The following is a 56692-nucleotide window of genomic DNA, read 5'->3' as shown; positions in this document are numbered from 1 at the left end:
AGCTGCGCGCGGCCGTCGACATCGTCACCGACTGGCTGGTCCGCCACGACTTCGCGAGCAAAGAGTGACAGCCGGTCCGCTGGACGGCGTCCGGGTGCTCGAACTCGGCACGCTGATCGCGGGCCCGTTCGCCGGGCGGCTGCTGGGCGACATGGGCGCCGACGTCATCAAGGTCGAGCCTCCCGGCGCCCCGGACCCGCTGCGCACCTGGGGCCAGGCCGAAATCGACGGGCAGCACGTCTTTTGGACGGTGCACGCGCGCAACAAACGGGCGATCACCCTCGACCTGCGCAAGCCCCGCGGCCGCGAGTTGTTCCTTGAGCTGGTCGCGAAGTCCGACATCGTCGTGGAGAACTTCCGGCCGGGAACGCTGGAGAAATGGGACCTGGGCTACGACGTGCTCAGCGCCCGCAACCCGGGCATCATCCTGGTCCGGGTCTCGGGTTACGGGCAGACGGGCCCCGACGCGCACAAGGCCGGCTACGCCTCGGTGGCCGAGGCGGCAAGCGGGCTGCGGCACCTCAACGGCTTCCCCGGCGGCCCGCCGCCCCGGCTGGCGCTATCCCTCGGCGACACCCTGGCCGGCATGTTCGGCGCCCAGGGGGCGCTGGCGGCGCTGTACCGCCGCGGCATCACCGGGCGCGGCCAGGTGGTGGATGTCGCTCTGACCGAATCCTGTTTGGCGGTCCAGGAATCCACCATCCCCGACTACGACGCGGGCGGCGTGGTGCGCGGACCGTCCGGCACCCGGCTGGAGGGCATCGCGCCGTCGAACATCTACCGCAGCGCCGACGGCTCCTGGGTGGTGATCGCCGCCAACCAGGACACCGTCTTCGCCCGCCTGTGCAAGGCGATGGGCCGCCCCGAGCTGGTCACCGACGACCGGTTCGCCACGCACGGCGCCCGCGGCCGCAACCAGGACGAGCTCGACGGCATCATCGGCGCATGGGCGGCGGAGCGCCAGCCGGGTGAGATCATCGAAACCCTCAGCGCCGCAGGCGTGATCGCCGGACCCATCAACACCGTCGCCGAGGTCGTCAACGACCCGCAGCTGCGGGCCCGCGGCATGCTGGTCGAGCACTTCGATGAACGGGTCGGGCGAAACGTCCTGGGGCCCGGCGTGGTGCCGGTGCTTTCCGAGTCCCCGGGCCGGGTCCGCAGCGCCGGGCCCGCGCGGCCGGGCCAGCACAACGACGACGTCTTCATCGGACTGCTGGGCAGGACCACCGAAGAGCTGGACGCGTTGCGGGCCGAGGAGGTGCTGTGAACACAGCGGTGGTGATCCGCGAGGTGTCGCTGCGCGACGGCCTGCAGATCGAAGCGCCAATCCCGTTGGCGGCCAAGCTCGAACTCCTGGCGGCGGTCGCCGCGACCGGGGTGCGCGAGGTCGAGGCCACCGCGTTCGTCTCGCCGTCGAAGGTGCCGTCGATGGCCGACGCCGCCGAGCTCGCCGCGCACCTGCGCGACTACCCCGACATTGAATTCTCCGCGCTGGTGGCCAGCCCGAACGGGGCCAAGCGCGCGGTGGCGGCGGGGCTGCGCTCGATCGAGTACGTGGTGGCCGCCGACGACACCTTCAGCCAGGCCAACGTCGGGCGCACCAGCGCGGAGGCCACCGAGGCGATCGGCGAGATCCTCGCCATCGCGCACGACGCCGGCGTGAGCGTCGAGGTGATCATCGCCACCGCGTGGGACTCACCGTTCGAAGGCCCCACTCCCCCGCAGCGGGTGCTCGACATCGCCGCGGCCGCCCGCGACCGCGGTGTCGACCGCCTGTCGATCGCCGACACCATCGGCACCGCCACCCCCGGGCGGGTGAATTCGCTGATCGCCCAACTGCGTCCGGTGATCGGCGACCTGCCGCTGGGCGGCCATTTCCACAACACCCGCGGCTCCGGGCTGGCCAGCGCATACGCCGCGGTCAGCGCCGGGGTGCGAAGGCTGGACGCCTCGGTCGGCGGCCTGGGCGGCTGCCCGTTCGCGCCGGGCGCGACCGGCAACATCGCCACCGAGGACCTGGTGTACCTGCTGCGCGACAGCGGCTTCGGCGTCGACGTCGACCTGCAGGCCGCCATCGCCGCCGCCGAGGTCGCCAGATCCGTTGTCGGCCATGACCTGCCGGGCGCCCTGCTGCGCGCCGGTGACCGGATCCGGGCCTGATGCCCACCCCGGACACGCTGACCGCCAAGGGCCGCCAGACCAGGCAGGCCATTGAGCAGGCCGCCCGAAAGCTGTTCGCCGAGAGGGGCTTTCACGGCACCACGCTGGCCGACATCACGTCCGCCGCCGGCAAGTCGCCCGCCGTGTTCTACCGGTATTTCGGCGACAAGGAAGACCTGCTCGCCGCGCTGGCGGAATCCTTTCTGCACGACGTCGTGACGCCGTCCGGGCTCAGCGTGCACCTGCCGGACTCGCCGGAAGACGAGGCCTTCTTCACCTCGGTGGTCACCGGCTACTGGAACATGTTCAAACAGAACATCGGCATCATGATCGCCGTGGCGCAGCTCGCCGCCACCCAGCCGCGCTTCGCCGCCGTGCAGAACGAATTTCGGCGCTTCGGCATGGACATCGTCGCCGCCTCGGTGCGCCGCGCCCAGGAGCAGGGATACGGAACCGAGCTGGACCCGAAACACACCGCGGCGGCGATCGCCCTGCTCTTCGAGAACTTCACCACCGTGTTCGTCGGCCCCTCCAACCTGGGCATCAAGATCAGCGACGAGGACGCCATCGCCACCCTGTCGACGATCTGGAAGAAAACCCTGTACGGCAGCGGCAAGGAGACATAGGAGACAACTGTGGATTTCACGCTCCCCGAACACCTTCCGGGCCTGCTCGCCGAGATGGACGACTTCATCGAGGCCGAGATCAAACCGCTCGAGCGCGAACACATCCAGTATTTCGACAAGCGCCGGGAACATGCCCGCACCGACTGGGAGAACGACGGCATCCCGACGCGGGAATGGGAGGAGCTGCTCGCCGAGATGCGCAGGCGGGCCGACAAGGCGGGATGGCTGCGGTACGGTCTGCCGGCCTCGCTGGGCGGGCGGGACGGCACCAATGTGGACATGGCGGTCATTCGGGAACACCTGGCGCACAAGGGACTTGGGCTGCACAACGACCTGCAGAACGAGTCCTCGATCGTCGGGAACTTCCCGCAGGTGATCATGATGGAGCGGTTCGGCACCTCCGAGCAGCGACGGCTGTGGTCCGAGGCGCTGATCACCGGGGAACGTTCCATGGCGTTCGGGCTGACGGAGCCGCAGCACGGTTCGGACGCGACGTGGCTGGAAACCCACGCCGAGCCCGACGGCGACGACTGGGTGATCAACGGATCCAAGCGGTTCAACACCGGCGTGCACCGCGCGACCCACGACCTGGTCTTCGCGCGCACCTCCGGTGAGCCCGGCCAGGCGCGGGGCATCACGGCGTTTCTGGTGCCGACGGACGCGCCCGGGTTCGAAGTCCCCTACTACTGGTGGACCTTCAACATGCCGACCGACCATGGCGAAGTCCGGTTGACCGACGTCCGGGTACCCGCCGACGCGGTCCTCGGTGAGGTGGACCGCGGCCTGGAGGTGGCGCAGACCTTCCTGCACGAGAACAGGATTCGGCAGGCCGCGAGCAGCCTGGGCGCCGCGCAGTACTGCATCGACCGCGCCGCCGAATACGCCGGCAGGCGAACCGTGTTCGGCAAGCCGCTGGCGGTCAACCAGGCCGTGCAATGGCCGCTCGCGGAACTGCAGACCGAAGCCCAGATGGTGCGGCTGCTGGTGGCCTACGCCGCCTGGCACCTGGACCGCGATCACCACATGGAGGTCTCGGACAAGGTGTCGATGGCCAACTACCGGGCGAACCGGCTCGTGTGCGACGCCGCCGATCGGGCCATGCAGATCTTCGGTGGCCTGGGCTACAGCCGGCACGAGCCGTTCGAGCACATCTATCGCCACCATCGCCGCTACCGGATCACCGAAGGCGCCGAGGAGATCCAGATTCGCCGGGTGGCGCAGCGGCTGTTTAAGTTTGGCAAGTGACGCCGACCGACGACCTGGCCGCACAACTCGCCGCGCTGCTGGCGCCGGTCCTCGGCGCCGACGTCGCGGTGCACAACCTGCGCGCCATGACCGGCGGCGCCAGCCGCGCCACCTGGGCGTTCGACGCCGCCACCGGCGACCGGAGCCAAGCGTTGATCCTGCGCACCGGCGCACCCGACGACGTGCACGCAGGCATGGAGCTCGAGGCGCGCGCCCAGGCCGCCGCCGCAGCCGCCGGCGCACCGGTCCCCCACGTCCTGATCGCCGACGATTCGCCTGCGGCACTGGGCAATCCCTTTCTGATCTGCGAGGCGATCGCGGGCGAGACCATCGTCCGGCGCATCCAGCGGCAACTCGACGCCGCGGGCGGGCAGGCGGCGCGCGCGGGGCTGCTGCGGCAATGCGCGCAGGCGCTGGCGGCCATCCACCGCGCGGACCCGGACATCCCCGGGCTGGCCCACGAGGATCCGCTCGCGCGGTATCGGGAGCGGCTCGACGCGATGGGCGACACCACGGCCACCTTCGAATGGGCGTTTCGCTGGCTGGAGGCCCGTCGGCCCGAACCGTCGGCGGACGTCCTGGTGCACGGCGACTACCGGATGGGCAACCTGATCGTCGAGGGGTCCCGCCTCGCCGCCGTCCTCGACTGGGAGCTGGTGCACCGCGGCGACCCGCACGACGACCTGGCCTGGTTCTGCATCCGGGCCTGGCGCTTCGGCGCTCCCGCCGGTCTCGGCGCCGGCGGTCTGGGCAGCATCGAGAGCTTCCTGCGCGCCTACGAGCAGGCCAGCGGTTCCAGCGTGGATCGAGTGGCTTTCCATTGGTGGCTGGTGCTGGCCACGCTGCGCTGGGGGGTCATCTGCCGCTATCAGGCCGAGCGGCATCTGACCGGTCTGCACCGCTCGGTGGAGCTGGCCACCATCGGTCGCCGCGTGTGCGAGACCGAGTGGGACCTGCTCGACCTGCTCGAAGGAGCCGCCTGATGATCGGCGCGTACGGCCGGCCGATCGCCGCCGAGCTGGTGGCCGCGGTGGCCGAATTCCTGGAGACCGACGTGCGGTCGGCGACCAGCGGGCAGGTCAACTTCCACGCCAGGGTGGCGGCCAACGCGTTGCGCATCGTCGAGCGCGAACTGCTCGACGAGAGCGAGGCCGAATCCCGCGCCGCCCTGGCCGACCTGGGGTTCGCCGACGAGGAAGAGCTGGCCGCCGCGATCCGGGCCGGCGAGCTGGACGGGCGGGCCTTGGAGGTGACGGCCTGCCTGCGCACGCTGGTGCGGCGCCGGCTGGCCGCCGCACACCCGGGTTACGACAACAGCGAATAGGAGCGTTTGCCATGACGAGTGCGGAAACCGTCGCCGACGCGGCCGACCGGTTGTTCGCGGCCATCGAAAAGGGTGACTTCGCGGCGGTCGAGGCGATGTGGAGCGACGACATCGCGGTCTGGCGGGTGGGCGCGCGCCGCGACGACGATAAGGCCCGCGCGTTGCGGGTCATCGACTGGTTCATCAACGCGACCACCGAACGCCGCTATGAAATCCTGGACCGGCGCTTCTTCGAGGGCGGCTTCGTCCAGCAGCACGTCCTGCACGCCACCGGCCATGCCGGCCAATCGATCTCGATGCGGGTCTGCATCGTGATCAGGGTCGGCGATGACGGTCGGCTCGCCCGGATCGACGAGTATTTCGACCCCGCAGAGATCGCGCCGCTGATGCAATAGCGGTTAGATTCCCCTCGAGAGATGGGGTGGGAGATGACAACTCTGGAAATACTGCTGAACGATCCCGACGTGGCCGGCGTCTGGAACCTCGTCCCGGACCGCTCGGCCATCACCTTCAAGATCAGAAACATGTGGGGCCTGGTCAACGTCAAGGGCCGGTTCACCGAGTTCAGCGGCGACGGCCAACTGACGGGCGCGGGAGCCGTTTTCGGGCGCATCGACATCCGCGCGGCCTCGATCGACACCGGCATCGGGCGGCGCGACAAGCACCTGCGCTCCGCCGACTTCTTCGACGTCGAGCGCTACGGCGAGATCAACGTCGTCGTCACCGCGGTGCGGCCGACCAAAGGCAAGGCGGCGGATGTGCGGGCCGCGTTCACCATCAAAGGCATCACCGAGCCGCTGCCGGTCTCCGCCACCATCACCGAGCTCGACGACGGATCGATCCGGGTCGCCGGGGAGACCGACGTCGACCGCAACAGGTTCGACCTGGGCTGGAACCGGCTTTCCATGATGGGTTCGACGGCCAAGGCGGCCGCGGAACTGGTCTTCGTGCGGGCTGCCCAGTAAAGCCGGTGCGGCACCAGTACCATCTGGACCGTGCCCGATTCCAGCCCCGAATCCAGCGTTGCCCTGCGGATCCTGGTCTACAGCGACAACGCCAACACCCGCGAACAGGTGATCCGGGCCCTGGGCAAGCACCTGCATCCGGATTTGCCGGAGCTGACCTACCTCGAGGTGGCGACGGCCCCGATGGTGGTGCGCCAGATGGACGAGGGCGGCATCGACTTGGCCATTCTGGACGGCGAGGCCACGCCCACCGGCGGCATGGGAATCGCCAAACAACTCAAGGACGAACTCGCGACGTGCCCGCCCCTCGTGGTGCTGACCGGCCGCGCGGACGACGCCTGGCTGGCGAACTGGTCGCGGGCCGAAGCCGCCGTGCCGCACCCGATCGACCCCATCGTGCTCGGCCGCACGGTGCTGGGACTGCTCCGCACCCCCACCCGCTAGCGCCTTCACCTGCGGTAACAGCACCGGGTCGCGCCTCGCGGACGAAGGTGCCGGTGCACGGCGGCCAACCGCCGGGTTGCTACGACACAAAACTCTGACGGATACCCCCACCCCGACAAAGCACACCTGCCTTCACGACGCTATGTTGTGGAGGTCACTGTGGCGCCCCGCAGCCCGCGTACGTCACAGCAGCCCGGCCCCCCGCCCGGCCGCCGCACGGCGACCCGTACGAGGAGATCTTGGAGCGAGTTGAACGTCTACATACCCATCCTGGTTCTCGGAGCGATAGCGGCGGCCTTCGCCGTGGGATCGGTCGCGATCGCGAGCATCGCCGGACCGTCGCGATACAACAAGTCGAAGATGGCGGCCTACGAGTGCGGGATCGAGCCGACCGAAAGCCCGGTCAGCGGCCCGCACGCGGCGAGCGGACAGCGGTTCCCGGTGAAGTATTACCTGACCGCAATGCTGTTTATCGTCTTCGACATCGAAATCGTGTTCTTGTATCCCTGGGCGGTCAGTTACGACGCGCTGGGAACGTTCGCGTTGGTCGAGATGGTGGTGTTCATGCTCACGGTTTTCGTGGCGTACGCCTATGTGTGGCGCCGCGGCGGCCTGACGTGGGATTGAGGTAGACGTGGGTCTCGAGGAACAGCTGCCCGGTGGGATTCTGCTGTCGACGGTCGAGAAGGTGGCCGGTTACGTCCGCAAGAACTCGTTGTGGCCGGCGACATTCGGGTTGGCGTGCTGCGCCATCGAGATGATGGCAACCGCAGGACCGAGATTCGACATCGCGCGGTTCGGCATGGAGCGGTTCTCGGCGACGCCGCGGCAAGCCGACCTGATGATCGTGGCCGGCCGGGTGAGCCAGAAGATGGCGCCGGTGCTGCGCCAGATCTACGACCAGATGGGCGAGCCGAAGTGGGTGCTGGCCATGGGCGTGTGCGCGTCGTCGGGCGGGATGTTCAACAACTACGCGATCGTGCAGGGCGTGGATCACGTGGTCCCGGTGGACATCTACCTGCCCGGATGCCCGCCGCGGCCCGAGATGCTGCTGCACGCAATCCTCAAGCTGCACGAGAAGATTCAACAGATGCCGCTGGGCGTCAACCGCGAAGAAGCCATCGCGGAAGCCGAGCAGGCGGCGCTGGCCGCCCGGCCCACGATCGAGATGCGCGGGCTGCTGCGATGAGCTCGCCGGACCACGACCCCAAGGAAGCGGCAACCGAAGGCGGGGGCCCGCCCCGGGCCGACGGCGAAGTGATCGGCGTACGCCGCGGCATGTTCGGCATCTCCGGTAGCGGTGACACCACCGGGTACGGACGGCTGGTCCGGGAGGTCGTGCTACCCGGCAGCTCGCCCCGCCCATACGGGGGCTACTTCGACGACGTGGTCGACAAGCTGGCCGAGGCCCTGAAAAGCGCCGACGTCGAATTGTCCGACGCGTTGGAAAAGGTCGTGGTGTACCGCGACGAGCTGACCCTGCACGTGCGCCGGGACGCCCTGCCCCGGGTGGCCCAGCGCCTTCGCGACGAGCCCGGCCTGCGTTTCGAGATGTGCCTGGGCGTGAGCGGGGTGCACTACCCGCACGAGACGGGCCGCGAACTGCACGCCGTGTATCCGCTGCAGTCGATCACGCACAATCGCCGCGTCCGCCTGGAAGTGGCTGTGCCGGACGGTGATCCGCACATCCCCTCGCTGTTCGGCATCTACCCGACCACCGACTGGCACGAGCGGGAAACCTACGACTTCTTCGGCATCATCTTCGACGGGCATCCGTCGCTGACCCGGATCGAGATGCCCGACGACTGGCATGGCCACCCGCAACGCAAGGACTACCCCCTCGGCGGCATCCCGGTGGAATACAAGGGAGCGCAGATACCCCCGCCCGACGAGCGGAGAGCGTACAACTGATGAGCACAATCACCGATTCGACCAGCGGCGGCGCGGAAAGCCCGGAGACCGTCTTGGTCGCCGGCGGCCAGGACTGGGACCAGATCGTCGAGGCCGCCCGCAACGCGGACCCCGGCGAACGGATCGTCGTCAACATGGGGCCCCAACACCCGTCCACCCACGGGGTGTTGCGGCTGATCCTCGAGATCGAGGGCGAGACGATCACCGACGTCCGATGCGGAATCGGCTACCTGCACACCGGGATCGAAAAGAACCTGGAATACCGGTACTGGACGCAGGGCGTCACATTCGTGACCCGAATGGATTACCTCTCACCGTTTTTCAACGAGACCGCCTACTGCCTGGGCGTGGAGAAGCTGCTCGGCATCACCGATCAGATCCCGGAGCGGGTCAACGTCATCCGGGTGATGATGATGGAGCTCAACCGGATCTCCTCGCATCTGGTGGCGCTGGCCACCGGCGGCATGGAGCTGGGCGCCATGACCCCGATGTTCGTCGGTTTCCGAGGCCGCGAGATCGTCCTGACCCTGTTCGAGAAGATCTCCGGGCTGCGAATGAACAGCGCCTACATCCGGCCGGGCGGCGTCGCGCAGGACCTGCCGCCGGGCGCGGAGTCCGACATCGCCGAAGCCCTCAAGCCGCTGCGCCAGGTGCTGCGCGAAATGGGCGGCCTGCTCAACGAAAACGCCATCTGGAAAGCCCGCACCTGCGACGTCGGCTACCTGGATCTGACCGGTTGCATGGCGCTGGGCATCACCGGGCCGATCCTGCGCGCCACCGGCTTGCCGCACGACCTGCGCAAGAGCGAGCCCTACTGCGGATATGAAAACTACGAATTCGACGTGATGACCGCCGACACGTGTGATGCTTACGGCCGCTACATGATTCGCGTCAACGAGATGTGGGAGTCGATCAAGATCGTCGAGCAGTGTCTGGACAAGTTGAAGCCGGGTCCGACCATGATCGAGGACCGCAAGATCGCCTGGCCGGCCGACCTGAAGGTGGGCCCCGACGGCATGGGTAACTCACCCGAGCACATCGCCAAGATCATGGGCGGCTCGATGGAGGCGTTGATTCACCACTTCAAATTGGTCACCGAGGGCATCAGGGTGCCGGCGGGCCAGGTGTACACCGCGGTGGAATCGCCGCGCGGCGAGCTGGGCGTGCACATGGTGAGCGACGGCGGCACCCGGCCCTACCGGGTGCACTACCGGGACCCCTCGTTCACCAACCTGCAGTCGGTCGCGGCGATGTGCGAGGGCGGCATGGTGGCCGACCTGATCACCGCGGTCGCCAGCATCGACCCGGTCATGGGCGGGGTGGACCGGTGACCGGCCCGCAGGGACAGCCGGTCTTCATCCGGCTCGGACCCCCGCCCGAGGAGCCCAACGCGTTCGTCACCGAGGGTGCGCCGCAGTCGTATTCGCCCGAGGTGCGGGCGCGCCTCGAGGTCGACGCCAAGGAGATCATCGGCCGCTACCCCAACAAGCGCTCGGCGCTGCTGCCGCTGCTGCACCTGGTGCAGGCCGAGGATTCCTACCTCACCCCGGCGGGCCTGGAGTTCTGCGGGGAGCAGTTGGGACTGACCGGGGCCGAGGTGTCGGCGGTGGCGAGTTTCTACACCATGTACCGGCGCGGCCCCACCGGTGATTACCTGGTCGGCGTCTGCACCAACACGCTGTGCGCGGTCATGGGCGGCGACGCGGTATTCGACGCGCTCAAAGAACATCTCGGCATCGGCAATGATGAGACCACCGACGACGGCTCGGTCACGTTGCAGCACATCGAATGCAACGCGGCGTGCGACTTCGCCCCGGTGGTGATGGTCAACTGGGAGTTCTACGACAACCAGACGTGCGAGTCGGCACGCGAACTCGTCGACTCGCTGCGGTCCGGAAATCCCAAGGCTCCCACCCGCGGTGCGCTGTGCAAGTTCCGCGAAACCTCGCGCATCCTGGCCGGCCTGCCCGACGAGCGCCCCGACCAGGGCCAGGGCGGCGCCGGCGCAGCCACTTTGGCCGGGCTGCAGGTGGCGAAGGAGAAGGGCATGGAAGCCCCGCCGGCTCCCGGAGGCGAGTCATGACCACCCCGCTGACCCCGGTCATCAGCGCCTACTGGGACGACCCGAAGTCGTTCACGCTGGAGACCTACCAGCGCCACGACGGTTACCAGGCGCTGAAGAAGGCCCTGAAGATGGACCCCGACGCGGTGATCGGGGCCGTGAAGGACTCGGGTCTGCGCGGTCGCGGCGGCGCCGGCTTCTCGACCGGAACCAAGTGGTCTTTCATCCCGCAGGGCGACACCGGCCCGGCCGCCAAGCCGCACTACCTGGTGGTCAACGCGGACGAATCCGAACCCGGTACGTGCAAAGACATTCCGCTGATGCTGGCGACGCCCCACCTGTTGGTGGAGGGCGCCATCATCGCCTCCTACGCGATCCGGGCCAGCCATGCCTTCATCTACGTGCGCGGCGAAGTGGTGCCGGTAATACGCCGGCTGCAGAACGCGGTCGCCGAGGCTTACGCCGCCGGCTATCTGGGCCGCGACATCGAAGGATCCGGCTACGACCTGGAGCTGGTGGTGCACGCCGGTGCGGGCGCCTACATCTGCGGCGAGGAAACCGCGCTGCTGGAGGGTCTGGAGGGCCGGCGCGGCCAGCCCCGGCTGCGGCCACCGTTCCCCGCCGTGGCCGGGCTTTACGGTTGCCCCACGGTGATCAACAACGTCGAGACGATCGCCAGCGTGCCGCCGATCATTCTCAACGGCGTCGAATGGTTCCGATCGATGGGCAGCGAGAAATCGCCCGGCTTCACGCTGTATTCGCTGTCCGGCCATGTCACCCGCCCCGGTCAATACGAGGCCCCGCTCGGCATCACGCTGCGCGAATTGCTCGACTACGCGGGCGGGGTCCGCGCCGGGCATCGTCTGAAGTTCTGGACCCCGGGCGGGTCCTCGACGCCGCTGCTCACCGAGGAACATCTGGACGTGCCGCTGGATTACGAGGGCGTCGGTGCCGCCGGCTCGATGCTGGGCACCAAGGCGCTGGAGATCTTCGACGAGACCACCTGCGTGGTGCGCGCCGTGCAGCGCTGGACGTACTTCTACAAGCACGAGTCGTGCGGCAAGTGCACCCCGTGCCGCGAGGGCACCTTCTGGCTGGACCAAATCTACGAACGGCTGGAAACCGGTAAGGGCACCGACGAGGACATCGACAAGCTGCTCGACATCTCCGACACCATCCTCGGAAAGTCGTTCTGCGCCTTGGGTGATGGCGCCGCCAGCCCGGTGATGAGTTCGATCAAGTACTTTCGCGACGAGTACGTCGCCCACGTCGAGGGCGGTGGATGCCCGTTCGACCCCCGAGACTCCATGCTGAACGGAAAGGCTTGACACTTTGACTAGTGCCGCCAAAACCGAAACCGGTGACCCCAAGGACGGCCCCGAGAAGGAAGGGGCACGTCCGCCGGAAATGGTCACGCTGACCATCGACGGCAACGAAATCAGCGTGCCCAAGGGCACATTGGTGATTCGCGCCGCCGAGTTGATCGGCATCCAGATCCCGCGGTTCTGCGACCACCCGCTGCTCGAGCCGGTCGGCGCGTGCCGGCAGTGCCTGGTCGAGGTGGAGGGGCAGCGCAAGCCAATGGCGTCGTGCACCACCGTCGCCACCGACGACATGGTGGTCCGCACGCAGCTCACGTCGGAGGCCGCCGACAAGGCCCAGCACGGCGTGATGGAGCTGTTGCTCATCAACCATCCGCTGGACTGCCCGATGTGCGACAAGGGCGGCGAGTGCCCGCTGCAGAACCAGGCGATGTCCAACGGCCGCGCGGATTCTCGCTTCACCGACGTCAAGCGCACCTTCGCCAAACCGATCAACATCTCCGCCCAGGTGCTGCTCGACCGCGAGCGCTGCATCCTGTGTGCCCGCTGCACGCGGTTCTCCGAGCAGATCGCCGGTGACATCTTCATCGACATGCAGGAGCGCGGCGCCCTGCAACAGGTCGGCATCTACGCTAACGAGCCTTTCGATTCCTATTTTTCGGGCAACACGGTCCAGATCTGCCCGGTGGGCGCGCTGACCGGGACCGCCTACCGCTTCCGGGCCCGCCCCTTCGACCTGGTGTCCAGCCCCAGCGTGTGCGAGCACTGCGCCTCCGGGTGCGCCCAGCGCACCGACCATCGCCGCGGCAAGGTGTTGCGCCGCCTGGCCGGTGACGACCCCGAGGTCAACGAGGAGTGGAACTGCGACAAGGGCCGGTGGGCGTTCACCTACGCGACGCAGCCGGACGTGATCACCACTCCCCTGATCCGCGACGCCGACGGCTCCCTGGTGCCCGCGTCGTGGTCGCACGCGATGGCGACGGCGATCCGGGGCCTGGACGAGGCTCGCGGGCGCACCGGTGTGCTGGTCGGCGGGCGGGCCACCCTGGAAGACGCCTACGCCTACTCCAAGTTCGCGCGAATCGTCTTGGACAGCAACGACATCGACTTCCGTGCCCGGCCGAACTCGGCCGAGGAGGCCGACTTCCTGGCGGCGCGGATCGCCGGCCGTCGTGACGTCAGCTACTCCGATCTCGAATCGGCGCCGGTGGTGGTGCTCGTTGGGTTCGAGCCCGAGGACGAGTCGCCGATCGTGTTCCTGCGACTGCGCAAGGCCGCCCGCAAGCACGGGCTGCCGGTGTACGCGGTGGCGCCCTTCGCCACCCGGGCGCTGGTCAAGATGTCCGGTCGGCTCATCAAAACCGTTCCGGGGACCGAAGCGGCCGCGCTGGATGGGCTGGCCACCGGCGAGGTCGGCGAACTGCTGTCCACCGCCGGCGCGGTCATCATGGTCGGGGAACGCCTGGCCACGGTGCCCGGCGGGTTGTCCGCCGCGGCCCGGCTCGCCGACGCCACCGGGGCCCGGCTGGCGTGGGTGCCGCGCCGCGCCGGGGAGCGCGGCGCGCTGGAGGCCGGCGCGCTACCCGCCCTGCTGCCCGGTGGCCGGCCGCTTGACGACGAGACCGCCCGCGCCCAGATCGCGGCGGCGTGGCACGTTTCCGAATTACCTTCGGCCGCAGGGCGTGACGTGAACGGCATCCTGGCGGCGGCCTCCGATGGGACGCTGGGCGCCCTGCTGGTCGGCGGTGTCGAACCCGACGACTTCGCCGACCCCGAAGCCGTCCTGGCCGCGCTCGACGCCGCGGGGTTCGTCGTCAGCCTGGAGCTGCGGCGCAGCGCCGTCACCGAGCGCGCCGACGTGGTGTTCCCGGTCGCCCCGACGACGCAGAAGGCCGGCGCCTTCGTCAACTGGGAGGGCCGCTACCGCCCGTTCGCCCCGGCCCTGCGCGGCACCATCGCGCAAGCCGGCCAATCCGACCACCAGGTGCTCGACGCGCTGGCCGACGAGATGGGCGTCTATCTGGGGCTGTCGACCGCGGACGCGGCCCGCGCGGAACTGTCCGCGCTGGGCAGCTGGGACGGCAAGTGGGCCGCCGGGAGCGACGTCGCGGCCCCGCAGCCCGCGCAGCCCGGCGCCGGCGAAGCCGTGCTGACCGGTTGGCGCATGCTGCTGGACAACGGCCGATTGCAGGACGGCGAACCGCATCTCGCCGGGACCGCACGCAAACCCGCGGCGCGGTTGTCGGCCGACACCGCCGCCGAAATCGGCGCCGGCGACGGTGACGCGGTCACCATCAGCACGCCACGCGGGTCGATCAGCCTGCCGCTGGTGATCACCGACATGCCCGACCGGGTGGTCTGGCTTCCGCTGAACTCACCGGGGTGCGCCGTCCACCGGCAGTTGGGCGTAACCGTGGGCAGCACAGTGAAAATCGGAGTGGGCTCATGACGTCGACCTCGCTGACCGCCTTCGGGCACGACACCTGGTGGCTGGTGCTGGGCAAGGCGCTGGCCATCTTCGTGTTCCTCATGCTCAACGTGCTGGTCGCGATCCTGCTCGAGCGCAAGATCCTGGGCTGGATGCAGCTGCGCCCCGGGCCCAACCGGGCGGGACCGTGGGGTGCCCTGCAGAGCCTGGCCGACGGAATCAAGTTGGCGCTCAAGGAAACCATCACCCCGGGCGGCGTCGACAAGTTCGTCTACTTCGCGGCGCCGGTCATCTCCACCATCCCCGCGTTCACCGCCTTCGCGTTCATCCCGTTCGGCCCGGTGGTGTCCGTGTTCGGCCACCGCACACCGCTCCAGCTGACCGACCTGCCGGTCGCGGTGCTGTTCATCCTGGGGCTGTCGGCGATCGGGGTGTACGGGATCGTGCTGGGCGGCTGGGCATCCGGGTCCACCTACCCGCTGCTCGGCGGGGTGCGCTCCACCGCCCAGGTCATCTCCTACGAGGTGGCGATGGGGCTGTCGTTCGCGGCGGTTTTCCTCTACGCCGGCACCATGTCGACGTCGCAGATCGTCGCCGCGCAGGACCGGGTCTGGTTCGTCTTCCTGCTGCTGCCGTCGTTCGTGATCTACCTGATCTCCATGGTCGGCGAAACCAACAGGGCGCCATTCGATTTGCCCGAGGCGGAGGGTGAGCTGGTCGCGGGCTTCCACACCGAGTACTCGTCGCTGAAGTTCGCGATGTTCATGCTGGCCGAGTACGTCAACATGATGACGGTTTCCTCGCTGGCCACCGTCCTGTTCTTCGGCGGCTGGCATGCGCCGTGGCCGATCAACATGTGGGACGGCGCCAACACCGGGTGGTGGCCCGTGCTGTGGTTCACCACCAAGATGTGGACCTTCCTGTTCATCTACTTCTGGTTGCGCGCCTCGCTGCCCCGGTTGCGCTACGACCAGTTCATGGGGCTGGGCTGGAAGCTGCTGATCCCGGCCTCGCTGGTCTGGGTGTTGATCGCCGCGGTGATCCGCACGCTGCAGAACCAGGGGTACGCGCACTGGACGCCGCTGCTGGTGGTCAGCAGCCTCGTATTCGCCACCGTGCTGGTGCTGTTGCTGCGAAAACCCTTCAGCACGCCCGGCATTCGCGCGCTGGAGCGGCAGCTGCGCCGCGAGGCCAAACAACTTCCGGCCGGACAGGGCTCCACTCCGGTATTCCCGACACCGCCGCTGCCGATGAAGTCTTTGGCGGCCGCGAGCAAGGAGAACGCACGTGGCTAAGTTTTTGGACGCTGTCGCCGGGTTCGGCGTGACGTTCGGGTCGATGTTCAAGAAGAACGTCACCGAGGAATACCCGGAGAAGCCGGGCCCCGTCGCGCCGCGCTATCACGGCCGCCACCAGCTCAACCGCTACCCGGACGGTCTGGAGAAATGCATCGGGTGCGAGTTGTGCGCGTGGGCGTGCCCGGCCGACGCCATCTACGTCGAGGGTGCGGACAACACCGAGGAGTTGAGGTATTCGCCCGGGGAGCGCTACGGGCGGGTCTACCAGATCAACTACCTGCGGTGCATCGGCTGCGGCCTGTGCATCGAGGCCTGCCCCACCCGGGCGCTGACGATGACCAACGACTACGAGATGGCCGACGACAACCGAGCCGACCTGATCTACGAAAAGGACCGATTGCTGGCCCCGTTGCTGCCGGAGATGACCGCGCCGCCGCATCCCCGGGCGCCCGGCGCCACCGACAAGGACTATTACCAGGGCAACGTGACCGCCGACGGCCTGCGGCAGATCGAGAACGCCGGAGAGTCCCGGTGACCGGATTGACGGGCCAGCTGTTGGCGGCCGACACCATCGTCCGCACCTCCACCGGTGAGGCGGTCGCGTTCTGGGTGCTGGGCGCGCTCGCGCTGATCGGCGCGATCGGGGTGGTGCTGGCGGTCAACGCCGTGTACTCGGCGATGTTCCTGGCGATGACGATGATCATCCTCGCGGTCTTCTACATGATCCAGGACGCGCTGTTTCTCGGCGTCGTCCAGGTCGTGGTCTACACGGGCGCGGTGATGATGCTGTTCTTGTTCGTGCTGATGCTGATCGGCGTGGACTCGGCGGAATCCCTGAAGGAGACGCTGCGCGGTCAGCGCGTCGCCGCGGTGTTGGCCGGCGTCGGGTTCGGCGTTCTGCTGATCGCCGCGATCGGCACCGGCGCGACCGGTGGCTTCGCCGGGCTGACCACTGCCAACGCCAACGGCAACGTGGAAGGGCTTGCCGCCCTGATCTTCTCCCGGTACGTGTGGGCCTTCGAGCTCACCAGCGCGCTGCTGATCACCGCGGCCGTCGGGGCGATGGTGCTGGCGCACCGCGAGCGTTTCGAGCGCCGCAAGACGCAGCGGGAGCTCTCCCAGGAGCGGTTCCAGCCCGGTGGGCACCCAACCCCGATGCCCAGCCCCGGTGTCTATGCGCGGCACAACGCCGTCGACGTGGCCGCGCTGCTGCCCGACGGGTCGTACTCGGAGCTTTCGGTGTCGCCGATCCTGCGCAGCCGCGGCGCCGACGGCAAGGAGACCCCCTCGCGTCAGGCGATTAAAGGCGGTGCGTCGTGAATCCGGCCAATTACCTGTACCTTTCGGCCCTGCTGTTCACGATCGGGGCCTCGGGTGTGCTGTTGCGGCGCAACGCCATCGTGATGTTCATGTGCGTCGAGCTGATGCTGAACGCGGTGAACCTGGCGTTCGTCACGTTCGCGCGGATGCACGGCCACCTGGACGGGCAGATGATCGCGTTCTTCACGATGGTGGTGGCCGCCTGCGAGGTCGTCGTCGGTCTGGCCATCATCATGACGATTTTCCGTGCCCGCAAATCGGCGTCGGTCGACGACGCGAACCTACTCAAAGGCTGACAGCGCCAACATGACTCACTACACCTGGCTGCTGGTGGCGCTGCCGCTGGCGGGTGCCGCGATCCTGTTGTTCGGCGGACGACGCACCGACCCGTGGGGGCACTGGCTCGGCTGCGCCACCGCGCTGGCGGCGTTCGGCGTGGGCCTGGACCTGCTGAACGAGCTGCTCGGCCGCGCCGCCGAGGACCGGGTCATCCACCAGACGGTGTTCAGCTGGATCCCGGTGGGCCAACTGCAAGTGGACCTCGGCATGCAGATCGACCAGCTGTCGGTGTGTTTCGTCCTGCTGATCTCCGGGGTCGGATCGCTGATCCACATCTATTCGGTCGCCTACATGGCCGAAGACCCGGACCGGCGCAGGTTTTTCGGCTACCTCAACCTGTTCCTGGCCTCGATGCTGCTGCTGGTGGTCGCCGACAACTACGTGGTGCTCTACGTCGGCTGGGAGGGCGTGGGCCTGGCCTCCTACCTGCTGATCGGGTTCTGGTACCACAAGCCGACGGCGGCCACGGCGGCCAAGAAGGCGTTCGTGATGAACCGCGTCGGGGACGCCGGGCTCGCGCTCGGAATGTTCTTGATGTTCAGCACGTTCGGCACGCTGTCGTATGCCGGGGTGTTCGCCGGGGCGCCCGCCGCCGGGCGCGGCGCCCTGACGGCGATGGGGTTGCTGCTGCTGCTGGGCGCGTGCGCCAAGTCCGCGCAGGTTCCGCTGCAGGCCTGGCTGGGTGACGCCATGGAGGGCCCCACCCCGGTGTCGGCGCTGATCCACGCCGCCACCATGGTGACGGCCGGCGTCTACCTGATCGTGCGGTCCAACCCGCTCTACAACCTGGCGCCCGATGCGCAAACGGCGGTGGTGGTGGTCGGCGCCGTCACGTTGCTGCTCGGAGCGTTCATCGGCTGCGCCAAGGACGACATCAAGCGCGCGCTGGCGGCGTCCACTATGAGTCAGATCGGATACATGGTGCTGGCCGCCGGCCTGGGCCCGGCCGGCTACGCGTTCGCGATCATGCACCTGCTCACCCACGGCTTCTTCAAGGCCGGCCTATTCCTCGGCTCCGGCGCGGTGATCCACGCCATGCACGAAGAGCAGGACATGCGCCGCTACGGCGGCCTGCGCGCCGCCCTGCCGGTCACCTTCGCCACCTTCGGCCTTGGCTATCTGGCGATCATCGGCGTGCCCCCGTTCGCAGGCTTCTTCTCCAAGGACGCCATCATCGAGGCGGCACTGGGCGCCGGCGACGCCCGCGGCTACGTCCTCGGCGGGGCCGCCCTGCTGGGCGCGGGCGTCACCGCGTTCTACATGACGCGCGTGATGCTGATGACCTTCTTCGGCAAAAAGCGTTGGGGCCCCGGCACACATCCCCACGAGGCGCCCGGCCTGATGACCTGGCCGATGATCCTGCTCGCCGTCGGCTCGGTGTTCTCCGGTGGACTGCTGGCCTGGCGGGGCACCTTGGCGCGCTGGCTCGAACCGGTCGTCGGCAAACACGAAGAGGTGACCCACGCGTTCCCGGCCTGGGTCAGCACCGCCGTGGCGCTGGGCGTCGTCGCGGTCGGCATCGCGGTGGCCTACCGGTTGTACGCCAACGCCGAAATCCCCCGCGTCGCCCCGCTTGCGGTGTCGCCGGTCACCACGGCCGCGCGCAGGGACTTCTACGGCGACGCGTTCAACGAGGAAGTCTTCATGCGCCCCGGGGCCGAGCTGACCCAGGCGCTGGTCGACGTCGACAACGCCGGGGTGGACGGCTCGGTCAACGCGCTGGCCGCGCTGGTCGGTCGGACTTCGAATCGCCTGCGGGGGCTGCAAACCGGCTTCGCCCGCAACTACGCATTGTCGATGCTGACGGGCGCGGTCCTGGTGGTCGCGCTGATCCTGGCGGTGAAACTGTGGTGAAAACCCTTCCCTGGCTGAGCATTCTGTGGCTGGTGCCGCTGGCCGGCTCGGTGCTCGTCATCCTGCTGCCGCCCGGGCTGCGCCGGCTGGCCAAGTGGACCGGCCTCGTGTTCGGCGTTCTGACGCTGGCGGTGGCGATCGTCGTCACGCTGGGCTTCAAGTCCGGCGGCAGCACTTACCAATTCGTCGAAAGTCATTCCTGGATACCGGCGTTCGGTGCCACTTACTCCCTGGGCGTGGACGGCATCGCCGTGGTGCTGGTGCTGCTCACCGCGGTGCTGATCCCGGTGCTGCAGGTGGCGGGTTGGAGCGACGGTGATGGCGGCGAACGCAGCCATCGCGGCGTGCACGCCTACGTTGCCCTGACACTGGCCATCGAGTCGATGGTGTTGATCTCGGTGGTCGCGCTCGACGTGCTGCTGTTCTACGTGTTCTTCGAGGCCATGCTCATCCCGATGTACTTCCTGATCGGCGGCTTCGGCGGTGGCCCGGACCGGTCCCGCGCGGCGGTGAAGTTCCTGCTGTACAACCTGTTCGGTGGGCTGATCATGCTGGCCGCGGTGATCGGGCTGTACGTGGTGACCGCGCAGCACGGTTCGGGCACCTTCGACTTCCGCGAGATCGTGGCCGGCGTCGCCTCCGGCCGCTACGGCGCCGACTCCGCGGTGTTCAAGGCGCTGTTCTTGGGCTTCATGTTCGCGTTCGCGATCAAGGCGCCGCTGTGGCCGTTTCACCGCTGGCTGCCCGACGCCGCGGTGGAGGCCACCCCGGCGACCGCGGTGTTGATGATGGCGGTGATGGACAAGGTCGGCACCTTCGGCATGCTGCGCTACTGCCTGCAGCTCTTCCCCGGCGCTTCAACGTATTTCCGCCCCCTGATCATCGTGCTGGCCGTCATCGGGGTCATCTACGGCGCCATCGTCGCGATCGGGCAGACCGACGTCATGCGCCTGATCGCCTACACCTCCATCTCCCACTTCGGGTTCATCATCCTGGGCATCTTCGTGATGACGAGCCAGGGGCAGAGCGGGTCGACGCTGTACATGCTCAACCACGGCCTGTCCACGGCGGCGGTGTTCCTGATCGCGGGATTCCTGATAGCCCGGCACGGCAGCCGGCAGATCGCCGATTACGGCGGCGTGCAGAAGGTGGCCCCGGTGTTGGCGGGCACGTTCCTCGTCTCGGCCATGGCGACGTTGTCGCTGCCCGGCCTGGCGCCATTCGTCAGCGAATTCCTGGTGCTGCTGGGCACTTTCAATCGTTACTGGCTCGCCGCCGCGTTCGGTGTCACCGCGCTGGTGCTGTCGGCCATCTACATGCTGTGGCTCTACCAGCGCATGATGACCGGACCGGTGGCCGTCGGCAACGAGAAGATCGGTGACCTGCGGGCACGCGAATTGGTCGTGGTCGCACCGTTGATCGCGCTGTTGTTCGTGCTCGGGATCTACCCCAAGCCGGTCCTGGACATCATCAACCCCGCCGTCGAGAACACCATGACCACCATCGGTCAGCACGACCCCGCGCCGAGCGTGCCGGCAGTCAACCGCGTACCCCGGACAGCCGAAGGACCGCGATAATGACCCTCCCCACCCCCAGCATCGAGTACTTCCTGCTGTGCCCGACGCTGATCGTGTTCGGCGTCGCCGTGGTCGGCATCCTCGCGGAGGCGTTCCTGCCCAGACGGATTCGTTACGGCGCCCAGGTGACGCTCGCCCTGGCCGGTTTGATCGCCGCGATCGTGGCGACCGTTGAGGTGGCCGAGTCGATTCCGGCCTCCGGCCGGGCGACGGTGCTGGGCGCGATGGCGATCGACCGGCCGACGCTGTACCTGCAGGGCACCGTGCTGCTGGTCGCGGTGCTGGCGGTGATCTTCATCGCCGAACGCGCGCAGGCCAAGGCGGACAGCAAGGTCACCGCGGGGGTAGGGGCCGCCGGGTCGGGCGGGCTGGATTCCTTCACCCCGCAGGCTTCCGCGGTTCCCGGCAGCGACGCCGAGCGCGACGCACAGCGGGCCGGGGCCGCGCAGACGGAGCTGTTCCCCCTGGCGATGCTGTCGGTCGGCGGCATGATGGTGTTCCCGGCGTCCAACGACCTGTTGACGATGTTCGTTGCGCTCGAGGTTCTTTCGCTGCCCCTGTACCTGATGTGCGGCCTGGCCCGGCACCGGCGCCTGCTGTCGCAGGAGGCGGCCATGAAGTACTTCCTGCTGGGCGCATTCTCGTCCGCGTTCTTCCTGTACGGCGTGGCGTTGCTGTACGGCGCGACCGGCACGCTGCTGCTGACCGGCATCCGGGATGCGCTGGCGGCGCACGGCGACACCTCGATGGCGTTGGTCGGCGTCGCGCTGCTGTCGGTGGGCCTGCTGTTCAAAGTGGGTGCGGTTCCGTTCCATTCGTGGATTCCGGACGTGTATCAGGGCGCCCCCACCCCCATCACCGGTTTCATGGCGGCGGCCACCAAGGTCGCGGCCTTCGGCGCGCTGCTGCGGGTGGTCTACGTCGCGCTGCCGCCGCTGCACGAGCAGTGGCGGCCGGTGCTGTGGACCATCTCCATTCTGACCATGGCGGTGGGCACCATCACCGCGGTGAACCAGACCGACGTCAAACGCATGCTGGCCTATTCGTCGGTCGCCCATGTCGGGTTCATCCTCACCGGCGTCATCGCCGACAACCAGGCGGGCCTCTCGTCGACGCTGTTCTACCTGCTCGCCTACAGCTTCAGCACCGTCGGCGCGTTCGCCATCGTCAGCCTGATCCGCGACGCCGACGGCGTCGAGGACGCCACACTGTCGCACTGGGCGGGACTTGGGCAGCGCTCACCCATTGTGGGCGTGATGTTTTCGATGTTCCTGCTGGCGTTCGCCGGCATCCCGCTGACGAGCGGCTTCGTCAGTAAGCTCGCCGTGTTCAAGGCAGCCGCCCAGGGCGGCGCGGTGCCGCTGGTGATCGTCGGTGTGGTCGCCAGTGGGATCGCCGCCTACTTCTATGTGCGAGTGATCGTGTCGATGTTCTTCACCGAGGCGACCGAGGACACCCCGCACGTGGTGGCGCCGGGGATTTTGAGCAAGGCCGCGATCGCGGTGTGCGCCGCGATCACCGTGGCGTTGGGCATCTTCCCGCAGCCGCTACTGGACCTGGCCGACCAGGCCGCCCAGCTGTTGCACTGACCTCAGCTCAGAAACGGCCGCACGGCCAGCACGTAGACACCGAGGGCCGCGAGCGGCGCGGCCAACGGCAGCCACGGCAGCTGTAGCGGAAACGACGTCGCAGCCAGCCCCGCGAGCGTAAAGCCAACCGCCCCAACGGCCGTGGGCCAGCTGCCCATGACCGCACCGGCCGCCGGGCCGGCCGCGTGGCGGCAGACCAGGTAGGCGGCGGCGCACAATCCGGACAGCGCGACGAACATCGGCGGCGGTTCGGACAAGATGACGGTGACCACCGCCAGCAGCACCGCAAGCGTTGCCGCGGGGCGAAATACCGTTCCGGCGGCCACCGCGAAAAGGGCGGCCGCCCAAGCGGTCACCGCCAACCCGTGTGAACCGTCGGCGGCCAGGCCCACCATCAGCAAGCCGAAGGCGATCGAGAACACCGGGGCCCACAGCCGCGGCACCGTACCCGCGCCTTCGCTAGCCACGGAGCCGCCCCCGCACCCGCCGGCGGCGATCCGGCAGCACACCCATCGACTGCTCCAATCCGCTGTCACCCTCCCACGACACGATGTCGACGCCCACGGTGGCCATGTCGCGATACATGGCCGAGCGCTGCAGCGTCCACATCCGGTTCACCAGGGGATCCTGTTGGGCCTCGAACGGGGACCTGTCGAGGATGTCGACGGCGACGACGACGTGGCCGCGCCTGCGCAGGTCGATCAGCGCGAGCGCGAATTCGGTGTCGAGCAATGTGGAGAACGCGATGACGATCGCGCCCGCGGGCACGGCCGCGCGCGGAGCCAAAGTGCCGGTGGTGTTTTCGAACCGATCGCCGGCGCCGAGCACGGTGTCGAGCACCCGGTAGAACTGGCGCTGCCCGATGTCCGCGCCCAGCCAGCGCGGTCGGTTCCCGCCGAGGGCGACGACCCCGGCGCGGTCGCCGTGCCGCAGGGCGGTCTGCACCACTTGCGCCGCGCCGCGCACCACGCGCTCGGTGGCCTCGGTGGCCGGGCCCGCCGGTTGCCGATAGGTGTCGATCAGCACCACCACGTCCGCGGCGCGGTCGGTCAGCCGCTGCGTGACGTGCAATTGGCCGCGGCGCGCGCTCACGGGCCAATTCACCGCCCGCAGTTGGTCGCCGGGGACGTAGGCGCGAATGTCGGCGTATTCGACGCCCGGGCCGATATGGCGGGTGAGGTGGGCGCCCAGGCGGTCGAGCAGTTCGGTTTGCGGGATGGGCGTCGACTGCGGCGGAGTCAACGGAAACACGATGACTTCGGCGGCGTCGACGGTGGCCGTCCCCGACAGCAGCCCGCCGCGCGCGACCGCGTCGACCTGGGCCCGCACGAAGTAGCGGCCCCAGCGTTGTGCCGTCGCCGCAACGGTTTTCGCGTCGCGGGAATCCGCGTCGAGGACTTCGACCTGCATTCCCCCCACGGCCGGGACCGTCACCTCCACCGCGGCGGCCTCGCCGTCCTCGGTCGCCCAGATCTTCACCCGGGCCCGGTCGTTCTCGAAGCACCGCTGCGAATCGGGGTCGCCGTGTACGCGGACCGTCGGGACGGGTCGCTGCCAGCTGATCGAGCACAGCACGCCGAGCAGTGGCGCCGCGAAGGCGATCAGCTCCCACCGCCCGCCGATCACGGCTGCCGCGAGCGCCAACCCCGCGCAGGTCGCGACCGCCCGCGTCAACTGCGATGCGCGCCAGCGGAACTCGACCGCTGCCCCTGCACTCATCCAGGGTCCCCGTGCCCCGTGCGGGGCACCGGCAACCGCCGCAGCAGCTCCCCGACGACGTCGGCGCCCTGGATTTTGCGCACCCACATCTCCGGGCGCAGGGTGATCCGGTGCGCCACCGCCGGGATGGCGAGGGCCTTGACGTCTTCGGGAATCACGTAATCGCGGCCGAGCAAAAGCGCACGGGCGCGGGCGAGTTGGACCAGGTCCAGCTCGGCGCGTGGACTCGCGCCCACTGCCACCTGCGGATGGTGCCGGGTGGCGTTGGCCAGCGAAACCACGTAGTGCAAAACGTCTTCGTGCACGGTCACCTGCTCCACCGACTCGCGCATCGCGAGCAGGTCCTGCGCATCCACCACTTGATTGACGGTCGGCTCGTTCGAGCCGCGCTCGAGCCGGCGGCGCAGCATCGCGGTCTCGTCGCGTTCGGAGAGGTAGCGCAGTTCCAGGCGGATCGCGAATCGATCCAGCTGCGCCTCCGGCAGCGGATAGGTGCCCTCGTACTCGATCGGGTTGTCCGTCGCGAGCACGATGAAAGGCCTTGGCAGCTGGTGTGTTTCGCCGTCGATGCTGACTTGGCCTTCGGCCATCGCCTCGAGCAGCGCCGCCTGCGTCTTGGGCGGCGTGCGGTTGATCTCGTCGGCCAGCAACAGGTTGGTGAAGATGGGCCCGGAGCGGAAGGCGAACCGGCCCGACTGCATGTCGTAGATCGTCGAGCCGAGCAGGTCCGCGGGAAGCAGGTCCGGGGTGAACTGCACGCGGGTGAACTGCAGGCCCAGCGCGGCGGCGAACGACCGGGCGATCAGGGTTTTGCCCAGGCCGGGCAGGTCTTCGATCAGCACGTGGCCGCGCGCCAGCACCGCGGTGAGGATCAGGGTGAGCGCGGAACGCTTGCCCACCACCACGCGCTCGATCTCGTCGAGCACCGCCTCGCAGTGCGCTGTGGTTGTCGCCGCCGGCAACGTCATACCTGTTCCAACTTTCGCAGAATCTCTTCCAGCGTCGCACGGCCGGGACCGGGGCGTCGGTCACCGGTCGGTGCGACGTTGTTCGGATTGACCCATTCCCACAGCTCGGTCCCGAACAGCATTTGGCCGCTGGCCTGATAGGCCACCGGGTCCTTGGACCGCCGTTGGCCGGTGGTCATCTCGTATCGGCGCGCAAGCATCGGGCGCAGGTGCCGGTCCCAGTCCACCCGGGTGGACTCCGCCCACCGGATCGTCGTCTCGGTGTTGGAAAGCCAGCGGCGCAACGAATCCCCGAGATCGTCGGGGTCGGCTTCGGCCTCGGGAAGCATTCCGCGCCCGAGGACGCGACGAACGGTGAGCAACACCAGAGCCAGCGCGCCACCCGAGGCGGCGAGCACCAGCCCGCGATCGTGCTGTGTCAGCGCCAGCAGCTCGATCCCGACGATGAGGCATACACCAAGGGCCAGGGTTCTTTTCATACCGGACTCCGTGAGCCCAGTTCGTCGAGGACCAATTGAAGAACGCGCACGGCGAGGTCGCGGTGGCCCTCGTTCATCACGTGCGGGCTGAACCGCGCCTCGGCGAACAGGTTCACCAACTGCACGGCGTTATCGACGTGCAGCGCATGGTGTTCGACCGCGCGGGCGAGCACCTCGGTCGGGGTGTCGAATTCCTGCGGGGCGGCCCCGGGCACATTGGCGAGCTCGCGTTCCATCGCCGCGTAACAGGCGATGATCGCCTCGCGCGGTTCGCGGCTGAGGTCCGTCATCTCGGCGAGCCCGCGTTCGGCCGCCCGCGCCAGCGATTCGTTGGGCCGCGCCGCGGGTTCGACGGGGGCGGCGGCGACCGCGACCGGCGTCGCCGCGTGCGACCGTCGCCGGGACATGACGAGCGCCCCGGTGACGATGATCAACATCATCGGGACGGTGGCGGCGAGCAGGATGCCGAACATGTCCCCGTTCGGCCGGTGTGGCCGCGGCGACGCCGGGGCGTTGACGGGGTCCGCCGGCGCGGTACCGGTTCCCGACGGCGGAGGGGCCTGACCGACGTTGTGGGTGGTCAGCAGGCGGGACACCACCAGCACGATCAGCAGCCAGGCGACGATGACGGCCAGCCCGATCAGCACCACGCGCCAGCTTGGCCGCCCCCGGCCGGTGCCCAGCATCTCGGACAGCTGCCCGGCCTGCGGTGCGGCCGCGCGGGGGTCGCGCAGCCTCGCGATGACCGCGACCGCCACGAGCGCGAGTGCCAGGCCGAGAATTGCCACCACCGCAATCAGCGCCGCCTGGCTGCTTTCGGACTCCCGCCGCTCGGCGTGGTGGGCGGCGGGCAGGTAACCGCGCAGGGCGGCGGAGACGACGAGCAGCAGCACGATCAGGGCGACGACCCGCCCCGTCGGCTTGTCCATACCAGGCATTGGCCCACCACTCGAACGGTTGGCTTTGTCTCATCCTGGCACGTCAGACGAGGCGTTATCCACAGTCCACGGTTCATCCACAAATCCGGATCGACGCGGCCACTTTCGAACTTGTGTTCGATAATGTCGGGGTGTGGGTTTCAGCATGAGCGCCGAGCAGGCACGGGAGCGGATCGACGCCGCTCTCGACGCGATCGACGCGGCCCACGACGTGCTGCGGCAGACCTCATCGGACGTGGTCGGCAACGACTTTCGGCTCGGGGTCGCCGAACGGCTCGAGACCCAGGAACGCACCAACCGTGGGCTGATGTACCGGTATTTCGCGGAAATCGCCGACCCGCCCGACGGTGGCGGGTTCGTCCCGGGAGTACGCGACAAGCTGTGGGCGCGGCTGCGCATCACGCCCAACGAGATCACCCGCCGCTTCCGGCTCGCGGCCCGGATCCGGCCGCGGCGCTCGCTCACCGGTCCGCCCGCGCCCCCGGAGCTACCGGCGCTCGCGGCAGCGGTGGCGGCGGGTGCGGTCGGCGAGGACCACATCCGGGCGGTATGCGCGTCCGTGGATGTTCTGCCCTCCTGCGTGTCGCCCTTGGATCGGGCGGACGCCGAGCGCGCTCTGGTGCAGCATGCGGCCAAACTCGACGCCGGGGTCGTCGCCAAGCTCGGCCGGCGGATCGCCGACCACCTCAATCCCGACGGCCTCTTCAACGATGAAGACCGGGCCCGGCGCCGCCGATTGCACCTGGGCCCACAGGGTCCCGACGGCATGTCACGGCTGTCCGGCCTGCTCGACCCCGAGACCCGCGCCTACTTCGAAGCCGTCGAAGCGGCCGTGCGGCCCGGCCGCCACGAACCCGACGGCGCCGGCGACGACCCGGAGTCCCGCGATCGACGCACACCGGCCCAACGCTGCCACGACGCGTTGAAATGGGGCCTCGAAACGGCCGTCTCCTCCGGCCGGCTCGGGACGCACCGAGGCCACCCCGTCACGGTGGTCGTCACGACCACGCTGGCCGAACTCGACCGCGCCGCGCACGCGGTCGCCGACTCATCGGTCCCCGTGCCGCCGCCTGCCCGAACGGGCGGTGATTCGAGGCTGCCCATGGCGGACCTGATCCGGATGGCGGCCAAGGGAATTCACTACTTGGCGGTGTTCGACGAGCACACGGGCCGGCCGCTGTATCTGGGCCGCCAGAAACGCCTCGCCACCGCCGACCAGAGGCTCATCTGCTACGCCCGCGACCGCGGTTGCACGCGGCCCAACTGCCTCGAACCCGGCTACCACTGCGAGGTGCACCATTGCCCGGGCTGGGCGGACGGTGGCCAAACCGATGCGGACAAACTGTTCTTCGCCTGCGGTGCCGACCACGCCGCGGCGAGCCGGGGCGAATGGCGCACCGAGGTCGCCGACGACGGGCGGCTCGGCTGGACGGATAGCGACGGGTCGCCCGAGATCAACCACGCTCATCATCCGGACGAACTCCTCCGCGGTGATCCCGATCCACCCGAAGGTCAGGGCGAAAAAGGCCTCTAGTCGAGCTGGAAGGGCCGAAAACTACCGTCGAGGACCTGCAGATGGCCGATCGTGCGCCCCGTGACCTTCCCGGGGTCGACCAGTGTCAATTCGACTGCGGCCCGGGCGAATTCGTCGGCCGCGGCGGTATCGTCGAAATCACGGGCGTAGTAGGCCAGCCCCGGAGTGAGGATGGGTTTCGACGGCGACAGGGCATTCACCGCGATCCGGTGATCGGCGAGATCGTACGCCGCGCACTGGGTCAGATGTTCCAGCGCCGCCTTGGATCCGCCATAGCCGGGCAGGACCCCGCCGCCGCGGTCCGGATACGGCCCGTCACCCGGCAGTCGCGACGCGACCGAGGTGACGTTGATGATCGACCCGTTGCCCGCTTCGATCATGTCGGGGCACACCAGTTGCATCAGTTCGTAGGCGGCGAACACCGCGATGTCGAAATGCCGGCGGTACGCGGCCAGTGGGATGCTGAGGAATCCGCGCCAGCCGGGCTTGCCGGCGGCGGCCGGCGGCGTGGCGGGCTTGGCGCGCGGTTCGGCGCCCGGCGTCGGGGGGCGGCCGGGCGCGGTGAAGGCCGCGTTGTTCACCAGAATCGTGATGGGCCCCAGGGCATCTCGCGCCGTGTCGACCAACCGCGCGACGTCGTCACGGTCGGTCAGGTCGGCACGGACCGCGATCGCTTGTCCGCCGGCCGCCTCGATGTCGGCCACCGTCTCGCCGATGGTGCCCGGCAGCCGCTCATCCCACACCTGCTCGGTGCGCCCGGCCACCGCCACGGCGGCGCCCTCGGCCGCCAGGGCCAGCGCGGTGGCCCGCCCCAGCCCGCGACTGGCGCCGGTGACGATAGCGGCCCGCCCCACCAGGCGGCCGGTCATCGCGTCACCCCGTGCACGACGATGGCGGTGGTCTGCTCCACCCACGCGTCGTCGAGGTCGTCCTCCGGTCGCAGCAGCATGCGCAGCATCGTGGCGCCTCCGATCAGCTCGATCAACCGGTCCGGATCCACGTCGGGATGCGCTTCGCCCCGGTCGACGGCGTCGCTGAGCCGCACCCGCACCGTCGCGAACAGGTCGGCGAACCGGGACATCACGCGGGCGTTCAGCGCCGGATCGGCCGTCATGTCGGCCACCAGGCCGGGCAGGGCCGCGCGAACGACCGGCGTGGTGAAGACGTCGCGGGTGGCCTCGATCATCATCCGGACGTCGGCGGCGAAATCCCCCGCCGGCGCCTCCAGGGCGGTCGGCGCCACCGGGAAGGCCGCCTCGTGCACCAGCTCCGCCTTGCTCGACCAGCGCCGGTAGAGCGCCGACTTGGTGGTTCCCGCACGCTCGGCGACCGCCGCCAGACTCAGATTCGAATAGCCCATTTGGACAAGCAGTTCCGCGGTGGCCGATAGGATCGCCGAGTCGATGCGGGGGTCCCGCGGCCGGCCGGCACCGGGGGCCTTGTCAATGGCGGACGGGTCTGCTTTCATAACGCTACCTACCGTATCGTAATTGCCGCGCCCAGGTCTCAAAGGGAACGTCTCAAAGAGAACCAAGTCTCAAAGAATGGAGGCACCCGTGGCCAACGAACCCGTGCTCGACAAGGTCGACCGACTTCAGCGCTCCAGCCGAGACGTCACGACGCTACCCGCCGTGATGTCGAAATGGCTGTCCACCGTGCTCCCCGCGGGCGCCGCGCCGGAGGTGACCGTCGAGAGCGGCGTCGACTCGACCGGCATGTCGTCGGAGACCATCATCTTGACCGCGCGCTGGCAGCAGAACGGCAAGCGCACCGAACAGAAACTCGTGACCAGGGTGGCGCCCGCCGCCGAAGACGTCCAGGTCTTTCCCACCTATCGGCTCGACCACCAATTCGAGGTCATCCGCAAAGTCGGCGAACTCACCGACGTGCCCGTCCCGCCGGTGCGCTGGCTGGAGCCCACCGGAGAGGTGCTGGGCACGCCCTTCTTCGTGATGGACTACGTCGACGGCGTGGTGCCCCCGGATGTCATGCCCTACACGTTCGGCAACAACTGGTTCGCCGACGCCCCGGCCGAACGCCAGCGCGAACTGCAGGACGCCACCGTCGGGGTGCTCGCGAAGTTGCATTCAATCCCCAACGCCGAGAAGACATTTGGCTTCCTGTCCGACGGGCAGGACGGCGACACCGCCCTGCGCCGGCACTTCAACTGGGTGCGGTCCTGGTACGACTTCGCCGTGCCCGACATCGGCCGCTCGCCGCTGCTGGAGCGGACCTTCACCTGGTTGGAGGACAACTGGCCCGCCGAACCGGACGCGCGCGAGCCCGTGCTGCTCTGGGGCGATGCCCGGGTGGGCAACGTGCTCTACCGCGACTTCTCCCCGGTGGCGGTACTGGACTGGGAGATGGTCACGCTCGGGCCGCGCGAGCTCGATGTGGCGTGGATGATCTACGCCCACATGGTGTTTCAGGAACTGACCGGGCTGGCGGGGCTGCCCGGCCTGCCGGAGGTGATGCGCGAAGACGACGTCCGCGCGACCTATCAGCGGCTGACCGGCGTGCAGGTCGGTGACCTGCGCTGGTTCTACGTCTACTCGGGCGTCATGTGGGCCTGCGTGTTCATGCGCACCGGAGCCCGCCGGGTGCACTTCGGCGAAACCGAGAAGCCCGACGATGTCGAGTCGCTGTTCTACCACGCCGGGTTGATGCGACGTTTGATCGGCGAAGGCCTGACCGGAGAGGACCACTAATGCTCGGACCGCTCGACGAATTCCCGGTACATCAGATCCCGCAGCCCATCGCGTGGCCGGGTTCCTCGGACCGCAACTTCTACGACCGCTCCTACTTCAACGCGCACGACCGCACCGGAAACATCTTCGTCATCAGCGGCATCGGCTACTACCCCAACCTCGGCGTCAAGGACGCGTTCTTCCTCGTCCGGCGCGGGGACACGCAGACGGCGGTGCACCTGTCCGACGCCATCGACCAAGACCGGCTGAACCAGAACGTCAACGGCTACCGGATCGAGGTGGTCGAGCCGCTGCACAAACTGCGGTTGGTCCTCGACGAAACCGAGGGCATCGCAGCCGATCTCACCTGGGAGGGCCTGTTCGACGTCGTGCAGGAACAGCCGCATCTGATGCGGTCGGGCAATCGGGTGACGCTGGACGCGCAGCGGTTCGCCCAGCTGGGTTCCTGGAGCGGCCGCATCGCCATCGACGGCGAGGAGATCGCCGTCGACCCCGCGACCTGGCTGGGCAGCCGCGACCGGTCCTGGGGCATCCGGCCGATCGGCGAGCCCGAGCCGGCGGGCCGGCCCGCCGACCCGCCGTTCGAGGGCATGTGGTGGCTCTACGTGCCGATGGCGTTCGACGAGTTCGCGATCGTGCTGATCATCCAGGAGGCACCCGACGGCTTCCGTTCGCTCAACGACTGCACCCGGGTGTGGCGCGACGGCCGCGTCGAACAGCTGGGGTGGCCGCGCGTTTCGATCCACTACCGCTCGGGCACCCGCATCCCCACCGGCGCGACCATCGACGCGACGGCCCCCGACGGGACGCCGGTGCACTTCGATGTGGAGTCCAAGCTGCCGGTGCCCATCCACGTCGGCGGCGGCTACGGCGGCGACTCGGACTGGCTGCACGGCATGTGGAAGGGCGAAAAGTTCGTCGAGCGCCTGACCTACGACATGACCGATCCGGCGATCGTCGCGCGCTCGGGCTTCGGCGTGATCGACCACGTCGGCCGCGCGCTGTGCCGCGACGGCGACCGCGATCCGGTGGAGGGCTGGGGCCTGTACGAGCACGGCGCGCTGGGCCGCCACGATCCGTCCGGATTCGCCGACTGGCTGACGGTCGCCCCCTAGGCAGCCCGCGAACGTCGACTCGTACCGAGATTTTCGGGCCATCTCGCGCAACGAATCGACGTTCGCGGGTGTAGGCATTCGCCACACGAAATCGCCAGAAGTGCGGTTGACTGGTGCGCGTGCCAAACCCCCCCTGGATTGTCGACGTTGTCGTGGTCGGCGCCGGCTTCGCGGGGCTTGCCGCGGCGCGCGAGCTGGCCCGCCAGGGCCACGACGTGGTGGTGTTCGAGGGCCGCGACCGCGTGGGCGGCCGGTCGTTCACCGGGAGCGTGGCGGGGTTGCCTGCCGATCTGGGGGGCACTTTCGTCGGCCCGACCCAGGACGCCGTTCTGGCGCTGGCGGCCGAGCTGGACGTCCCGACCATCCCGACCCATCACGACGGCAAGAACGTGATCCACTGGCGCGGCTGGACGCATTCCTACCGCGGCACCATCCCCAAGCTTTCGCTGACGGGCCTGCTCGACATCGGCCGTCTGCGTTGGCAATTCGACCGGATCGCCCGCGGCGTCCCGCTTCAGGCCCCATGGGACGCGCGCCGGGCCCGCGAGCTCGACGACGTCTCGCTCGGCGACTGGCTGCGCTCGGTGCGGGCCACCGCCTCGTCGCGCGACCTGCTGGCGATCGTGTCCCGGGTGACCTGGGGGTGCGAGCCCGACGACGTGTCGATGCTGCACGCGGCCCGCTACACGCACGCCGCCGGCGGCCTGGACCGGCTGCTCGACGTCGAGAACGGCGCCCAGCAGGACCGTTTTCCGGGCGGCACTCAGCAGATCGCCGAGGCCGCGGCCGCCGAGCTCGGCACCCGGGTCGTGCTGGGCGCGCCGGTCCGCCGCATCGACCGGCACGGCGCCGGGGTGACCGTCACCACCGACGTCGGCCAGGCCGAGGCTGGATTCGTCGTCGTCGCCGTGCCGCCCGCGCACCGGGCCTCGATCGAGTTCTCTCCCCCGCTGCCGGCCGAGTACCACCAGCTCACCCAGCATTGGCCGCAGGGCCGGCTCAGCAAGGCCTATGCGGCATATTCCACGCCGTTCTGGCGCTCCAACGGGTTCTCGGGCCAGGCCCTGTCCGACACCGGGCCAGTCTTCATCACCTTCGACGTCAGTCCGCACGCCGACGGCCCGGGCATCCTGATGGGCTTCGTCGATGCGCGCGCCTTCGACTCGCTCTCCCCCGAACAGCGCCGCGAGGAAACCTTGCGCTGCTTTGCGACGCTGTTCGGCGACGACGCGCTCAAACCGCTGGACTACGTCGATCATCGTTGGGGCGCAGAACAATTCGCGCCCGGCGGTCCCACGGCGGCGGTGCCGCCCGGATCGTGGACGCGTTTCGGGCCGTGGCTGCGCGAGCCGGTCGGCCCCATCCACTGGGCCGGCACGGAGACCGCCGACGAGTGGACCGGGTTTCTCGACGGCGCCGTGCGGTCGGGTCAGCGCGCGGCCGCCGAAATCACCGCCTTGCTATGAGCTGATCCGCACGTCCCGGGTCACCGATTCGGCGAGCGCGCGCAGGTGGCGGTTCACCTCGCGCGGGTGTTCCAGCATCGAGCAGTGCCCGCCGGGCAGTTCGACCAGGCCGATGACGTTGGGCGCGGTGCTCGCGATCCTGCGGGCCTGGCTGATCGGGGTGAGCCGGTCGCGTTCGCTGCCGATGACCAGGGTCGGCACCGTCAGGCCGTCCAGCTCGAGGTAGCGCGACCCCAGCGCGGCGACCAGCATCCTGGCGCAGCCGGCGCGCCCGGCCGGCGAGGTCTCTTCGAAGAACCGGTGCACGATTTTGGCGACGCTCGGGTCGGCGTCCCGGCCCACCGCGAGCAACGCGACCAGGTGACGACTGGGGATGCGGGCGGCGGTGGGGATCGGGAACCCGCCGAACGCGTTGATCAGCGCGCGGGCCGCGACCACCCGGGCCGGCGAGAGCCCGTGCGGCACGGACAGCAGCTGCACCCTGCGGACCAGATCACCGGTCGTGGTGTTGATCAGCGCGACGGCGTCCGCGCGCCGGCGCACCATGTGCCGGTACCGCGCCGACCACGCGGCGATGGTGATGCCGCCCATCGAATGGCCGGCCAGCACGGCGCGCTCGTGCGGCGCCAGCGTCGCGTCCATGACCGAATTGAGGTCGGACGCAAGGTGTTTCAGGCTGTACCCGTTGCGCCGAGGCATGCCACTGCGGCCGTGGCCGCGGTGGTCGAAGGCGATCACGCGGTAATCGTTGGCCAGGTCCGCGATCTGGTATGCCCAGGCCCGGATGGCGCAGGTGATGCCGTGCGTCAGGACGATCGGATAGCCGTCGGGCGGCCCGAACACCTCCGCGTGCAGGCGGGTGCCGTCGGTGGCCCGCACGGCAACCGTCTGGCTGGGCGGCAACTCGTCGGGGTAGGGGTCGGCTGCGCGGGCCGATCGTCGAGCACTCATCGCCGTTCCCCCCTCGAACGTGGCCCCGTCGCCGCAGTTAAGGTCTGTCGCAAGTTTATCCCTAAGGTCCGTTCGGATTCGGTAATTCCGGCAAACGTTCTCATGAGACGCTAACACCCGTGTACCCGATGTCCCGTCGGGAATTCATCACCGCAGCCATGGTCGGCGGCGGGCTGATGGCCGCCTGTGCGCCCGAGCGCCCGCCGGCGGCGCACCCGCCGCCGCCGGACACCCGCTCGGTGCTGGTCGTCGGCGCCGGGATGGCCGGGCTGTCCGCCGCCCGCAGCCTCACCGACGCGGGCTGGCCGGTGCGGGTCATCGAGGCCCGCGGTCGCGTGGGCGGGCGCGTCCACACCGACCGCGACTGGGGCGTCCCGCTGGAGATGGGCGCGTCGTGGATCCACGGCACGTCGCAAAACCCCCTGATGGATCTGGCCCGGCAAGCGCAGGCCGAGCTGGTCACGACCGACTACTACGGCTGGGCCAAGCTCGTGATCGATCCCAAGCTCTCACCGCTGGACTACGATCCGACGCCGTGGCGCGCGTTCGTCGAGCGGGCGCGCTACCTGGTCGACGGCGGCAGCCTGGGCGCCGCCGTCAACGCCGCCGCCGCCGACGAAGGCCTGTCCGCCGCCGAGCGCGCCCAGTTGGCCTTCTACCTCACGACCGAGGTCGAGGACGAATTCGCCGCCGACGCGGATCAATTGTCCGCCATAACGTTTGACGAGGGTGACTACAGCGGCGGAGACCAGGACGCCGTCACGAACGGCTACGACGCCCTGCCGAGGCTTCTTGCCAACGGGCTGCAGATCGAACTGAACACGCCGGTGACCGCGATCGCGCAACACGACGACGCCGTCGTAGTCCGGACCAAGGATCGGTCGTTTCAGGGGCCCGCCGCGATCGTCACGGTGCCCCTGGGCGTGCTGAAAGCCGGTGCCATCGCCTTCGATCCGCCGCTCCCCGAGCGCCACAACCGGGCGATCGCCGCCCTGGGCTTCGGGGTGCTGTCCAAGACCTTCTTCCGCTTCAACCGGCGCGGCTGGTCGGCGGACAACGCCTTCTATCTATACCTCGCCGCCGACGGCGGCGACTGGGCCCAGTGGTTCACCATGCCCTCGGCGGCCGGCCCAATCGTGTTGGCGTTCAACGCCGGTGATCGCGCCCGGGCAGTGGAATCTTCCCCGCCCCGCGATCTGACCGAAGCCGCGCTGCCCATCGCGCGCCGCCTGTTCGGCGACGTCTCGCCGCTCGACGTCAAGACATCGAACTGGAGCTCCGACCCGTACGCGCGCGGCGCCTACTCTTTTCACGCCCCCGGATCCGGTCTCGACGACCGGCGCAGGCTGACTGAACCCGTCGGCGACCGGCTGTATCTGGCGGGCGAGGCGGTCGGGGTCAACAACCCGGCCACGGTGCACGGCGCCTACGCCAGTGGCCGCTACGCCGCCGAACAGTTGATGCGCCGCCTCGGTCGTTAGGACGCCAGCCCGCGAAGTCGCGTGGACGCATCGCGCTGCGGTTCGTGCTGGCGAGCCAACCCCGAAACCAACCGGCGACGCGCCGTCGTGGCGCCGTCGATGTGGGCAAGGGCCGCCTCGACGGATTCGGCGATGGGCAGGCCGTGATCGGGCAGCACCCGCATCAGCCGGCGCAGCGCCGCGCCGCCGACCACCCAGCACCGCAGCTGGGCTTTCCGGTGCTCCTCGTTGAGGACCAGCAGCGCCCGAAGGCCCGAACCGGCAAGGAAATCCAGGCCGGTCAGGTCGAGGATCAGCGGCGCCTTGAGCCGCGAGAAGCCGCGGATGGCCTCGGTGACCAGGCCGGTGTTGGACGCGTCCACCTCACCGACGATGCGCAAAATGGTGGCTGTGCTGCGGGCGTGGACATTGATTTGCGCTGCGGCGCAATCGATTTCGTAGCGGCTGCGCGGTTCTCCGAGCAGCGCGGTGCTATGTCGAGCAGGAGTGAGATCGGGTAAAGCAGTCATGGGGATGTGCGCCCTTCAGGCTTGAGAGTGCAGGGCGAGCGACGTCGGTGTCCGAATGGCGCCCGTTGATAACGGCAGCTGGGGACTCAACCTGACTAGAGCCTACCGGCTGCGGCCGACACATGTGAGCTAAGGCCGCCTCGCACGGTCGGACCCCGGACCGGGAATCGGCGCTCAACCAGGCGATTTCAATACAATTCTGCGTGCGCAAAATAAGTCTGGCGTGTCCGTTTTGAACTGCGGCTCAGCGGCGTGTCGCCGCTACGACGGCGGCGTCATGTGCCGGAGGGTGGTGTGCGGGCTCTGGCCGTACGTCTGCCGATAGAGCACCGCGAACCGGCCGGTGTGCGCGAAGCCCCACCGCTGGGCGATTTCGGTGACGGTGGTGTTGGACGGGGCCCCGGCGATCAGCTCCTGGTGCGCGCGACTGAGGCGAACGCTGCGAATGTATTCCGTTGGCGTGGTGCCCAATTGGCGCCGGAACAGGTACTGCACCGCCCTGGGTGTGAGATGCACCGCACCCGCGACGTCGTTGATGCCCACTTCCGAGGCGGCGTGCCGGTGGATGAACGATATGGCGTCCTTGAGCGTCTCGGGCAGCGCGGGCTCGTTGGCCAGGTCCTGCTCGGTGAGGTTGGACGGGTAGCACCCCAGCAGCGCGCCGGCCAGCAGCGGAGCCAGCCCCGCCACGATCAATGGCTGCTGGGCGGTCTCCGGGGCGGCCAACGTCAACGCCACGTAGTCCAGCGCCCGATGCCACGCCTGCACAGCCGAGCGCGAGCGTGGGCGCCAGTCCAGGAAGTGGATCTGCTGGGATAGCGGCGCCCGCCACTCCGCGGCGAACTTCTGCAGCACGTCCGCACCGATGCTGACCACGTCGAACCGCGCCCCGTTGCACTGCAACAGGCACGGCATGTCGTGCGCGACCAGGATGGGAAAGTCGACCGTGGCGGGCGGCCCGCCGGCAACGCTAATCGATCCCGCGCGGGGCTGGATGACGGCGACGGTGTCCGACCCCGGGATCTCGAGCGCGACGCGTCCTTGGATGCTCACGTCGTCGACGGTCAACGAACCCGCTTCACAGCGCCGATGGGAGACGGCCGAGCGACCCGTCAGGCCGGCGATGCGCCAGCCCGGCTGGTACGCCTTGGCAAAGAATTGCCGCGCGGCCTGGGCATCGATGGTGCGGAACTGGTCGTACCGGCGCGCCATGGCCGATCCCCGAGCGCGCCGCAGCGGATCCCCCGAGGGGGGCGGTTGGGCGGGGGCGCACTCGACTCGGCCCGCATCGGCCGGCGGGCCGGCCGCCTCAACGACCAGCCCGGAGCCGGTGTGTTCGGTTGCGCTCGTCACGGTGGTCATAGTTGGCGTACCCGAAGGGCCTCGCACGATGTCATCAATTTCAGCACCGCATGCCAGCCGACCGCAAGCGTTCCGGCGGCCAAGACGGGGCTCCCACCTGCTGATAAGTGTTGAGCGCGTCCAGGGCGATGCGGTCCCAGGCATAGCGGGACAGTGCGCGACTGCGACCCGCCGCGCCCATGCTCTGGCATTGAAAGTCCTGCGCGAGGAGGCTTCTCAAGGTAGCGGACAGTCCGCCAGGGGCTTGCGGCGACAACACCAGCCCGGTGACGCTGTCCACCACGGCGTCCTTGAGTACGCCGATGCCGAAGGCCACCACCACCACGCCGCTGGCCATCGCCCGTAGCGCCGCCGCCGCCCGCGGTGGCTGTCGGGGCGTGCACGCGACCACGTCGGCGGACCGCAGCAGCATCGGCAGCTCATCACCGGCAACGGTTCCGGCGAACCGGACGCGGTCCGCCACCCTCAGCCCGGCGGCCAGGCGTTGCAGCCGAACGCGTGCCCCGTCGTAATCCAGATTCGTGGCATCGGTTTCGGCAATCACCAACTCGGCGCCGGGAACCCTTGGCAAGGCGTTGATGACGATGTCAAACCCGTTGTGCGGCAGAGGGTTTGGCGCCAGGCAAAGAACACGATGCGGGTGGGTGCGGGACAGTGCCGGACCATCCGAAGTGTATCGCTCGACGTCGACGCCGCTGGTCAACACGGACACCCTGGCGCGGCTGCGGCGCAATCGGCTCAACGCGTCGACATCGTCGGAGCTCTCGCCGGTCACCCACATCGCGCTACGCGTCAGCAGCGGTTCGACGCGAAGCCGTTCGGCGTCGGCGTGGGGTGCTCCGCCGGGAGAATCGGTGGCGGCCAGGCCCAGGAAACTCTGGACGGTCGGCACGTCGTGGCGCCGGGCGGCCAGTTGGGCGGCCAAACCGCCGAGCCAGCCATAGGTGTGCACGACGTCGGGCGCGTCGGTTGCCCATTCGCGGGCGAGCGCCCCCGCCCAGTCCCCGATATATGGCAGCACGTCCGATGGCGACTTCGCCTCGCGGGGGCCAACCGGCACCGACAAGGCGCGGTGGGCGCCGCTGGTGTTCACCGGCGGGTGGCCCTTGCGCCGGACGAACGCGGTGACCGCATGGCCCCGGGACGCGAGCGCGGCGGCGAGTTGCTGCGGGTCGTCACCGACGATGTCGTCGCCGCTGACGATCGCGATCCTCACTGCCGACCCCCTTGCGTCGTCACTACTGTGGCGTACCCGGACCGTTATCCACGAAACTGCGGCGCCCCCGGTGGCTTCGCACACCGCGCGCTCGTTTCGCATTCCGGATAGCAGGCCCGCTCGCGGGCCGGGGATTTGCGAAACTGAATGCGTGGCGAGCGACGCACATCGCCCCCCAGTCGAGCTGGTAGTCCTGCTGGCGTCGGCGGGTGGATTGCACGCGCTGTCGACGGTTTTGAGTGATCTGCCTACCGATCTCCCCGCCGCCATCGTCGTGCAGCAACACCTCGGCGACCACGACAGCGTGTTGCCGGCGATCCTTTGCCGCCAGACCGAACGCGGGGTCGGGTGGGCGCACGACGGGCACGTCCTCGTCCCCGGGCAGACCGTGGTCTGTCCGCCGGGCATGGACATGGAACTGGCCCCCGACGGCCGCTGCCACCTCGCGAAGGTCCGTGGGATAAGGCGCTTCGACGTGCTGCTCCGATCGGTCGCCAGGTCGTACGGGCCGCGTAGCGTGGCGGCGGTGTTGTCGGGCTCCGGTCACGACGGGGCCGGCGGCACCGCGGCGATGAAGCGAGCGGGAGCCATCGTCGTCGCCGAGAGCCCCGAAACCGCCCGGTACTCGTCGATGCCGTTGGCCGCGGCGCGCGCCGGTGCCGACCTGGTGTTGCCCATCCAGGAGATTGGCCGGGTGCTGGTCGGCATCGTCGCGGGCGCGCCGCTGCCGCCCCACACCCGCGTTCGGTTGGACCCGGGGGTGGAAGAACCCGATCCGGACCCAATCCCGGTACAGGACGACATCGTCAACAACCCGACGGGCCGCGCCGAACTCGCCGGGCTGCGCGCGGCCGAACTCAGCCGCAGGCGTAAAGACCTGTCGGCGGGATCCGGCGCCACCGCCCAAACCGTGGCAACGGCGCGACTCCGGGCCGCGGAGTCGCGGCGCCGGGCGCAGTTGGCCCACCAAGCGGCCGAGGAAGCGGCCGCGCGGTGGGGACGGTGAGGCTGGCTAGTTCACCACCTCCATGAGCAGGAGCGCTCCGCCGACCGTCCCCTCGCCGGAACGAAACGACGTGCACGTGACGCGGACCCGCGTCGGCCGGCCGCGCCGGTTGATCGCGTCCACTTCGGTCTCACCGAAGCTGTCGGCATCCACGAACGCATTGCCGATCAGCGGCCGCACGCCTTCCAGCGGCAGCCCGATGTCCAAGCTCGTCAGCCTGGTGCCGGTCGCCTCGTCGGACCGCAGGCCCCAAAGCTCCTCGCAGCCGCGGTTCCACAGGATCACCGTCATTTCGCGGTCCACGACGACCATTCCCATGCGGACGGAATCGATGAGCGAATCCAGGAAGTTCTTCGCGTCGTCCAACTCGAGGCTGCGTTCCCGCAACATGTCGTTGATGGTGTGCAGTTCGTCGTTGGTGGACTGCAGCTCCTCGTTCATCGTTTCGAGTTCTTCGTTGGTGGACTGCAATTCCTCGTTGGTGGTCTCGAGTTCCTCCACGGTGGACTGAAGTTCCTCGTTGGTGGTCTCGAGTTCCTCGTTGGTGGACTGCAACTCCTCGTACGCCGCTTCCAACTGACGGTTGGTCTGGACCACCTTGTCCAGGAGGGCGCGCGTCGCGCTGACGTCGAAGAACACGATCGACACACCGAGCAGACCGTTTTCGGCATCGACGAGCGGGTTGATGTGGATTTCGAACCACACCGTATCGGCGCCCGGCCGTTGCCATTTGACGTCCTGGATGCGCGCCGACCGGCGCTCCACCTTGGCCTGCTCCAGGTAGGCGCGCAGCTCCACCGGGCGGTAGGACACCTCCAGGTCCCGCAGCAGCCGGCCGATGTCGCGGGCCGAGAGCCCGAACAGGGTCTCGGCCTGCTGGTTGATCATCGCGACCGTGTCCTCGCCGGTGATCACGATCTGTGCCACCGGGCTGGCACGAAAAGCCAAGTCGCGCACCGTGCTCAACCCCGTCAGGTCCACGTTGCGTTCGTAGAATGCGCCGGCGGGGTCGTAGCGCTCGACGCCGGTGTGGCTTCCGACCGCCTTGCGGAAGATTCGGTGCTTCAGGTTCAGCGGGGTGAACCGATCCCCGTGGCTGAGCAGCATCTCGGCGTGCCCGAGGAACAGCGTTCCCTGCGGGGCAAGGGCGAAATGCAGGCGCCCCACCACGTTTCGTTGCGTCTCGGCGTTGAGGTACATCAGCGTGTTGCGGCACACGAGCAGGTCGACGCGGGAGATCGGCGCATCCTTGACCAAGTCGTTGCGGCCGAAGATCACCGCGCGGCGCAGATCCTTCTGAAAGACGTAGCGGCCGTTGACTTGCTCGAAATAGCGCGTCAAGAGGTCGGCGGGCACCGATTCGACGGCCTTGGCGTCGTAGGAAGCCGCGCGCGCCTCGGACAGCGCGTCCTCGTCGATGTCGGTGGCGTAGATCTTGACCCGCTGCCGGAACGCCTCGGGACCCAGGTTCTCGGCCAGCAGCATGGCCAGCGTGTAGGCCTCCTCCCCGGAGGCACATCCCGCGCTCCACACCCGGATCGGATCGCCGGGACCCCGCTCGGCGAGCATCCGGGGGATGACTTCGGAGCCGACGTATTCCCACGCCTCCGGGTCGCGGAAGAAAGCGGTGACGTTGATCAGGATGGTGTTGAAGAGCGCGGCGAATTCGTCGGAACTGGCCTGCAAGAAGTCGAGGTATTCCTCGAAAGAGGTGAAACCCGCCTGGTCCATTCGATGACGGACGCGCCGCATCAGCGATGTGCGCTTGTAGCCGGTGAAGTCGAAGCCGCGGGAATCGCGCATGTAGCGCAACAGCGCCTCGAAGGCCTCGTCGGTCGTGCCGTCCATCCAGGTCCCATCAAGCGTGGTCGAAGGACTTGAACACTACTCGCGACGGTCAGAATTCATTCTCGCGACCGACCAATGCCCACACCGTCTTGCCCGTCGAGGTCGGGGTGCTGCCCCACACCCGGCACAGTGCGGAGACGATGGCCAGACCGGAGACGATCTCGGCGCCCCGATCGGCATCCTCGTGGCGGCTGGGCAGGCGGTCACTGCCGTCCTCGACCGCGACAGTCACGGCGTCCCGGTAACTTTCGATCAGCAGCACCGGTGCGCTCTCGGTGTGGTCGAGGACGTTCTCGACGAAGACGGTGGCGACCGTGGAGGCGACGGGGATGACCTCGCGGCAGTCCCATTCGGTCAGCCAATCGGTGACGACCGCGCGGGCCAGGCCGAGGCTGCCTCGCGTGTGCGGCAGCTCCGCGCGCGCCCGACGCCGCATTTCCAACGACCGGCTGAGCGCGGCTTCCAGTGCCGCCTCGCGGCTGGCGTAGACCGGCACATAGCGGGCCACGCCGCCCGCGACGATGGCCCGCCTCGCCTCGGGCTTCGCGCACACGAGCAGTATCGGGATGTCCGGCCAGATGCCGACGTGCCAGCGAGCGCTGGTGAAAACCGTCCACGCGGAGGACGCCGGCACGGCAAGCCGGTCCACGTCGACGATCACCGCGCGTGGCTCGTCGAGGGCCGCCTTGATCACGGTGTCGCGGAGGCTTCGATAGGTGAAGCTGTCGAGCACCCCGTCCACCGCCAGGATCGGCACGTCCCGTTGCGCTTCGGTGTCGACGCGGACCGCCGACGGTCGCTCAGCCACCGGGTTCACCGCCGTGCGGGGCGTTGTCCGCCAGCCGGTCGCTGAGCACTTGCAGCGCCCGTTCGGTTTCGTCGGCCAGCTCGGTGTAACGCCGCTCGAGTCGACCGGGGCCTACCCTGTCCGCCATCTGACGGGCCAACCGCGCCTTCTCTTGCAGGCTTCGGACGGCGACCCAGAGCGCGCCCTCGACTTCGGTATCCCGCGCGCCGAGGAGGGCCTCGGCGGTCCAGGCGTGACCGACCTGGCAGCGGAAGTTGCCCTCGCTGATGGCGACCAGCGAGCCGTTGCAATCCGGGCAGGTGTAGCCCGACGGCGTGCCCAGTTGCTGGGTGTCGAAATCGGTCGAGAATCGCGACGCCATGGCGATGCGGTTCTCCAGTTCCATTGCGGTGTCGCGCTCCATTCCCGGATCCTCTAGTTCGCGGTGCGACAGTTCTTTGAGAACGGCGCCGATCTCGGCCGCCGCGGCCTGCCGATCCAGCACGCCGGCCTCACGCGCGTTCATCGGCATCGCGGGGAACAGCGCGTCCTCGGGCGTCTGGCCGATCGTGGTGCCGCCCCGCGCGCGGATCGCGGCCAGCCCCAGCACCCCGTCGTCGAGCACGCCCGAGAGCAGGACGCCGATCGCCATGGGCCCGTAGGCCAGCGCGACCGAACGGAACAGCGCGTTGATCGCGGGCCGGTGCCCGTTCTCGGTCGGCCCCTGGGCCAGCACCACGTGGTGGTCGTCGACGAGCAGGTGGCGATCCGGACGGGCGACGTAGATGTGCGCGGGTTCGAGCTCGCCACCGTGTTCGGCCGCGACGGCGGGCAGCGGGCCGCTCCGGTTCAGGATGCGGGCCAGGATGCTAGGCGCGCCGGCCGGGACGTGCAGGGTCACCAGGTAGGCGTAGGGCACGTCCGGCGACAATCCCCCCGCCACCTTCGACAGCGCCTCCACCCCGCCCGCCGAGGCGCCGATCGCCACCACGCCGCGCAGATCATTGTTTTCGCTGCTTGCTGTGAACACTGCCCCTCGACTACCCGCCTCAATCGTAAGTAACCCGCTCCCGCAGGGATAGGCGTTGGCGCCATGCCATCTGATGGGTTTCCACCCCGGCCCGCGCGGGCACCCTGACCACTTGCGGACAAGGAGGATGAATCATGCCGAATTCGTCGATCAAGAATGAAAAGCTGTACAAGGACCTGCGCAAGCAGGGCGACTCCAAGGAGAAGGCGGCCCGGATCTCCAACGCGGCCGCGGCGCGGGGTAAGTCTTCGGTCGCGCGCAAGGGCGGCAAGTCCGGCTCGTATCAGGACTGGACCGTCCCCCAGCTGAGGAAGCGCGCGAAAGAGCTTGGCATGTCCGGGTATTCGAGCCTGACCAAGGACAAGCTGGTAGCCAAGCTACGCAATCACTGAGCCGTGAGGCCGAGCCGATCGGCCAACACCAGGAAGGCGACCGCGTAGTCGTTGTCCGCGGTGCACGCCCTGACCCGCTCCCAGTCCAGCCGCTCGCGCACGGCGCGCACCGCCGGCAACAGCTTGGCGAAGTCGCAGTAGTGCTCGTGCAGGGCGCGCAGTTGCTGGATGAGCACCATTGTGGGCGGCAACACCGGCATCCTGATCGCCAGCACGTCGTGCTGCTCGGCGCAGTCCAGCGTGTTCGATTCCACCCGAACGCCGTTGACGCGGTGCAGCACGTCGACGACCGTGTCGCCGGTGCGCGCCTTGAAGAGCCAGTCCTCCGGGGGCCGCTCCACGGCGAAGCCGGCGTCGCTCAGGGTGGCCACCGCGTCGTCGACGTCGGACTCGGCCACCACCAAATCCACGTCGTGGGTGGGTTCCGGCGCGCCGTAGGCCCACAGCGCGTAGCTGCCGGCCAACGCGAACCGGGGGCCGTTTTCCTTGAGCGCAGAGGCAGCGCCGCGTAGCGCTTCCCGCAGCGCCGCGCCGGGTGCGGGGGGCTCGATGGGTGCCATGGTCCCTAGGTCATACCCCGCTGGCGACGAGCTACAACCTGCGCGGATGTGTCGCCGAGGGTGCTAAGACTGTTTAACTTGCGGCCAATTGGGAAATTCTGTCGAGGTGTTAACCGCTTGGTTAAGCGCCGATGATGCCGCAGCCTTAGTGACCCCCGCCCGCGTCGGGCGGGGGCTATCGGTGGCCGGCCTTCGTGCGCCAGCCCCTGGCGAGGACGCCGCCCCGGCCGACCGCTTCGAGGTCGCCGGCCACCGCGTCCACCGCAATACCGAACTCTTCCTCCTCACGTCGGCACGAACCCAGGCTCGGGCGCCACACGGGTTCGCTTTCCGCCTCAGGCACCTGAGGAGATCGGCGGCGGGTGATTGCGCGTGACGGCGGGACTGGTCAGGCATTGGCTCGAGTCGGGACGGCTCGAGCTACCATTACCCGCCTCGGGGCGCACCGCCGAACGCTGGCAGCGCCTGGCCTCGCTCGCCGAAGAGAACATCGTGGCGGCCAGGGTTGCCGAAGCCCACGTCGATGCCGTCGCCATCCTCCACGAGTTGGGCGGTAAACCCCCGGAATCCGGTCAGCTGTGGGCGGTTTGGGCCACCGAGTCCCCGGACGCGGTGCTCACCGCCACCGACACCAACGGTGCGTTCACGCTCACGGGCACCAAGGTGTGGTGCTCGGGCGCCGGGTTCTGCACCCACGCCCTGGTGACCGCCCGGCTCGAAGACGGATCACGGGGCCTGTTCGCCGTGCAGGTCACGGACGCAAGCGTCAAGCCGTTGCCGAGCACCTGGTGGAACGCCGGCATGGCCGGCAGCGACACGAGGCCGGTGCAATTCACCAATACCCACGCCGTCGCCGTTGGCGATCCCGGCGACTACGTGGACCGGTCGGGGTTCTGGCATGGCGCTATCGGCGTGGCCGCCTGTTGGCTTGGCGGCGCGCGCCGGGTCGCGGATCCGCTATACCGTTGCGCCGGAAGCCAATCCGCCGACGCCTACTCGTTGGCGCACCTCGGCGCCGTCGACGCCGCGCCCGCCGCCGGCGACGCGATCCTGGCCGCCGCCGCGGCGCAGGTCGACTCGGACCCCTTCGACCGGAGCGGGACCGCCCAACTGCTGGCCCGGCGCGTCCGCACGGTGGTGGAGCACGCGGTCGACGAGGCCATCACCCGCACCGGCCGGGCGCTGGGCCCGGGCCCGCTGTGCCAGGACGGGCGGCACGCCCAGCGCGTCGCCGATCTGAGCATCTACATCCGGCAAAGCCACGCCGAGCGCGATCTCGCCGAGCTCGGGCGGCTGGCGGGCAGCAACCGCTGAGGCCGTCATGACCGCGCCCACCAGCAACAGCGCCCGGTTCGCGGCCAAGCCGCTGACCCACGGCGGCACCCCAGCACCGTTGTGGCTGGCGGCTTTTGAGCGCGGCCCCCTGCCGGAACTGGACCTGACGAGGTGTCGGCGCCTGATCGTCGTGGCGCCCCACCCGCACGACGAGACCCTCGGTGTGGGCGCGATGATCGCCCAACTGGTCGCGTCGGGCGTCGATGTGCGGGTGGTGTCGGTCAGCGACGGCGGCGCCGCCCAGCCCGGGGCGACCTTGTCCGGCCGCATTCGGCTTTCGACGACGCGCCGTTACGAACTTCGCAGGGCCACAAGCGTTTTAGGGGCGGCATCCCCGGTCCGGCTCGGGTTGCCCGACGGCGAGCTGGGTAAGCACCAGGACCGCCTCACCGCGGCGCTGGTGGACATTCTGCGAACCGCAGGCCCCAACGCCTGGTGCGCCGCCCCCTGGCGCCGCGACGGGCATCACGACTACGAAGCCGTGGGCCGCGCGGCGGCGGCGGCCTGCTCGCGCACCGGCGTCGCGCTGCTGGAATATCCGGTCTGGATGTGGCACTGGGCCACCCCGGCCGACCCCGCGGTGCCGTGGGAGCGTGCCCACCGAGTCCCGGCGCCCGGCTGGGCCGTGAATCGCAAACGCCAAGCCGCGCAATGCTATCGGAGTCAATTGCGGCCCGGGCGCGGCGAAACGCCGCCAATATTGCCGCCGTTCGTCCTGCAACGGCTGCTCGCGGTGGGCGAGGTGGTCTTCCGCTGACCACGCCCCGGCATGACTGCACGAGCCGGAAAGTGGGTAGGAGAACCCCTATGCGTGTGGCGACCTTCAACATCCTGCACGGCCGCACCGTCGGTGACGGGGTGGAGTTGCAGCGGCTGCGTGACTGCGTGCGGTGCCTCGACCCCGACGTGCTCAGCCTGCAAGAGGTCGACTGCGACCAGCCGCGGTCCGACCGCGCCGACCTCACCGCGGTCGCGGCCGAAGCCATGGGAGCCGTGGAACACCGGTTCGTGGCGGCCATCTCCGGCACACCCGGGGCGACGTGGATGGCCGCCACGGGTCGCGAGCAACCGGGGACCGCGGCCTACGGGATCGCGCTGCTGTCGCGATACCCGGTGGCCAGTTGGCAGGTGGTGCGGCTGCCCCGCATTCCCATGCGCTTCCCCATGTACCTGCCGGGCCCGAACCGGGTGATGGTCGTCGACGAGGAGCCGAGGGCGGCGGTCATCGCGCAGCTGCACACCCCGATGGGCGGGCTGACGGTGGCCAACACGCACCTGTCCTTCGTGCCCGGCTGGAATCGGCGCCAGTTGCGCCGCCTGGTGCACGACCTGCGCGGCTTTCCGGGCCCGCGGCTGCTGACCGGGGACCTCAACATGACCCCCAGGGCAGTGCGCCGCTGGTCGGGCATGCGGGCATTGGCCAGCGCCGCCACCTTTCCCGCGCACGCGCCGGACCGGCAGCTGGATCACATTCTGACCGACGACCGCCGCCTGCGCGGCAGTGCCGTCGACGCCGAACCGATGGGAATTTCCGACCATCGACCGCTGGTCGTCGACCTCCAACACGCATGATCGGCTAGCCCATCGCGGTCAGCCGGCGCCTGACCCGCTCGATCTCGTCCACCGAGGGCAGCGCGTCGGTAACCCGGGTGATTTCCACCCCGACGTCCACGCTGGATACCGAACGCGGCATCGGAAACTTTGTCGCGATGGTGGCGACCTCGTCGTCGGTCACCCGGCGCGGCAGCAGCGCCAGCACCGGCGTGTAGCCGTGGGCGGGGGCACCGTTCGGGTAGCCCGCGCGCAGGAACGCGACGATGTTCAAGACGCGATCGCTCAAACCCATTGGCCACCTCCGGTCCTAGCCGGGGATAACCGGGCGTGGCGGTTTGAAACCTGCCCGCGACGTCGAGACGGAAACGGGGCCCGGCCCCGAGCGGGACCGGACCCCTTCACCAACTAGCTACTGGTTTTCCTTCTGGCGCTGTTCGGCGGCCTCGGCGCCGGCCCGCGCGGACTCGGCTTCGGCCTCCTTCTTGCCCGCGTCACGCTGAGCGTCGGCCTTGTCCTGTTGGGCCTGACCCTCCTCGACCATGTCGTCGCGGCCGAGCACCGTTCCGCCGGCCTCCTTGACCTTGCCCTTCACGCCCTCGACGGCGCCCTTGACGGCTTCCTGCGGTCCGCTCTTGTCATCCCCCATGGGTCGACCTCCCTGTTGGTTACTGTCAATTCGTCCCTACGGCGTTCCCGTCGGCCGACCAGTCAAACGGGAACGTGCGGGCGATCACGAGACCGGACCGCGGCGGAATCGGAACGTTTGAAGCGGGATTCGGCGGGTAGTAATCAGCGACCAACGAAAGCGGGTGAGGCTGCTGACCACCATCGCCGTCATCGGAGCGACCGGCACCGCCGGCGCCCGCGTCGTCGCCAGGCTCAGGGCCCGCGACGTCGCGGTCGTGGAGGTGTCCCGCGCGCATGGCATCGACCTGCTGAGCGGGGAGGGCCTGTACCGGGCGTTCAAGGGGGTCGATGTGGCGATCGACGTGTCCAATCCAGTGGCGGACGACGGGCAGCCCACCGATCCGCAGGCGTTCACCACCGCCTCGCACAATCTCATGGGTGTGTGCGCCGCACGGGAGGTGCAGCGCCTGGTGGTGTCGACGATGGCGGGCATCGACGACCCGGTGTTCGACGGCGTCCCGTTCTTCGAAGCCAAGCGGGCGGCCAAGGAGATCCTGCTCGACGGCCCGGTCCCGACCACCGTGGTGAAGTCGACCACGTGGTACGAGTCGGCCACCGGCCCCGCGGGGCCGGTGACTTGTGACGGGGACGAGGTGCTCGTCGAAGACTGGCTGATTCAACCGATCGCCGCCGACACCGTGGCCGACGTGATCGTTGAGACGGCCCTGGGACAGACGCCCACGCCGCGCACCATCACCGGCCCGAACACGATTCGGCTGCCAGAGTTGACCACCAAAGTGCTTGCCCAGCAAGGCGATAGCCGCCCGGTGCGCGCAGTGCAGCCGGCGGCTGCCCCGCTCGCCGCCGGAGCGCTGCTGGCTCCGGATCGCGCAATCGTGCTGGGCCCCGACCTCGATACCTGGCTGCGCACCCAGGCGTCCGCGGTCACGGACGGTACGAAGGACGGCCGCGAGAACGCGGCCGCGTCCCTGCACCGGCCGGATTTCACCCCGGCCTGAGTGGGCGTGGTGAAGCCATGAAACGAAGAGTTTTCGTGGCAAGAGCCATTCCCACCCGCGCAGGGAAGCCGGGGGTTAGGCTCAGCTCAGGTTGAGTCCACAGCTGCCCCTATCGAGCGGCCCTGGGCAACTGGTCGCTCACCCACCACAAGCCCGACGGGCGATCAGATGACTGCTCAACCCTTCCGAGCCGAGGAACGGCTCGACTGCTATGAAATCGATTGCGCCGGGGCGCGACTGCACGTGCGGGTGCATGGAGTGGCCACCGTGTTGCGCGTCGAGGGAGAGATCGACGCGTCCAACGCCGACCTCGTCGCACAAGCGGCCCGCCGGTTCGTGCGGCTGCGGGTCCCGCTGATCCTGGATGTCAGCCTCGTGGACTACCTCGGCAGCGCCGGCCTTCGCGCGCTGCTGCTCGTCGACGACGAGTGTCGGCTCGCCCGTCTGCACTGCAGCGTCGTCGGCGGTGAGGCGCTGCACCGGCTGACCCGGCTTGTCACCGGGCTGCGCTTGCCGTTGGTCGATTCGGTGGCCGACGCGCTCGAGCTGATCCGGGGAACCATTCGCGGGTGAGGACCCGTTCAGAGCCGACTGCGGGTCACGATTTCATCACGAAGATGATCACGATTCCTTAAGAACCACACGGTTTTCCTTAAGGATTACCGCAAAAATTGATCGCCGACTTAGTGAACGACCGCGTTCCGTGCCGGATCGGCGGGTTGGCGGCCGTCCGGTCGTCGTCAGCGAACGCGACCACTTCTTTTCTTCCGCTACGTTGGTTTTCGAGGATCGGGAGCCTCTTTGGAAAGAACAGATTCACAATTTCGAAGGACAAACCCATCATGAAAATCAGCAGTATTGTCGCGCGCCGGCGTCTGGCCGGCATCAGTGCCGGCTGCCTGCTCGGGGGAATCGCCATGGGTGTCGTCGGCGCCCCGTCGGCGGCCGCAGCGCCCGACTGCAGCCCCGGCGGCGTGAACGCCACCGTTTCGTCCGTGCAGGGCTCGGCCGAGCAGTACCTGGCGGCCCACCCGGGCGCCAATCAGGTGGTCACTGCCGCCTACGGCCAGCCGCGTCCCGAGGCCGAGTCGAGCCTGCGGGGCTACTTCACGGCCCACCCGCAGGAGTACTACGACCTGCGCGGCATCCTGGCCCCGATCGGCGACACCGAACGGCAGTGCAACGTCAAGGCCCTGCCGCCGACGCTGGAGTCGGCCTACCAGGAATTCATGGCCGGCTGATCCGGCTGCGAGATGCGACCCGCCACGACGCTGTGGCGGGTCGTTTCTTTGCACGTGTGAAGGGCTGCCGCTGCGGGTAATTGTCCAGTCAGCGAACGTAACTGGAGGCATAAGATGCGGCTGCGTCGCAGCGTTCTCAGTAAACCGGGCATCGCGCGTAAGCGCCGTGGCAAGGGCTTCGCGTATTACGGGCCCGACGGCGATCTGCTGACCGACCCCCAAACCCTGCAGCGGATCAAGGATCTGGTCATTCCGCCGGCCTGGAAGAACGTATGGATTTCGCCGCACCCCAACGGCCACATCCAGGCCGTCGGCGTCGACGCGGCCGGCCGCCGCCAGTACCTCTACCACACCGCGTGGCAGCAGGAACGCGCCGAGGAAAAGTTCGACCGCGTCCTGGAACTGTCCACCCGGTTGCCCCATTGGCGCGCGGCCATCGCGAAAGACCTGAACCGCAGCGGCCTGACCCGCAAGCGGGTGCTGGCGCTCGCGCTGCGTCTGCTGGATCGTGGTTACTTCCGCGCCGGCGGCGAGCAGTACGCCGAAGAGCACGAATCCTACGGGCTGGCGACGCTGCTGTGCGAACACGTGGTGGTCCGCCGCGACTCGGTCGAATTCGATTTCCCCGCCAAGAGCGGCGTGCGGCGGACCGTGGAGATCGAGGACCCCGAAGTGGTCCGCGCGGTGCGCGCGCTGATGCGCCGGCCCGACCGTACCGAGCGACTCCTGGTGTGCCGCACCTCGGCCGGCTGGCTCGATGTGCGCTCCGATGACCTCAATGCCCGGTTCAAGGAGCTCGTCGGCAACGAATACACGGTGAAGGATTTGCGCACCTGGCACGGGACGGTGTTGGCCGCGACGGCATTCGCCGATGCGGACCCGGCCGTTTCCCGGCGGGTGGCCAAACGGGTGGAGTCCGCCGTGATGAAGGAGGTCGCCGAGGAGCTGGGCAACACCCCGGCGGTGGCCCGCGGCTCCTACGTGGATCCGCGCGTCGTGACCGGCTACGAGCAGGGGCTGACGATCGCGTCGGCGGCGCGGCGCGCCGAACGCGCTCGGCACCCCGACGCGGCCCAGGAGATCCTGGACAAGGCCACCCGCATGCTGATCCGGCGGGTGGCCAGGGGCCACAGCGCGGGGGAATCATCCGCGCTGCCCAAGAGCGCGTGAGCAGACGACCGTCCGAAAGTTGCTCCGGCAAACCGCTTCTCAAACGATGCAGGAGGCACGCCCGCAGGGGTTGTAACCGCGGCCCCGGCAACGCCGTGGCCGCGGCGCGAAAGACCCACGAATAACGGCGGCGATTGGGGGTATGCCCCGAAAGTGGGAAGTGCCTTGGCCGCCCATTCACGCCTGACTGCGGTCGAAAATCACGGCCGCGGGTCTTCGCAGCAAACCGCGTCCAGCGCGGCCGCTGTGCCGGCCGGCGAACGTAGCGACACTTCACCGAACCGTCTGTCTAGGAGGAACATCAATGGCTAAGCAAGAGGTCTCCGACTATCTGCTGGAGCGTTTGCGGGCATGGGGCGTCGAGCAGGTTTTCGGCTACCCCGGGGACGGCATCAACGGGTTGCTGGCCGCGTGGGGCCGCGCGGACAACAAGCCGAAGTTCATCCAGTCCCGCCACGAGGAGATGAGCGCCTTCCAGGCGGTCGGCTACGCGAAATTCACCGGCCGGGTCGGGGTCTGCGCGGCAACGTCCGGGCCCGGGGCGATCCATCTGCTCAACGGCCTCTACGACGCGAAGCTCGACCATGTTCCGGTGGTGGCGATCGTCGGCCAGACCAACCGCACCGCGATGGGCGGCAATTACCAGCAGGAGGTCGACCTGCTGAACCTGTTCAAGGACGTCGCCAGCGACTACGTCCAAATGATCACGGTCCCCGAGCAATTGCCCAACGTCCTGGACCGCGCGATCCGCATCGCGATGACCCAGCGGGCCCCGACGGCGTTGATCATTCCCAGTGACGTGCAAGAGCTGCCGTACTCCCCGCCCGAGCACGCGTTCAAGATGGTGCCCTCCAGCCTGGGCATCGAATACCCGCAGATCGCCCCGGACGACGCGGCGATCAGGCGCGCGGCCGACATCCTCAACGCCGGCAAGAAGGTCGCCATGCTGGTGGGCACCGGCGCCCGCGGGGCCCGCGAAGAACTCGCCGAGGTGGCCGACCTGCTGGTCGACGGCGCGGCCAAGGCGCTGCTGGGCAAGGACGTCTTGTCGGACGAATTGCCTTGGGTCACAGGCTCTATCGGCCTGCTGGGTACGCGCCCCAGTTATGAGCTGATGCGCGATTGCGACACCCTGCTAACGGTCGGATCCAGTTTCCCGTACACGCAGTTCCTGCCCGATTTCGGTCAGGCCCGCGCGGTGCAGATCGACGTGGACGGCCGGCTCATCGGGATGCGCTACCCGTACGAGGTCAACCTGGTCGCCGACGCGAAAGCCGGCCTGCGAGCGCTGATTCCGCACCTGCGCCGCAAAGAGGACCGGTCGTGGCGGGAGGGCATCGAGAAGAATGTGGCACGGTGGTGGGAGACCATGGACAAGGAGGCGATGGTCAGTGCCGACCCCATCAACCCGATGCGCCTGTACTCCGAGCTTTCCCCGCAGCTCCCCGAAAACGCCATCATCACAGCGGATTCCGGTTCGGCAGCCAACTGGTACGCCCGCAATCTGCGCTTCCGCGGCGACATGCGCGGCTCGCTATCCGGCACCCTTGCGACGATGGGCCCCGGCGTGCCGTACGCGATCGGCGCCAAATTCGGCCACCCGGACCGGCCCGTCATCGCGTTCGTCGGTGACGGCGCCATGCAGATGAACGGCATGGCCGAGCTGATCACCATCAAGCGGTACTGGCAGGAGTGGAAGGACCCCCGCCTGATCATCGCGATCCTGCACAACAACGACCTCAACCAGGTCACCTGGGAGATGCGCGCCATGGCGGGCGCACCGAAATTCCATGAATCGCAGGCGCTTCCCGACGTCGACTTCGCGGCGTTCGCGGCCAGCCTCGGCCTGAACGCGATGGCCATCAAGGACCCGGAGGAGCTGCAGGGCGCGTGGCGGCAGGCTTTATCGGCCGACCGCCCCACGGTGCTCGACGTCTTCACCGACCCGGACATGCCGCCCATCCCGCCGCACGCCACCTGGGAACAGTTCAAGTCGGCCACGGCCGCGGTGCTGTCCGGTGACGAGGACCGCGTCGGCTTCGTCAAGGTGGGCCTCAAGACCAAGGCGCAGGAGTTCATGCCGCACAAGAAGAGTTGAGGCGAGGCCGAGTCACCTGTTGGCGTCGACTGACGAACGCGCGCTGCGCAAGTCCTCGACGAAGAGCCGGTAGGCCTCGTCGTGCCCGTCGCTGCGATCGCGCAGCACCGCCGACGGGTGGACCGTCGCGACGACGATGGGGTCGGGCTGCACGTCGACGGCCGACGGCGGCATCCGCACCTGTCGGCCCCGCTGGGCCGATATCCGAAAGTCCGCTCCCAGAAGGGATTGCGCGGCGGTGGCGCCCAGGCACAGGATGACCCGCGGGCGCACCGCCTCGATCTCGGCGATGAGCCAGGGCCGGCAGGCGACCACCTCGGTGCGGCCGGGCTTCTGGTGGATGCGCCGTTTGCCACCCTTGCGGGTGAACTTGAAGTGCTTGACCGCGTTGGTCTCGTACGTCGACGCCGGGGCGATGCCGGCGTCCTCGAGCGCGCGGGCCAGCAGTCGGCCGGCCGGCCCGACGAACGGCTCCCCCGCGCGGTCCTCTTGATCCCCCGGCTGCTCGCCCACCAGCATGAGCGGCGCTCCCGAGTCCCCGCGGCTGAAAACCGTCTGCGTGGCATCGGCGAAAAGCGGGCAGCCACGGCAACATTCGGCCGCCGCCCGCAGCGCATCCAGCGACCGCCGCTCGGGCAGGTAGCGCTCGGCACCGGGTGCCTTGGTTGCGGTCATCTGATTCCCTTGCCGGGGCTGGGGCGCCCCCGCTCCCCCTCGGGTGGGGGCGCCCCAGTGAGCCATTAGCCCTTCCCGACGATGGCGTCGCGGGCGCGGTCCAGCATCGCCGCGAACGGTCCGGCGGCCAGGTTGGCCGCCTGCGATTCGACACCGGCATGCGGGCGGGTCGGCGCGATCGCCTCGGCGAGCTTGGCCGCGCGGCCCATCCGTTCGAGCTCCTCGCCGCTCAATTCCTGGCCCAGCTTGGCGAACTCGTCGCGCTCCTCGTGCTCGGCATGCTCGACGACCGCGTCGCGAAGCTGCGTCAACAGGCTGGTGAACTCCGCGCTGTCGACGTCGATTTTCTCCAGCTTCTGCAGAACGGTCTTGGCCTCGTGCTCTTCGTGGAGGCGCTCGTCGACCACCTCGGCCGCGTCGGCCAGCTTCCGCTTGGCCCGCGGGTGCACGATTTCCTCTTCCGCCGTTTCGTGGACGGCCAGCAATCGCCGGAGTTCGACGAACGCCTTCTCGCGTTCCTTCCCCGACGCCGCCAGCGTGGTGGCGAACAACGACTTGATCTGTTCGTGCTGACTGACAAGAAAGTCGACCACATCGGTGGGCGACTTGATGGCGGTCTGAGCCATGATGTCCTTCCCATCTACCTTGGCGCGCGGGCTGTTGCGCGCTCCATGTCGGCTACCCGACGAAATCGGGCACCAAACGGGTACGCCCATGCGCCAGTGGGTAGTTCTCCACCAACTGCGAACAAGGAGAACGCTCGTGGCCATCGGTCTCCGCCGCCGGGTGGTGGTCCTCGGCGCCCTCGTCCTGGCCGCCGGCTGCGCGGCGCCGGGCGCGTCATTGGCGAGTGCGCCCGACGTCGAGGTGTGGTCGGTCGCCGCGCCGTTGCGCGAACCGGTCTGGTCGTATCGCACCCACGCCCTTGTCGCGCTCACCGACGATCACCGGCTGGCCGAGGTGAGCGCCGGGGACCGCCCGGGCGACGCCAAGACGCGGTTATCGGCACCCATGGCGGTCGGACGCAATCTCCAGATCAGCCGGAAAGACGCCGCCATCGTGTTCGTGCCTCAGCCCGAGCGCGGCAGGGTCGCCGAGGTCGACCTCGAAAGCCTGCGCCCGGTGGGCGATTTCGACGCCGGACCCGCCCCGGCGTATCTGTCCGAGGACGCGGGCCTGCGGATGCTGCTGGCGCTGTCGTCGGACGGAACGTCGGTGACACCGGTGGACCAGTACGGCCTGCGCAAGCTGCCCACCGCCACGGTCGCCGGTGATCCCGCCGACAGCATCGACGGAGCCAACCGCGGCCGCCAGATCGACTACCACGTGTTCGCGCCGTCCGGAATCCGCCACTACCAGGGGTCGCAGTCCCCGGCCGAGGAGCGCGGTTCGCTGGGCATGAACGTCGCGGTGTCGGCGGGTGACGGCGCCGCGGTGACGCGCAGCTACGTGGCCGGCCACGACGACGCCACGCTCTACGCGGTGGACTCGCGGCGCGGTGGCGAGGGTTTGACGGTGCTGGCCAGTGCCCGGCTGCCGTCGGCGATCCGTGAACTGGGCACCGACGACACCCGGATCTACGCCGCCACCGACCGCGAAGTCGTGGTGCTGGAAACGGCGAGCTTCACCGGTTTCGCAACCCACACGATTCCCGTCCTGCGCGTCATCGGCTACCGGGCGGGACTGCCGCCGGCGGCCCAAGCGGCACCCTTGTCCGGCATGGCGATCGGGCCGCATCGGGTGTACCTCACTTTGGCCGGCGCGCCCTATGTCGTCAGCGTCGCCAAGCCCGGCCTGTAACGCCCCAACGTCGGCTACATTTCGGGCAGGGTCGGCCGGTAAGGAGGTGCTGGCGTGACCAACCCGCAGGACCCGTATTGGCAGAACCCGTACACCTACGACCCGCTCGGCCGGATGCCGCCCACCCCGGACTACGAGCCGCCGGTCTTCACACCCCCGCCCGCCCCGCCGCACCGACCGCCCGTCAACGTGCTGGCGACGCTGTCGCTGGTGTTCGCGTTCGTGTTCGCGCCCGTCGGGGCGATCCTCGGACACGCCGGGCTGGCGCAGATCCGCCGCACCGGCGAGCTCGGCCGGGACCGCGCCCGGGCGGGACTGGCGCTGTCCTACACCTTCATCGCCGTCGCCGTGGTCGGGCTGGTCGCATGGGCAATCTTCGGCGCAGCACCGCCCACCCAGACGGCGGCGCCGACCTCCACCCCCACGAGCGCGGCGATGCCCGCGGCGGCCCCGGGCCCCGTCGCGCCGGACGTCCTGGCGACGCTGCTGCCGGGCGCCGACGCCCTGAAGAACATCACCAGCGACCAGAACCTGCAGGCCGGCCAGACGTGGGACAACATGGGCCGCCCGGGCGCGGGCGGGGCGATCGACCGGCCGGAATGCTGGGGCAGCGTCGCCCCCGGCACACCGGACGCCTATT

At 69.0% G+C, this 56692-nt stretch carries 59 protein-coding genes and 1 pseudogene (1 of these 60 cut by a window edge); 41 read left to right on the top strand and 19 right to left on the bottom strand.

The window, feature by feature from the left end:
• The 24 genes and pseudogenes from A5680_RS09250 to nuoN all read left to right on the top strand — a co-directional run.
• Window positions 1–68: the end of an alpha/beta fold hydrolase gene (locus tag A5680_RS09250; RefSeq protein WP_067818505.1), read on the top strand. It extends 1114 nt beyond the left edge of the window; only the last 68 of its 1182 coding nucleotides appear in the window; the start codon falls outside the window, past its left edge; its stop codon occupies window positions 66–68.
• Window positions 65–1267, top strand: coding sequence for a CaiB/BaiF CoA-transferase family protein (locus A5680_RS09245; RefSeq protein ID WP_067818503.1), 1203 nt, complete (start codon window positions 65–67; stop codon window positions 1265–1267). Before A5680_RS09250 ends, A5680_RS09245 begins: the two co-directional genes overlap by 4 nt.
• Complete coding sequence (locus tag A5680_RS09240) at window positions 1264–2160, top strand: hydroxymethylglutaryl-CoA lyase (RefSeq protein ID WP_055403006.1); 897 nt, start codon at window positions 1264–1266, stop codon at window positions 2158–2160. The genes A5680_RS09245 and A5680_RS09240 overlap by 4 nt, the downstream gene beginning before the upstream one ends.
• Window positions 2160–2786 carry a TetR/AcrR family transcriptional regulator gene (locus A5680_RS09235; RefSeq protein ID WP_082459840.1) on the top strand — a complete coding sequence of 209 codons (627 nt, stop codon included), beginning with the start codon at window positions 2160–2162 and terminating at the stop codon, window positions 2784–2786. Before A5680_RS09240 ends, A5680_RS09235 begins: the two co-directional genes overlap by 1 nt.
• Before the next feature lie 9 nt (window positions 2787–2795).
• Window positions 2796–4031, top strand: coding sequence for an acyl-CoA dehydrogenase family protein (locus A5680_RS09230; RefSeq protein ID WP_055403002.1), 1236 nt, complete (start codon window positions 2796–2798; stop codon window positions 4029–4031).
• Window positions 4028–5014: a phosphotransferase family protein gene (locus A5680_RS09225; protein ID WP_055403000.1), complete on the top strand. Its 987-nt coding sequence runs from the start codon at window positions 4028–4030 to the stop codon at window positions 5012–5014. Before A5680_RS09230 ends, A5680_RS09225 begins: the two co-directional genes overlap by 4 nt.
• The gene (locus A5680_RS09220; protein WP_055402998.1) at window positions 5014–5355 is read left to right on the top strand and encodes a DUF6285 domain-containing protein; all 342 of its coding nucleotides are present in this window, start codon (window positions 5014–5016) and stop codon (window positions 5353–5355) included. Before A5680_RS09225 ends, A5680_RS09220 begins: the two co-directional genes overlap by 1 nt.
• 11 nt (window positions 5356–5366) lie before the next feature.
• Window positions 5367–5750, top strand: a complete 384-nt coding sequence (locus tag A5680_RS09215) for a nuclear transport factor 2 family protein (protein WP_055402995.1) — start codon at window positions 5367–5369, stop codon at window positions 5748–5750.
• Window positions 5751–5783: 33 nt separating this feature from the next.
• Complete coding sequence (locus A5680_RS09210) at window positions 5784–6320, top strand: YceI family protein (RefSeq protein ID WP_067818576.1); 537 nt, start codon at window positions 5784–5786, stop codon at window positions 6318–6320.
• A gap of 30 nt (window positions 6321–6350) precedes the next feature.
• Window positions 6351–6764 (top strand): response regulator transcription factor, encoded by a 414-nt coding sequence (locus A5680_RS09205; protein WP_055402993.1) that lies wholly within the window; start codon window positions 6351–6353, stop codon window positions 6762–6764.
• Window positions 6765–7013: 249 nt separating this feature from the next.
• Window positions 7014–7391 carry an NADH-quinone oxidoreductase subunit A gene (locus A5680_RS09200; RefSeq protein WP_055402991.1) on the top strand — a complete coding sequence of 126 codons (378 nt, stop codon included), beginning with the start codon at window positions 7014–7016 and terminating at the stop codon, window positions 7389–7391.
• A gap of 7 nt (window positions 7392–7398) precedes the next feature.
• Window positions 7399–7953 carry an NADH-quinone oxidoreductase subunit B family protein gene (locus tag A5680_RS09195; RefSeq protein WP_055402988.1) on the top strand — a complete coding sequence of 185 codons (555 nt, stop codon included), beginning with the start codon at window positions 7399–7401 and terminating at the stop codon, window positions 7951–7953.
• Window positions 7950–8675, top strand: a complete 726-nt coding sequence (locus A5680_RS09190; protein ID WP_055402986.1) for an NADH-quinone oxidoreductase subunit C — start codon at window positions 7950–7952, stop codon at window positions 8673–8675. The genes A5680_RS09195 and A5680_RS09190 overlap by 4 nt, the downstream gene beginning before the upstream one ends.
• Window positions 8675–10006, top strand: coding sequence for an NADH dehydrogenase (quinone) subunit D (gene nuoD / locus A5680_RS09185; RefSeq protein ID WP_055402984.1), 1332 nt, complete (start codon window positions 8675–8677; stop codon window positions 10004–10006). Before A5680_RS09190 ends, nuoD begins: the two co-directional genes overlap by 1 nt.
• Window positions 10003–10758, top strand: coding sequence for an NADH-quinone oxidoreductase subunit NuoE (nuoE, locus tag A5680_RS09180; RefSeq protein WP_055402982.1), 756 nt, complete (start codon window positions 10003–10005; stop codon window positions 10756–10758). The genes nuoD and nuoE overlap by 4 nt, the downstream gene beginning before the upstream one ends.
• Window positions 10755–12065, top strand: a complete 1311-nt coding sequence (gene nuoF / locus A5680_RS09175) for an NADH-quinone oxidoreductase subunit NuoF (RefSeq protein ID WP_067818500.1) — start codon at window positions 10755–10757, stop codon at window positions 12063–12065. Before nuoE ends, nuoF begins: the two co-directional genes overlap by 4 nt.
• Window positions 12066–12144: 79 nt before the next feature.
• Complete coding sequence (locus tag A5680_RS09170) at window positions 12145–14508, top strand: NADH-quinone oxidoreductase subunit G (RefSeq protein WP_156675045.1); 2364 nt, start codon at window positions 12145–12147, stop codon at window positions 14506–14508.
• A gap of 11 nt (window positions 14509–14519) precedes the next feature.
• Window positions 14520–15782 carry an NADH-quinone oxidoreductase subunit NuoH gene (gene nuoH, locus A5680_RS09165; protein ID WP_067818573.1) on the top strand — a complete coding sequence of 421 codons (1263 nt, stop codon included), beginning with the start codon at window positions 14520–14522 and terminating at the stop codon, window positions 15780–15782.
• A pseudogene (gene nuoI / locus A5680_RS09160) lies at window positions 15754–16320 on the top strand (NADH-quinone oxidoreductase subunit NuoI); the annotation flags it as partial. The gene nuoH and the pseudogene nuoI, both read left to right, overlap by 29 nt.
• A gap of 17 nt (window positions 16321–16337) precedes the next feature.
• A complete protein-coding gene (locus A5680_RS09155) occupies window positions 16338–17105 on the top strand; it encodes an NADH-quinone oxidoreductase subunit J (RefSeq protein WP_156349529.1) in 768 nt (255 codons plus the stop codon).
• Complete coding sequence (gene nuoK / locus A5680_RS09150; protein WP_007168303.1) at window positions 17102–17401, top strand: NADH-quinone oxidoreductase subunit NuoK; 300 nt, start codon at window positions 17102–17104, stop codon at window positions 17399–17401. The genes A5680_RS09155 and nuoK overlap by 4 nt, the downstream gene beginning before the upstream one ends.
• A 10-nt stretch (window positions 17402–17411) precedes the next feature.
• Window positions 17412–19298, top strand: a complete 1887-nt coding sequence (nuoL, locus tag A5680_RS09145; protein ID WP_067818491.1) for an NADH-quinone oxidoreductase subunit L — start codon at window positions 17412–17414, stop codon at window positions 19296–19298.
• Window positions 19295–20875 carry an NADH-quinone oxidoreductase subunit M gene (locus tag A5680_RS09140; RefSeq protein ID WP_197499757.1) on the top strand — a complete coding sequence of 527 codons (1581 nt, stop codon included), beginning with the start codon at window positions 19295–19297 and terminating at the stop codon, window positions 20873–20875. Before nuoL ends, A5680_RS09140 begins: the two co-directional genes overlap by 4 nt.
• Window positions 20875–22464, top strand: a complete 1590-nt coding sequence (gene nuoN / locus A5680_RS09135) for an NADH-quinone oxidoreductase subunit NuoN (RefSeq protein WP_067818486.1) — start codon at window positions 20875–20877, stop codon at window positions 22462–22464. Before A5680_RS09140 ends, nuoN begins: the two co-directional genes overlap by 1 nt.
• Before the next feature lie 2 nt (window positions 22465–22466).
• Here nuoN and A5680_RS09130 read toward each other — a convergent pair whose 3' ends face one another.
• The 5 genes from A5680_RS09130 to A5680_RS09110 all read right to left on the bottom strand — a co-directional run bounded on the left by A5680_RS09130 (window position 22467) and on the right by A5680_RS09110 (window position 26568).
• Complete coding sequence (locus A5680_RS09130) at window positions 22467–22859, bottom strand: hypothetical protein (protein ID WP_231977602.1); 393 nt, start codon at window positions 22857–22859, stop codon at window positions 22467–22469.
• A 64-nt stretch (window positions 22860–22923) separates the two neighbouring features.
• Window positions 22924–24183 (bottom strand): DUF58 domain-containing protein, encoded by a 1260-nt coding sequence (locus A5680_RS09125; protein ID WP_055403868.1) that lies wholly within the window; start codon window positions 24181–24183, stop codon window positions 22924–22926.
• On the bottom strand, window positions 24180–25151 hold the full coding sequence (locus tag A5680_RS09120; protein WP_055403867.1) for a MoxR family ATPase: 972 nt from the start codon (window positions 25149–25151) through the stop codon (window positions 24180–24182). The genes A5680_RS09125 and A5680_RS09120 overlap by 4 nt, the downstream gene beginning before the upstream one ends.
• Window positions 25148–25630, bottom strand: a complete 483-nt coding sequence (locus A5680_RS09115) for a hypothetical protein (RefSeq protein ID WP_067818480.1) — start codon at window positions 25628–25630, stop codon at window positions 25148–25150. Before A5680_RS09115 ends, A5680_RS09120 begins: the two co-directional genes overlap by 4 nt.
• Window positions 25627–26568 (bottom strand): DUF4129 domain-containing protein, encoded by a 942-nt coding sequence (locus A5680_RS09110; RefSeq protein WP_197499755.1) that lies wholly within the window; start codon window positions 26566–26568, stop codon window positions 25627–25629. Before A5680_RS09110 ends, A5680_RS09115 begins: the two co-directional genes overlap by 4 nt.
• A gap of 145 nt (window positions 26569–26713) precedes the next feature.
• On the opposite strand from A5680_RS09110, the gene A5680_RS09105 reads away from it, so the two are divergent.
• Complete coding sequence (locus A5680_RS09105) at window positions 26714–28102, top strand: 13E12 repeat family protein (RefSeq protein WP_369827643.1); 1389 nt, start codon at window positions 26714–26716, stop codon at window positions 28100–28102.
• Here the strand turns inward: A5680_RS09105 and A5680_RS09100 are convergent.
• Both A5680_RS09100 and A5680_RS09095 read right to left on the bottom strand, forming a co-directional pair.
• A complete protein-coding gene (locus tag A5680_RS09100; RefSeq protein WP_067818471.1) occupies window positions 28099–28971 on the bottom strand; it encodes an SDR family NAD(P)-dependent oxidoreductase in 873 nt (290 codons plus the stop codon). The genes A5680_RS09105 and A5680_RS09100 overlap by 4 nt on opposite strands.
• Window positions 28968–29570: a TetR/AcrR family transcriptional regulator gene (locus tag A5680_RS09095; RefSeq protein WP_055403862.1), complete on the bottom strand. Its 603-nt coding sequence runs from the start codon at window positions 29568–29570 to the stop codon at window positions 28968–28970. The genes A5680_RS09100 and A5680_RS09095 overlap by 4 nt, the downstream gene beginning before the upstream one ends.
• An 88-nt stretch (window positions 29571–29658) precedes the next feature.
• Here A5680_RS09095 and A5680_RS09090 point away from each other — a divergent pair, with 88 nt between their 5' ends.
• From A5680_RS09090 to A5680_RS09080, 3 genes are all read left to right on the top strand, one after another.
• The gene (locus A5680_RS09090) at window positions 29659–30810 is read left to right on the top strand and encodes a phosphotransferase family protein (protein ID WP_067818571.1); all 1152 of its coding nucleotides are present in this window, start codon (window positions 29659–29661) and stop codon (window positions 30808–30810) included.
• A complete protein-coding gene (locus A5680_RS09085) occupies window positions 30810–31925 on the top strand; it encodes a hypothetical protein (protein WP_067818468.1) in 1116 nt (371 codons plus the stop codon). Before A5680_RS09090 ends, A5680_RS09085 begins: the two co-directional genes overlap by 1 nt.
• Window positions 31926–32044: 119 nt before the next feature.
• A complete protein-coding gene (locus tag A5680_RS09080; RefSeq protein WP_067818568.1) occupies window positions 32045–33391 on the top strand; it encodes a flavin monoamine oxidase family protein in 1347 nt (448 codons plus the stop codon).
• Here the strand turns inward: A5680_RS09080 and A5680_RS09075 are convergent.
• A complete protein-coding gene (locus tag A5680_RS09075; RefSeq protein WP_067818465.1) occupies window positions 33386–34342 on the bottom strand; it encodes an alpha/beta fold hydrolase in 957 nt (318 codons plus the stop codon). The two genes, A5680_RS09080 and A5680_RS09075, sit on opposite strands and share 6 nt — an antisense overlap.
• A gap of 119 nt (window positions 34343–34461) precedes the next feature.
• Here A5680_RS09075 and A5680_RS09070 point away from each other — a divergent pair, with 119 nt between their 5' ends.
• A complete protein-coding gene (locus tag A5680_RS09070; protein ID WP_369827639.1) occupies window positions 34462–35823 on the top strand; it encodes a flavin monoamine oxidase family protein in 1362 nt (453 codons plus the stop codon).
• Here the strand turns inward: A5680_RS09070 and A5680_RS09065 are convergent.
• From A5680_RS09065 to A5680_RS09055, 3 genes are all read right to left on the bottom strand, one after another.
• Window positions 35820–36332, bottom strand: coding sequence for an STAS domain-containing protein (locus tag A5680_RS09065; RefSeq protein WP_082970318.1), 513 nt, complete (start codon window positions 36330–36332; stop codon window positions 35820–35822). The genes A5680_RS09070 and A5680_RS09065 overlap by 4 nt on opposite strands.
• A 261-nt stretch (window positions 36333–36593) precedes the next feature.
• Window positions 36594–37694 (bottom strand): helix-turn-helix transcriptional regulator, encoded by a 1101-nt coding sequence (locus A5680_RS09060; RefSeq protein WP_067818462.1) that lies wholly within the window; start codon window positions 37692–37694, stop codon window positions 36594–36596.
• 40 nt (window positions 37695–37734) lie between these two features.
• A complete protein-coding gene (locus tag A5680_RS09055; RefSeq protein WP_067818459.1) occupies window positions 37735–38910 on the bottom strand; it encodes a glycosyltransferase in 1176 nt (391 codons plus the stop codon).
• Window positions 38911–39061: 151 nt separating this feature from the next.
• On the opposite strand from A5680_RS09055, the gene A5680_RS09050 reads away from it, so the two are divergent.
• Complete coding sequence (locus A5680_RS09050; protein ID WP_231977597.1) at window positions 39062–39916, top strand: chemotaxis protein CheB; 855 nt, start codon at window positions 39062–39064, stop codon at window positions 39914–39916.
• A gap of 6 nt (window positions 39917–39922) precedes the next feature.
• Here the strand turns inward: A5680_RS09050 and A5680_RS09045 are convergent, their stop codons facing one another.
• Genes A5680_RS09045 through A5680_RS09035 form a run of 3 tightly spaced genes read right to left on the bottom strand, consistent with a single transcriptional unit; the run spans window position 39923 to window position 43581 of the window.
• Entirely contained in the window at window positions 39923–41764 is a 1842-nt protein-coding gene (locus A5680_RS09045; protein WP_067818456.1) for a CheR family methyltransferase, read from the bottom strand.
• A gap of 49 nt (window positions 41765–41813) precedes the next feature.
• The gene (locus A5680_RS09040) at window positions 41814–42572 is read right to left on the bottom strand and encodes an STAS domain-containing protein (RefSeq protein WP_067818556.1); all 759 of its coding nucleotides are present in this window, start codon (window positions 42570–42572) and stop codon (window positions 41814–41816) included.
• Window positions 42565–43581 (bottom strand): chemotaxis protein CheB, encoded by a 1017-nt coding sequence (locus tag A5680_RS09035; RefSeq protein ID WP_067818453.1) that lies wholly within the window; start codon window positions 43579–43581, stop codon window positions 42565–42567. Before A5680_RS09035 ends, A5680_RS09040 begins: the two co-directional genes overlap by 8 nt.
• A 134-nt stretch (window positions 43582–43715) precedes the next feature.
• On the opposite strand from A5680_RS09035, the gene A5680_RS09030 reads away from it, so the two are divergent.
• Window positions 43716–43973 carry a hypothetical protein gene (locus A5680_RS09030; RefSeq protein ID WP_055403855.1) on the top strand — a complete coding sequence of 86 codons (258 nt, stop codon included), beginning with the start codon at window positions 43716–43718 and terminating at the stop codon, window positions 43971–43973.
• On the opposite strand, the gene A5680_RS09025 is transcribed toward A5680_RS09030, so the two are convergent.
• Window positions 43967–44533 (bottom strand): nucleotidyltransferase, encoded by a 567-nt coding sequence (locus tag A5680_RS09025; RefSeq protein WP_055403854.1) that lies wholly within the window; start codon window positions 44531–44533, stop codon window positions 43967–43969. The two genes, A5680_RS09030 and A5680_RS09025, sit on opposite strands and share 7 nt — an antisense overlap.
• A gap of 372 nt (window positions 44534–44905) precedes the next feature.
• Between A5680_RS09025 and A5680_RS09020 the strand changes: the two genes are divergently transcribed.
• The 3 genes from A5680_RS09020 to A5680_RS09010 are packed head-to-tail and all read left to right on the top strand — an operon-like array spanning window position 44906 to window position 47440.
• Window positions 44906–45847, top strand: a complete 942-nt coding sequence (locus A5680_RS09020; RefSeq protein ID WP_067818451.1) for an acyl-CoA dehydrogenase — start codon at window positions 44906–44908, stop codon at window positions 45845–45847.
• A 7-nt stretch (window positions 45848–45854) separates the two neighbouring features.
• Window positions 45855–46625 carry a PIG-L deacetylase family protein gene (locus A5680_RS09015; protein WP_055403852.1) on the top strand — a complete coding sequence of 257 codons (771 nt, stop codon included), beginning with the start codon at window positions 45855–45857 and terminating at the stop codon, window positions 46623–46625.
• 50 nt (window positions 46626–46675) lie between these two features.
• Window positions 46676–47440 carry an endonuclease/exonuclease/phosphatase family protein gene (locus tag A5680_RS09010; protein ID WP_067818448.1) on the top strand — a complete coding sequence of 255 codons (765 nt, stop codon included), beginning with the start codon at window positions 46676–46678 and terminating at the stop codon, window positions 47438–47440.
• Window positions 47441–47444: 4 nt separating this feature from the next.
• On the opposite strand, the gene A5680_RS09005 is transcribed toward A5680_RS09010, so the two are convergent.
• Entirely contained in the window at window positions 47445–47714 is a 270-nt protein-coding gene (locus tag A5680_RS09005) for a DUF3349 domain-containing protein (protein WP_067818445.1), read from the bottom strand.
• A gap of 117 nt (window positions 47715–47831) precedes the next feature.
• The gene (locus A5680_RS09000) at window positions 47832–48068 is read right to left on the bottom strand and encodes a general stress protein CsbD (protein WP_067818442.1); all 237 of its coding nucleotides are present in this window, start codon (window positions 48066–48068) and stop codon (window positions 47832–47834) included.
• Between the two features lie 163 nt (window positions 48069–48231).
• On the opposite strand from A5680_RS09000, the gene A5680_RS08995 reads away from it, so the two are divergent.
• The 5 genes from A5680_RS08995 to A5680_RS08975 all read left to right on the top strand — a co-directional run bounded on the left by A5680_RS08995 (window position 48232) and on the right by A5680_RS08975 (window position 53577).
• Window positions 48232–49068, top strand: a complete 837-nt coding sequence (locus A5680_RS08995) for an SDR family oxidoreductase (protein WP_156675043.1) — start codon at window positions 48232–48234, stop codon at window positions 49066–49068.
• 168 nt (window positions 49069–49236) lie between these two features.
• Window positions 49237–49641, top strand: coding sequence for an STAS domain-containing protein (locus tag A5680_RS08990; protein WP_055403847.1), 405 nt, complete (start codon window positions 49237–49239; stop codon window positions 49639–49641).
• A gap of 269 nt (window positions 49642–49910) precedes the next feature.
• Window positions 49911–50309, top strand: coding sequence for a heme-binding protein (locus tag A5680_RS08985; RefSeq protein WP_055403846.1), 399 nt, complete (start codon window positions 49911–49913; stop codon window positions 50307–50309).
• A gap of 114 nt (window positions 50310–50423) precedes the next feature.
• Window positions 50424–51479, top strand: coding sequence for a DNA topoisomerase IB (locus tag A5680_RS08980; RefSeq protein WP_055405477.1), 1056 nt, complete (start codon window positions 50424–50426; stop codon window positions 51477–51479).
• 304 nt (window positions 51480–51783) lie between these two features.
• Window positions 51784–53577, top strand: coding sequence for a thiamine pyrophosphate-requiring protein (locus tag A5680_RS08975; RefSeq protein ID WP_067818435.1), 1794 nt, complete (start codon window positions 51784–51786; stop codon window positions 53575–53577).
• A 12-nt stretch (window positions 53578–53589) separates the two neighbouring features.
• On the opposite strand, the gene A5680_RS08970 is transcribed toward A5680_RS08975, so the two are convergent.
• Window positions 53590–54252, bottom strand: a complete 663-nt coding sequence (locus tag A5680_RS08970) for a UdgX family uracil-DNA binding protein (protein ID WP_067818433.1) — start codon at window positions 54250–54252, stop codon at window positions 53590–53592.
• A gap of 65 nt (window positions 54253–54317) precedes the next feature.
• Entirely contained in the window at window positions 54318–54878 is a 561-nt protein-coding gene (locus A5680_RS08965) for a hemerythrin domain-containing protein (protein ID WP_055405480.1), read from the bottom strand.
• A gap of 88 nt (window positions 54879–54966) precedes the next feature.
• Here A5680_RS08965 and A5680_RS08960 point away from each other — a divergent pair, with 88 nt between their 5' ends.
• Complete coding sequence (locus tag A5680_RS08960; protein WP_067818430.1) at window positions 54967–56052, top strand: hypothetical protein; 1086 nt, start codon at window positions 54967–54969, stop codon at window positions 56050–56052.
• Window positions 56053–56106: 54 nt separating this feature from the next.
• Window positions 56107–56692: DUF4190 domain-containing protein (locus A5680_RS08955; protein WP_156675042.1), on the top strand; the 586-nt coding region annotated here is incomplete at its 3' end.

This window comes from Mycobacterium sp. E2989 (assembly GCF_001667595.1).
In the GTDB taxonomy this organism is placed as follows: domain Bacteria; phylum Actinomycetota; class Actinomycetes; order Mycobacteriales; family Mycobacteriaceae; genus Mycobacterium.
The sequence above is the reverse complement of the archived record's forward strand: the minus strand, read 5'-3'. Positions and strand labels throughout refer to the sequence as shown.

Bases quoted from the DNA above. Each gene is read 5' to 3' on its own strand.
- A5680_RS09235 (WP_082459840.1), top strand. From the start codon at position 2,160: ATGCCCACCCCGGACACGCTGACCGCCAAGGGCCGCCAGACCAGGCAG.
- A5680_RS09220 (WP_055402998.1), top strand. From the start codon at position 5,014: ATGATCGGCGCGTACGGCCGGCCGATCGCCGCCGAGCTGGTGGCCGCG.
- A5680_RS09215 (WP_055402995.1), top strand. From the start codon at position 5,367: ATGACGAGTGCGGAAACCGTCGCCGACGCGGCCGACCGGTTGTTCGCG.
- A5680_RS09210 (WP_067818576.1), top strand. From the start codon at position 5,784: ATGACAACTCTGGAAATACTGCTGAACGATCCCGACGTGGCCGGCGTC.
- A5680_RS09190 (WP_055402986.1), top strand. From the start codon at position 7,950: ATGAGCTCGCCGGACCACGACCCCAAGGAAGCGGCAACCGAAGGCGGG.
- nuoD (WP_055402984.1), top strand. From the start codon at position 8,675: ATGAGCACAATCACCGATTCGACCAGCGGCGGCGCGGAAAGCCCGGAG.
- nuoF (WP_067818500.1), top strand. From the start codon at position 10,755: ATGACCACCCCGCTGACCCCGGTCATCAGCGCCTACTGGGACGACCCG.
- A5680_RS09170 (WP_156675045.1), top strand. From the start codon at position 12,145: ATGGTCACGCTGACCATCGACGGCAACGAAATCAGCGTGCCCAAGGGC.
- nuoL (WP_067818491.1), top strand. From the start codon at position 17,412: ATGACTCACTACACCTGGCTGCTGGTGGCGCTGCCGCTGGCGGGTGCC.
- nuoN (WP_067818486.1), top strand. From the start codon at position 20,875: ATGACCCTCCCCACCCCCAGCATCGAGTACTTCCTGCTGTGCCCGACG.
- A5680_RS09130 (WP_231977602.1), bottom strand. From the start codon at position 22,859: ATGGTGGGCCTGGCCGCCGACGGTTCACACGGGTTGGCGGTGACCGCT.
- A5680_RS09125 (WP_055403868.1), bottom strand. From the start codon at position 24,183: ATGAGTGCAGGGGCAGCGGTCGAGTTCCGCTGGCGCGCATCGCAGTTG.
- A5680_RS09120 (WP_055403867.1), bottom strand. From the start codon at position 25,151: ATGACGTTGCCGGCGGCGACAACCACAGCGCACTGCGAGGCGGTGCTC.
- A5680_RS09115 (WP_067818480.1), bottom strand. From the start codon at position 25,630: ATGAAAAGAACCCTGGCCCTTGGTGTATGCCTCATCGTCGGGATCGAG.
- A5680_RS09110 (WP_197499755.1), bottom strand. From the start codon at position 26,568: ATGCCTGGTATGGACAAGCCGACGGGGCGGGTCGTCGCCCTGATCGTG.
- A5680_RS09105 (WP_369827643.1), top strand. From the start codon at position 26,714: ATGAGCGCCGAGCAGGCACGGGAGCGGATCGACGCCGCTCTCGACGCG.
- A5680_RS09100 (WP_067818471.1), bottom strand. From the start codon at position 28,971: ATGACCGGCCGCCTGGTGGGGCGGGCCGCTATCGTCACCGGCGCCAGT.
- A5680_RS09095 (WP_055403862.1), bottom strand. From the start codon at position 29,570: ATGAAAGCAGACCCGTCCGCCATTGACAAGGCCCCCGGTGCCGGCCGG.
- A5680_RS09085 (WP_067818468.1), top strand. From the start codon at position 30,810: ATGCTCGGACCGCTCGACGAATTCCCGGTACATCAGATCCCGCAGCCC.
- A5680_RS09075 (WP_067818465.1), bottom strand. From the start codon at position 34,342: ATGAGTGCTCGACGATCGGCCCGCGCAGCCGACCCCTACCCCGACGAG.
- A5680_RS09065 (WP_082970318.1), bottom strand. From the start codon at position 36,332: ATGACTGCTTTACCCGATCTCACTCCTGCTCGACATAGCACCGCGCTG.
- A5680_RS09060 (WP_067818462.1), bottom strand. From the start codon at position 37,694: ATGACCACCGTGACGAGCGCAACCGAACACACCGGCTCCGGGCTGGTC.
- A5680_RS09045 (WP_067818456.1), bottom strand. From the start codon at position 41,764: ATGGACGGCACGACCGACGAGGCCTTCGAGGCGCTGTTGCGCTACATG.
- A5680_RS09030 (WP_055403855.1), top strand. From the start codon at position 43,716: ATGCCGAATTCGTCGATCAAGAATGAAAAGCTGTACAAGGACCTGCGC.
- A5680_RS09025 (WP_055403854.1), bottom strand. From the start codon at position 44,533: ATGGCACCCATCGAGCCCCCCGCACCCGGCGCGGCGCTGCGGGAAGCG.
- A5680_RS09015 (WP_055403852.1), top strand. From the start codon at position 45,855: ATGACCGCGCCCACCAGCAACAGCGCCCGGTTCGCGGCCAAGCCGCTG.
- A5680_RS09010 (WP_067818448.1), top strand. From the start codon at position 46,676: ATGCGTGTGGCGACCTTCAACATCCTGCACGGCCGCACCGTCGGTGAC.
- A5680_RS09005 (WP_067818445.1), bottom strand. From the start codon at position 47,714: ATGGGTTTGAGCGATCGCGTCTTGAACATCGTCGCGTTCCTGCGCGCG.
- A5680_RS09000 (WP_067818442.1), bottom strand. From the start codon at position 48,068: ATGGGGGATGACAAGAGCGGACCGCAGGAAGCCGTCAAGGGCGCCGTC.
- A5680_RS08990 (WP_055403847.1), top strand. From the start codon at position 49,237: ATGACTGCTCAACCCTTCCGAGCCGAGGAACGGCTCGACTGCTATGAA.
- A5680_RS08985 (WP_055403846.1), top strand. From the start codon at position 49,911: ATGAAAATCAGCAGTATTGTCGCGCGCCGGCGTCTGGCCGGCATCAGT.
- A5680_RS08980 (WP_055405477.1), top strand. From the start codon at position 50,424: ATGCGGCTGCGTCGCAGCGTTCTCAGTAAACCGGGCATCGCGCGTAAG.
- A5680_RS08975 (WP_067818435.1), top strand. From the start codon at position 51,784: ATGGCTAAGCAAGAGGTCTCCGACTATCTGCTGGAGCGTTTGCGGGCA.
- A5680_RS08970 (WP_067818433.1), bottom strand. From the start codon at position 54,252: ATGACCGCAACCAAGGCACCCGGTGCCGAGCGCTACCTGCCCGAGCGG.
- A5680_RS08965 (WP_055405480.1), bottom strand. From the start codon at position 54,878: ATGGCTCAGACCGCCATCAAGTCGCCCACCGATGTGGTCGACTTTCTT.
- A5680_RS08960 (WP_067818430.1), top strand. From the start codon at position 54,967: ATGCGCCAGTGGGTAGTTCTCCACCAACTGCGAACAAGGAGAACGCTC.